Below are 40,590 nucleotides of genomic sequence, written 5' to 3'. Positions count from 1 at the left end.
CCCGCGACCCCAACCTTGGCAAGGTTGTGCGCTACCAGCTGCGCCACGTCCGCATCGCACCGTGTTGCTTGGGGAGCTGCTCGCTCTCCTCGGTGCGTTGGAAACATTAGCCGACCGTGTCGGATACACACAAATCACCAGCTCAGTGGCGTGTTCGGAGTCGAATCGGCCCGTCGCGCGCGTTGCAACTGCCCGTCTTGGCGATGAATACGGTCTGAAATCAGCTCGAATTCGGAGATTTCGGGGTCGCCTGGGGCAAAACGAATGCCAACCTGGTGATTCGTATTCATCGCGCAGCCGTGTTAATGTTCCAACTCGTTCGAGCGCATGCGTTCGGATGACTTACGGTCCCGTGGCTCAGTGGGAGAGCGTCCGCTTCACACGCGGAAGGTCGCTGGTTCGATCCCAGCCGGGACCACAGAAAAACACTGAAGGCGTTCCCGATCATCGGGGACGCCTTCAGTCGTTTGAGAGCACAGTCGTTTGAGAGCACAGCTGTTCGAGGGCACGGTTGTTTCGGCATGCAGACCGTCGACGCAGGTCGCCGGGCGACGATTTCGGTAGCCTGGTCGAAGAGACATTTCGCGACCGAAAAGGTGACCGACTTGAGTACCGAAAAGGTCGATTCTCCCGTCGACGATTCAGACCTGTCCGTCTTCCAAGACGCAGAGTCCCGCTGGGAGCGGTGGCGCGCTGGAATCGCCGCGCGGCCCACCCTCAATCTTGCGTACCGCATCGGCGTCGGAGTCGTGGGCACGATCGTGTTCGCAGCAGGCATCGTGGCTATTCCGTACCCCGGGCCCGGTTGGCTCATCGTCTTCGCCGGCCTCGGCATACTGGCGTCGGAGTTCGCGTGGGCACATCGACTCCTTCATTTCGCGAAGGCTCGATACGACAGGTTCATGGAATGGTTCGGCAAGCAGTCGCTGTTCGTCAAGGGGTTGGGCGTTCTGTTCACCACAGTGATCGTCCTGGCGACTTTGTGGGTGCTCGGCACCTTCGGCCTGATCGGGACATGGGTGGGCCTGGACTACTCGTGGCTCGAGTCGCCACTGTGAGCTGAACGCGGCCCGGTTTCCTTCACTCGGTTGTCTCACCATGTCGGTAGGGCCGATAACATGATCGTGCGCGTGCTCGCAGTGGGTACGACGCCTGTCTAACTTGTCGCAATACCTTTAGGAGCACATCGCCGTGACCAGTCCCGCGCCAGAGCACTCAGCCGCCCCACTTCGGGTGCCCGCGGGGACGACCGCCGGGACTGCAGTGCGCGAAGCCGGATACCCCACGAAGGGGCCAGACGTGATCGTCGTTGTCCGCGATGGCGAGGGAACGCTCAAGGATCTGTCGTGGACACCTGAGGTCGATGTCGACGTCGAGCCGGTGGCAGCATCCACCGAGGACGGCCGCAGCGTCATCCGGCACTCCGCTGCCCACGTCCTCGCGCAGGCGGTCCAGAAGGAATTCCCCGACGCGAAGCTCGGCATCGGTCCGCCGATCAAGGATGGCTTCTACTACGACTTCGCGGTGGACCGCCCGTTCACTCCGGAGGATCTGGCCAAGCTCGAAAAGCGTATGAAGCAGATCATCAAGGGATCGCAGCGTTTCTCGCGTCGAGTGGTCGATTCGATCGAGGACGCTCGGGTCGAGTTGGCCGACGAGCCTTTCAAGCTCGAACTGATCGACGACAAGTCCGGTATCGACGATCCCGAGATCATGGAGGTGGGCGGCAACGAGCTGACCATCTACGACAATCTCGATCCGCGCACTGGCGACAAGATCTGGTCCGATCTGTGCCGCGGCCCGCATATTCCGACCACGAAGCACATTCCGGCCTTCAAGTTGACCCGAAGCTCCGCCGCCTACTGGCGTGGCAACCAGGACAACGCCGATCTTCAGCGTGTCTACGGCACCGCGTGGGAGTCCACCGAGGCTCAGGACGAGTACCTCGAACTGCTCGCCGAGGCCGAGCGTCGTGATCACCGCAAGCTCGGTACCGAACTGGACCTCTTCAGCTTCCCCGACGAGCTCGGTTCGGGTCTGCCGGTGTTCCATCCCAAGGGCGGCATCATCCGCACCGAGATGGAGAACTACTCGCGCAGCCGCCACATCGAGGCGGGCTACGAGTTCGTCAACACTCCGCACATCACCAAGGGGCATCTGTACGAGGTTTCCGGTCACCTCGACTGGTACCGCGACGGAATGTTCCCGGCGATGCACGTCGACGAGGAACTGAACGAGGACGGCACCGTGCGCAAGCCGGGTCAGGACTACTACCTCAAGCCGATGAACTGCCCGATGCACAACCTGATCTTCCGTGCTCGCGGACGCTCGTACCGTGAATTGCCGTTGCGGCTCTTCGAATTCGGCTCGGTCTACCGCTACGAGAAGTCCGGCGTCATCCACGGCCTGACCCGTGTGCGCGGCATGACCCAGGACGACGCTCACATCTACTGCACCCGTGAGCAGATGCGCGACGAGCTGACCACCACCCTGCAGTTCGTTCTGAACCTGCTCAAGGACTACGGCCTCGACGACTTCTACCTCGAACTGTCCACCAAGAACCCGGACAAGTTCGTCGGTAGCGACGACGTCTGGGAAGAGGCGACCGCAACGCTCGCCGAGGTCGGCGAAGCTTCTGGCCTGACTCTGGTGCCGGATCCGGGTGGAGCCGCGTTCTACGGTCCCAAGATCTCCGTTCAGGTCAAGGACGCACTCGGCCGCACCTGGCAGATGTCGACCATTCAGCTCGACTTCAACCTGCCCGAGCGGTTCGAACTCGAATACACCGGCAACGACGGCGTCAAGACTCGTCCGGTCATGATCCACCGCGCGCTGTTCGGCTCGATCGAGCGGTTCTTCGGTGTCCTGACCGAGCACTACGCGGGCGCGTTCCCGGCGTGGCTGGCGCCGGTACAGGTCGTCGGAATTCCGGTGGCCGAGGCCTTCGCCGATCACCTGTTCGACGTCACGAAGAAGCTCAAGGCAGCCGGTGTTCGCGCCGAGGTCGATTTCAGTGATGACCGGATGCAGAAGAAGATCCGTAACCACACCACGCAAAAGGTCCCGTTCATGCTCCTCGCGGGCGAGCGTGACGTGGAAGCCGGCGCGGTCAGCTTCCGTTTCCGTGACGGCACCCAGATCAACGGAATTCCCGTCGACGACGCCGTCCGGATCATCACCGAGTGGATCGGCCGCCGCGAGAATGCCTCGCCGACAGCCGAACTGGTGCAGCCAAGCGTGGCGCAGTGAGCGCCCCCGGTGACGATGGTCCGGGTTCGCTGATCGACCACGGCGTCGGCGATCCTGATCATTTGCAGCGTATTTGGTCGCCACATCGGATGTCGTACATCACCGAGGCGCCCAACACCCCGGGTACGACGGGTGAACCGTTCATCGACATTCCGAAAATGTCGGACGAGGAAGGGTTGATCGTCGCCCGCGGTGAACACGTCTACGCGGTCTTGAACTTGTACCCGTACAACCCGGGTCACCTGATGGTGGTGCCGTACCGCAAGGTCGCGGCCCTCGAAGACCTCACGCCGGAGGAGAGCGCCGAGTTGATGGCGTTCACCCAGCGTGCGTTGCGGGTGATCAAGAGCGTGTCGAATCCGCACGGATTCAACGTCGGTCTGAATCTCGGTGCTGCCGCGGGCGGTTCGCTGTCCGAGCACCTTCACCAACACGTAGTGCCACGTTGGGGCGGCGACGCCAACTTCATCACCGTGCTCGGTGGGGTCAAGGTGATGCCGCAATTGCTGCGGGAGACCAGGGGACTACTCGCCGGTGCCTGGCAACAATAGGTTGATGCATCCGGCTTCATGGCAGGATGCATTGCTGCAACGAGTTCCGAACCGGAACTCACGACGGGGAGGGTTCCTGCGGTGTTGAGCTTCTTCGGGCGCGCATCGGTGTCCAAGGTGACGGCACCTATGGGGAAGGCGCTGGTCAAGACCGGTCTGACGCCGGACTCGGTGACGGTGATCGGCACGGTGGCAAGCGTCGCCGGTGCGGTGACGCTGTTTCCGTCCGGACATCTGTTCTGGGGAACCTTGTTCATCTGGTTCTTCGTCATGTTCGACATGCTCGACGGCGCAATGGCTCGTGCTCGCGGCGGCGGAACGCGGTACGGGGCGGTACTGGACGCGACCTGCGACCGCGTGGCCGACGGCGCGATTTTTGCCGGCCTGGCCTGGTGGGCGGTCTACCACGAGAACAGCAAGTGGCTGCTCGTCGCGACGCTCATCTGCCTCGTCACCTCGCAGGTCATCTCGTACGCGAAGGCGCGCGCGGAGGCGAGCGGGCTGACTGCGGACGGCGGGTGGATCGAGCGCCCGGACCGACTGATCATCGTGTTGGTCGGATCTGGCCTGACAGGTATGGGTCTACCGTGGGCGATTCACATCGCGATGTGGGTACTTGCCGCCGGAAGTATCGTGACGGTCTTCCAACGAGTGCTCGCGGTGCGCAATTCGCCTGGCGCCCGGGAACTTCTGCCGATCGCCCCGGCGGCATCGACGGTCGAAGGCGCGGCGGGCACCGAGGGCGATCCCAAGCCTGAAGGTGAGGCAGAGCAGTGAGTTTTTCCGAGCGCGCAACCGATCTGGGATATGCCGCGGGTTGGCGGTTGGTGAGAAGCCTGCCGGAATCGGTGGCGGTCAAGCTGTTCGACGCCGGAGCGGATTTCGCGGTACGCAAGGGCGGACCCGAACAACTCAGGAAGAACCTCGCGAGAGTTCTGGGCACGACGCCGGCGGAAGTTCCGGATCAGTTGATCAAGGATTCGATGCGCTCGTACGCCCGGTATTGGCGTGAGGCGTTCCGTCTTCCGTCGATGGATCTGGTCGCGACCGGTAAAGCGCTGCATGCGCTGGTCGAGGGCCAGGAACATCTGGAAAAGGCAATGGCAGCAGGTCATGGCGCGGTATTGGCGCTGCCCCACAGCGGTAATTGGGACATGGCCGGCGTGTGGTGTGTTCAGCAATGGGGTGGGTTGACCTCCGTTGCCGAGCGGCTCAAGCCCGAATCCCTGTACGAACGGTTTGTCGAATACCGCGAGAGTCTCGGTTTCGAGATCTTTCCGCTCAGCGGCGGGGAGCATCCACCGTTCGTCGAACTCTCCAAGCATCTGCGCGAGAACAAGATCGTGTGCCTGCTGGGGGAGCGCGATCTGGCGAAGAAGGGTGTGCCCGTCACATTCTTCGGAGAACCCACTCGCATGCCCGCCGGCCCGGCGAAGCTCGCGATCGATACCGGCGCGCCGCTACTTCCGGTCCACTGCTGGTTCACTCCCGACGGTTGGGGTTTCAAGATCGACCCGCCGATCGACGTATCCGGCGGAGTCGGCCCGGCCACGCAGGCACTTGCCGACCGTTTCGCGGTCAACATCGCAGCGCACCCCGCTGACTGGCACATGCTTCAGCCGCTGTGGCGCTCCGACCTCTCCGAATCGCGGCTCGCCCGCATGGAGGGTGAATGAAGATCGGCATGATCTGCCCGTACTCCTTCGACGTCCCCGGTGGTGTGCAGGCGCACGTGGTGGATCTGGCCGAGGTGCTGATCGAACGTGGTCACAAAGTGAGTGTGCTTGCGCCGTCGTCCGATGACGACGAGTTGCCGGATTTTGTGGTTTCCGCAGGTAAAGCCGTCGCGATTCCCTACAACGGTTCTGTTGCGCGGTTGTCTTTCGGCCCGACGGCGAACAACCGCCTCCGCAAGTTCATCGCGGAAGGTGACTTCGACGTTCTACATATCCACGAACCCAATGCGCCGAGTCTGTCCATGCTCGCGTTGCGTATCGCGGAAGGCCCGATCGTCGCCACCTTCCACACGTCAACCACGAAGTCGTTGGTGCTGAGCACTTTTCAGGGTGTCTTGGCTCCGTATCTCGAGAAGATCAGTGGCCGGATCGCAGTCTCGGAGTTGGCGCGTCGTTGGCAGGTCGAGTCCCTCGGATCCGATGCGGTCGAAATTCCCAACGGCGTCGATGTCGCAGCGTTTGCCGAGGCCGATCTGTTGCCCGGCTACCCGCGCGAAGGTGGAACCATTCTGTTCCTCGGTCGCTACGACGAACCGCGCAAGGGGATGGCCGTACTACTCGGTGCGTTGCCGGAGTTGGTCGAGCGTCACCCGGATCTCGAAGTGATCGTGGTCGGACGCGGCGACGAGGAGAAACTCCGCAAAGAGGCGGGCAAGTACTTCAAGCATCTCCGCCTGCTCGGGCAGGTCAGTGACGAGGAGAAAGCGTCGGCGCTTCGCAGTGCGGACGTCTACTGCGCGCCCAATCTCGGCGGTGAGAGCTTCGGGATCGTGCTGGTCGAGGCCATGGCGGCTGGCACTGCCGTCGTGGCCAGTGAGTTGGACGCTTTCCGCCGTGTTCTTCGCGACGGTCAGGCCGGCTTGCTGGTCCCCATCGGGAACTCCGATGCCTTGGCCGAGGCAATCGATTCCGTTCTCGGTGACCCGGATCGACGACGCGCGCTGGTCAACACCGCGACAAGTGTTGTTGCCGAATACGACTGGCCGGTGGTGGCCGAACAGATCCTGCGTGTCTACGAGACCGTCACGGTTGGCGGCACCGGCGTACGCGTGGTGGGTTCATGACCTTCTCCGCTCTGACGATCTTCATTCTCGGGCTCGTCGCTGCCGTCGTCCTGGTCGTCGGACTGTGGGCGTACGGGACGGCGAACCGACTCGATCGACTGCATGTGCGTTCGGATCAGTCTTGGTTGGCGCTCGATGCGGCTCTGTCCCGTCGTGCCGCGGTTGTCCGCGCGGCGGCTGTGGACATGAGCGCCGACGACGCCCGCAGATTCGTCACCTTGGCGGACGCCGCCGAACGTGCGGATCGTCAGGATCGCGAGCTTGCCGAGAACCGGCTGTCCAATGCTCTCGCTGCCTACGGCACGACGTCGCTGCGACCTCAACTGGTGGCCGAGTTGGCCGATGCCGAGGCGCGCGTGCTGATCGCCCGGCGGTTCCACAACGACGCGGTGCGAGACACTCTCGCGTTGCGTACGCGTCGACTTGTTCGCTGGCTGCACCTCGGGGGAACGGCACCGCTACCTCAGTACTTCGAGATATCGGAGCGCACGACCGCGGCGGCGGTGCCCGAGGGCATCACCGTGGATACGTCACGGACCTCCGCCCGCGTGGTGATGCTGGACGAGGACGATCGGGTGCTGCTGTTGCGCGGCCACGATCCCAAAATCCCGAACACTTACTTCTGGTTCACCGTCGGTGGCGGGCTCGAACGCGGCGAACATCTGCGAGCGGCCGCTGTTCGTGAGATCGAGGAGGAAACGGGGTTCAAGGTAGCGCCGGAGAATCTGCGAGGTCCGCTTTGGCGTCGGGTGGCGATCTTCCCGTTCGACGGTGAGCTGATCCGTTCGGAAGAGCTGTTCTTCGCTACGCGCACTCACGGCTTCGAGCCGGTCTTCCAAGGCCACACGGAATTGGAACAGCGTGCCATCACCGGCCATCGCTGGTGCAGCGCCGACGAGATCCGCCGACTGGCCAAGTCCGGTGAGCCCGTCTACCCGTTGGATCTGGCAAACCTCCTGGTGGAGGCCGTGACGATTGCGGACGGTTCCGAGGATCCGGAAGTGCGTTCCATCCGCTGATCGTTCGGTCGTTCAGTGCTCGCGGCCGTTTAAGGCCAGCAATGGCAAATTGGATACGGAATCGAAGGCCGGTTCGTCCTAGAGTTCTGGCCAGAGGCCTCCGAGCGAATGAACCCGTGTGTTCGCCGTGCCTTGTTTCTTTCGTCACGCCACTACTGCAGGAGTTTGCTGTGAGCACCCCCGACTCTGCCCCCACCACCGCCATCGGCACCGCCCGCGTCAAGCGCGGCATGGCTGAAATGCTCAAGGGCGGTGTGATCATGGACGTGGTCACCGCTGAGCAGGCCAAGATCGCCGAAGACGCAGGCGCCGTCGCCGTCATGGCACTCGAGCGGGTCCCCGCAGACATTCGCGCACAGGGCGGCGTCTCGCGCATGAGTGACCCGGACATGATCGACAGCATCATCTCCACCGTCAGCATCCCCGTCATGGCGAAGGCACGCATCGGTCACTTCGTGGAAGCTCAGATCCTGCAGAGCCTCGGCGTCGACTACATCGACGAGTCCGAGGTCCTGACCCCGGCCGATTACGCCAACCACATCGACAAGTGGAAGTTCACCGCTCCCTTCGTGTGTGGCGCCACCAACCTCGGTGAAGCGCTCCGTCGCATCAACGAAGGCGCGGCCATGATCCGCTCGAAGGGTGAAGCCGGCACCGGAGACGTCTCCAACGCCACCACACACATGCGCACCATCCGCGGCGAGATCCGCCGGTTGACCTCGCTGAGCGAGGACGAACTGTACGTAGCCGCCAAGGAACTGCAGGCCCCGTACGAACTGGTCGTCGAGGTCGCCAAGGCAGGCAAGCTGCCTGTCACCATGTTCACCGCCGGCGGCATCGCCACCCCGGCAGACGCTGCGATGATGATGCAGCTCGGCGCCGAAGGCGTGTTCGTCGGATCGGGCATCTTCAAGTCCGGCAACCCGAAGCAGCGCGCCGAGGCAATCGTCAAGGCCACCACGTTCTACGACGACCCGGACGTGCTCGCCAAGGTCTCGCGCGGACTCGGCGAGGCAATGGTCGGCATCAACGTCGACGACCTGCCCGTCGGACACCGCCTCGCAGAGCGCGGTTGGTGACAGCAGGTTCGACGACCGGGCTCAGTGCCTGAAAGTCTTTACACAAGAAGGGGCGGCGGTTGCATTGGCAACCGCCGCCCCTTCGGGGTGTGGCGGACCGTCAGATGCTGTCCGATACCTCGAACACGAACTCGACCTCGACGGCACTGTTTCGGGGGAGTTCGGCCACGCCGATCGCAGAGCGGGCGTGCTGTCCAGCGGTACCGAAGATCTCGGCCAGCAGGTCGGACGCACCGTTGATCACCTGGGGTTGCTGCGAGAATCCGGATCCCGAAGCAACAAATCCAACGACCTTGACGACCCGAACGATGCGGTCGAGACCGACCAAGGCATCAACGGCCGCGAGTCCGTTGAGAGTGCACAACCGCGCCGCCTGGGCGGCGTCTTCGACGGAGACGCCCTCGCCCAACTTGCCGATGCACGTCGTAGTGCCCTCGACGAGCGGCAATTGCCCCGACGTGTAGACGTATGACCCCGTCTGAACGGCGGGAAGGTATGAGCCTGCGGGGGTGGCAACAGGCGGGAGGGTCAGGTCGAGTGCGGCGAGTCGTGCGGTCCAGGTACTTGCGTCGTTCATCGGTTCCTCAATGGGTTCTTTTGTCCGGGAATGGTGTTCGAGTCTGTCATCGGGAGTCTCGGCAAGTCCAAGTCGTATTTGCGCCCACCCCATCACTTTTGGTGATATTCGCCGTCGTCGGATTCAAATGGTGTTCGAGTTGGCCACCTAAACTGTGTCGTATGTCGTCAATTCGTAACATCTCACTGGGGATACCTGTCCGTTCCGGTCACGTACTCATGCTCGACGGCACGGACTCTGTCACGGGGGAGAACTTTCATCGATTGATCGGTGGCGGTATCGAGTTCGGTGAGACGGCCGAGGCAGCGTTGCGACGCGAGTTCGCGGAGGAACTCGGCGTCACGTTGGGAAGCGTCGAGTTGCTCGAGGTCGTCGAGAACATCTTCGAGTTCGAGGGGCGACCTGGGCATGAGATTGTCCATGTCTTTGCAGTCGACTCAGCTGACATCGATGCGTTTCCGCTCGACGTGCAACTCCGAGTCCTCGACGAAGGTAGTCCAGTCCACTGGGTTTTGAGTGGTGGGTCCGACCGCCCTATCTACCCGGCCGAAGCTGCCCGCATTATCAACGCCCTGGTTCAGTAGGGGAATCCGTTGCCGGAACACGAGTGGCCGCAAAGGTTGCTCCGCAACAATTTTCGGTCAATCGGGATTGTTCGGACTGATTCCTGGAAATCATGGATATCGAACGTATATTCGAATAATGTTGAGGAATGTTCGATGACGGAGTAGGAAGTTCGGGTACCGCAGCGCAGCTGCCTGGTGCCGAATCCGACTGCGCCCTCATCGATCTCATCGCCGATCTGCATGCGCGCGAATCGATGCTCGTGGAACGGAAACTGGCTGCCATTGCCGAGTTTTTCGAGCGTCGCAGCGCTGACCACACTGATAACGGTGCTTGGTCGTCTACCGCTCACGAACTGGCTGAGGCCGAGCTCGGCGCGGCATTGACCATGGGCCGTGCCGCAGCGGGAAAGTTGATCGGTCTCGGCTTTTCTCTCAAGACTCGCCTCCATCGCACGCGTGCCGCCATGGCGCGCGGAGAACTGGATCTGTATCGAGTCGGATTGATCGACTCCGCTACGGCCAACGTAGCCGACGATTTGATCGACGAGGTGGAACGGCAACTCCTCGAAAAGATCTCGGCGCCACCGATGCCTGGCGGTACTGGCTTGACCGGTCGCCGATTGACAGCGGCTATCGACCGGATCGTCGCCGTGGTGGATCCCGAGGGGATACGCGAACGTCGACGCCGCGCCCTGGCTGATCGGTTCGTGGGTGTGAGCGCTGCCGAGGACGGAATGGCGCGGATATTGGGGAGTATTCCGGCGGAGGAAGCACGGGCTTTCGACCGTCGGTTGCGGGAGTTGGCAATGTCGGTGTGTCGACACGATTCCCGTAAGTACGAGCAACGACGAGCTGACGCATTGGGAGCGTTGGTATCCGGGTCGACGATTCTGCCGTGTGATTGCGGCCTGGACGATTGCCCACAAGATCGAAGCGGGATTGTCGTGGTGCGTCGGCCGTTGGTTCACGTGGTCATGCTGGAATCAACACTTCAGGGCGGTGACGCACCAGGTGCAGACGAACCCGCTCACCTTGACGGTTATGGAGTGATCAGTGCAGAGCATGCGCGTGACATCGCCGCGGGTGCGCTGATTCGGAAGGTGAAAGTACCAGTCGATGCCGCGCTCGAGTCTTCCGGTGAGGGCGAGCCAGTACCTCCGCCCGTTGTTCCTTCGGCGTCGGTCTACCGCCCAGGCACTGTCCTCGACACCTGGGTGCGGGTGATCGCAGGAAGCTGCCAGTGGTTGCACTGCGATGTCGCTGCATGGAATTCAGATCTTGATCACACTGAGCCCTTTGATCATCGCAATCCCGCTCGTGGTGGAAAGACCGTGGCGTCGAATCTGAGTGCGTATTGTCGAAACCATCACCGCCTCAAGCATTCCGGTCAGTGGCTGCACATCTCGAACCCGGACCGGAGTGTCATGCTGACCTCGCCGACCGGACATTGCTACCGAACCAGGCCGTCAGGTCTGCTGGCGGGAATGCTCGAGCCTGTACTGCCCGAGGGTGGTCGGCGTCGGCGCACACGTCTGGAGAACAAGGCCTCTCGTGTGCGGGGTGAACGCCGGCGTCAGCGGATACGGATGCACCGGCGGATGAAGAAGGCACAGAGGAGGACCTTCGACGGCGGAGACGATCCACCGCCATTCTGAGTCGATGCGCCCCGTCGCTCAGTGTTTTCGGATGCCCACTTTGGTGGCCGGGGGTGCGTCAGGCATTGTGTGAAGGTCGGTAGACGTCGGTACACGGGAAGATGTGGAGCATCGATGGCGAGGATCGAAGAAATTCTGGAGTTGGAACGCCTCGAGCGTGACATCTTTCGAGGAATCATCGCGGAGACCACCCTGACCCGCACTTTCGGCGGCCAGGTCGCCGGCCAGGCATTGGTGTCGGCGGTACGCACGGTCGATCCGGCCTATTCAGTTCATTCGTTGCATGGATACTTCCTGCGTCCGGGCAATCCGATGGAGCCGACCGTTTTTCTGGTTGATCGTGTTCGGGACGGTCGATCGTTCGCGACCCGCTTGGTCACCGGAATTCAAGACGGGCAAGCCATTTTCACGATGTCGGCATCCTTCCACGTCCAAGACGAAGGCATCGAGCACCAGGACGAGATGCCACCGGTCCCTGACCCCGAGACCTTGGCGATCGCCCAGGATTCGGAAGATCCCGAGACTGCGTGGTTGGCTCGCGAGTGGTCCGATTGGGACCTCCGGATGGTGCCGAAGGCCGACATCAACAAACGTCCAGGCGCTGCCGCACAGCAGCAAGTATGGTTCCGTTCCCGCGAGGCTCTCCCGGACGACCCGGTATTTCACGTGTGCACGCTTGCGTACATGAGCGACATGACGCTGCTCGGATCTTCCCGAGGCCCTCACATGGACGTCGCCATGCAAAGCGCCTCGCTCGATCACGCCATGTGGTTCCTGCGGCCATTCCGGGCCGACGAGTGGCTGTTGTACGACCAGACGTCGCCGTCAGCGGGCTTCGGTCGCGCATTGACGCAGGGACGAATCTTCGACAGCCGAGGAAATATGGTTGCTGCAGTCGTCCAGGAAGGCCTGACCAGGCTGTATCGCCCGAAGTGAGGTCGGCCGAAGTGAGGTCGCCTGAAGTGAGATCAATCGCAGCGAGACCTTCAGGGGCGAGACCGCACCGCAGGCCGGGCCGGATGGTCGTACCTGACCTCGAAATCGACCTCCTCGGACATCTCTGAGCGGTGTTCGAGGAGTGCGTCGACGGTCCACAGATCCGCCTCCGGAGTGTGCCGTCGCATGGCAGCTTCGCTCATGTCCAGGCGGACGCTGACGTCGAACTCCAGCCCACGCCCGAGCAACATCGGACCGGCGATCACGATGACCGCGCGTTCATGGACGGGGACGCGGGTCGAGCGAGCCGATCGATCGGTGGGTTCGTCCCAGAGTTTCGGCAAGAACGCTCGTTTGGTGCGGGCAGCGGTGATCACTTCACGATCGAGTGCCGGATAGTCGAACCAGATGGTGCGGTAACTCAGCGCATCCTCGTGACCGAACTCGTATCGCAGCGAAGCCGGCCGCACGTAATCGTGCAGTGACACAACAGCACTCGGCCTGCTGTGCGACTCGACGGCGGCCCCGACCAGTTCCGCGAGCCGAGACGGCTGCGCACAATCAGGTCCGTCGATCGCTACTACCGCCACCGACGGAAATGATCCGGTCAGCGTTGCGATCTGCTCGGCCAGGGCGAGGGGAGTGGACGGGATGAATGTGCTCACGCCCACCATGGTGCCGTGCCCGCTCGCCGAGGCGATATTGTGAACCGTCATCGCGCCCACCGCGGCGGTCTATTTCCGGAGGACTCATGGTTGGTATCGAGGAGATCCTCGCGCTCGAACACCTGGAGAAGGACATCTTCCGTGGTGCGGTCCATCCCACCGCACTTCAACGGACGTTCGGCGGGCAGGTTGCCGGGCAGTCGTTGGTTTCTGCCGTGAGTACCGTCGACGAGAGCTACCACGTGCACTCGTTGCACGGATACTTCCTGCGCCCGGGCAACCCGAAGATTCCGACGGTCTACCTGGTGGACCGCATCCGCGACGGGCGCTCGTTCTGCACCCGCCGGGTGAACGCAGTCCAGGACGGCAAGACGATCTTCACGATGTCGGCCTCGTTCCACGTCGAGGACGAAGGTATCGAGCATCAGGATCGGATGCCTTCCGTTCCGGCGCCGGAGGACTTGCAGGACGCGCAGACCGTCCCCAAGTTGGCGGAATCCCAGTTCTACCAAGAGTGGAAGAACTGGGACATCAGAATTGTGCCGGCCGAGCAGAGTGCGTCAGCGCCGGATCTCGCCGCACAACAGCGCGTGTGGATGCGCTACCGCGAGGCTCTGCCGGATCGTCCGCTGCTGCACATCTGCACGCTTGCGTACCTCAGTGACATGACCCTGCTCGGAACTTCGAAAGTCCCGCACCGGGGCGTGAAGACGCAGACTGCTTCGCTCGATCACGCGATGTGGTTCCTGCGTCCGTTCCGGGCCGACGAGTGGTTGCTCTACGACCAGACATCGCCGTCGGCAGGTTTCGGTCGCGCGCTCACTCAAGGGCGTATCTACGATCGCGATGGCAACATGGTGGCAGCGGTGGTTCAGGAGGGTTTGACGCGTCTGGAACGCGAACCCGACAGCCGTGAGAACAAGACAGGAACTGTGTGATGACGCGTCCGTTGATCGGTGTACTCGCCCTCCAGGGTGATGTTCGTGAACACCTTGCTGCACTTGATGATTCGGGTGCGGATGCCGTGGGTGTCCGTCGGCCGGAGGAGCTGGACAAGGTAGACGGAATCGTGATTCCGGGTGGCGAATCCACCACCATGAGCCGGCTTCTGCAGGTGTTCGAACTGTTGGATCCGCTGCGTGAGCGTCTTCGCGGCGGGCTGCCGGCCTACGGTTCGTGTGCCGGCATGATTCTGCTGGCGAGCGAGGTACTCGACACCCGGCCGGACGCCGAACATCTCGGCGCCATCGACATGACGGTGCGCCGCAACGCTTTCGGCAGACAGGTCGATTCTTTCGAGTCCGACCTGGAGTTCGAGGGCATCATCGGAGATCCCATCCGCGCCGTCTTCATCCGCGCGCCGTGGGTGGAGCGAGTTGGACCGGGCGTTGAGGTCCTTGCGCAGGTTCCCGCCGCCGCGGGGGAGGCCGCGGGCCGGATCGTTGCGGTTCGGCAGGGCTCGGTGATCGCCACTTCTTTCCATCCCGAGGTAACCGGTGACCGTCGAGTACACGAGATGTTCGTCGATCTGGTTCGCGGATAACTGGAGTAGTCAGCCTCGGCCGAACCTACAGCTCCAGTTCGCGGGCAAGGATCGCCGCCTGGACGCGTGAGGTGAGGTGCAACTTCGACAGAACTCGCGACACATGCGACTTCACCGTCGGAGCACCGACACCGAGTTCACGCGACAGTTCGGCATTGGACATACCCGTCCCCAACAGCGCGAGCACCTCGCGTTCACGGTCGGTGAGCTCGCTCAATCCCAGCGGTTCGGTGGGTTTGGGTGCACGCTGAACGAATTCGCCGATCAGTGCACGCGCCGCGCGAGGAGCGAGCACTGCATCTCCGGCCGCGACGTTGCGGATAGCGTTGGTCAGTTCGTCCGCGGTCGCAGTCTTGAGCAGGAATCCCGACGCGCCGGCGCGCAGGGCCGCGAAGACGTATTCGTCGAGGTCGAAGGTGGTCAACACCAGAACCCGGCTGCGGGTCGTCCCGATGATCTGACGCGTCGCCTCGATGCCGTCGGTGCCTGGCATCCGGACGTCCATGAGTACGACGTCGGGTTGATGCGTGCGGGTGACGGTGATCGCCGACGCTCCGTCACCGGCTTCTGCAACGACATCGATGTCGTCGTGCTGCCGCAGGATCATCGCCAGGCCGGAGCGGATCGCGGCGTGGTCGTCGACCAGGGCGACGGTGATCACCGATCCGTTCCGTTCGGTGCGGGGACCGGTAGCTGCGCGCATACCGTCCATTCTCCGTCGACCGGAAGTGCGTCGAGTGAACCGCCCAGCAGTTCGGCGCGGTGACGCATGTTTGCAAGTCCGCGCGTTCCTGCCCGCGGATGGGATGTGTCGGGACCGACGGGGTTTCGGATCTCGACCTGTAATGCATTGTGCTGGAGAGAGATCGACATCGAGATAGGCGCACCAGGTGCATGCTTGAGCGCATTGGTCAACGCTTCCTGGGTGATCCGATACGCCGTGTGATCGACCACGCTCGGCAGGTCGGCAGCATCGATGTCGATCGCAACGTGAACGGTGCCACCGGCTGCCCGAACTGCGTCCAGGACGACGGGCAACTCGGTCAGCCGCGGGGGAGAGGAACGCGGGTCCGGGGTCTCGTCGTCCCCGGCGTGGAGCAGTTCGATCATCGACCGCATCTCGGAAAGGCCCGCGAGACTGCTCGATCTGATCGCTCCGATCATCTCCCTCAAGCCGTCGTCTGGTTGGCCCCGTTCACCGGAGAGAGCTGAGGTGGACAGTGCCGCCTCCGAATGGATTGCGATGGCGGAGAGGTGGCTTGCGATGACGTCGTGCAGATCGCGCGCCATGGTTGCTCGTTCGTGAGCGACTGCGGCCTCGCGGTCCAGAGTGGCGAGTGCTTCGTGGACTCTGGAACGCTCGCGTTCGGCCTCGGTCAGTTCGACTTGTCGACGGATGACCAGTGCCCACCACACCGGTGTACCGAAGAACAGAGCGGTCACGACGCCTGCCCCAGCCGCAGCGCGGACGTCCTGGGTGGACAGGTAGACGAGTGCGGTGAGCGCGGCAACCGTCACCGCGGTCAGAGAACACACCACTCGGCCCAGCCGCGCCGTCCCGTACAGAACTGCGGCGTAGGTGAGATCCGAGAGGACCAGCCACATCGGCAGAGTGGGTCCCAGGGCGGCGTCGACCGCGACGATGACGGCCCCCGCCGCCAAGGCCGTTGCCGGACGCACCCGCCGGAACGAGTCGATCGCACACAGCAGAGCCAGCATCCCGATCCGAACCCCGGCGGGAACGTCGGCGACACCTCCGACATCGGTCCACATTTGGTACAGGCCGACCAGGTAGAGGAGTACCCCGATCGCGAACAGGCCGAAGGCGATGAGCGGATCGTTCCACTTGCCGACACTCCGACTTCTGGTCACCACAGACTTATCAGAGCACATCGGGGCGCCTGACTTGTCATACCAAATGATGAGGTCGGCGTTGTTCCGATGGCTGATGTGCGGATTCGATAGAGAAGACAGGCTCGACGTATGAAAATTCGCTTCGAGTTGATGATCGGCATTCTCTTGGTCGTCGGTGGCGGCTGTCTGTGGCTGTTCGCGCGTGACGCCGAGTTCTTCTGGTTTCGCGGCGGACCACTCGGCGTGATCCTCGCGATCATCGGTGCCTTCGACATCGTGAATGCAGTCCGAACGAGGGAGACAGCGATACCCGAGCGCCGAAACGACTGACGTGGAACTCGTCCTGCTCACCACGCTGGGCGGGCTCGCCCTGCTGGACAGTACGAGCATCGGAACTTTGGTCGTCCCGGTCTGGATGTTGTTGATGCCGGGACGACCGCAGGTTCGCAGGCTGCTGACGTATCTGGTGGTCATCACGACGTTCTATTTTGTTGTCGGGGTGGCAGTCTGGACGACGGCACGGGCAGGTATGCCTGTCGTCGCCCCGCTGCTCGAAACCCCCGCCGCCCGCGGTGCGCAGTTGATTCTGGGTATCGCGTTGTTCGCGTGGAGTTTTCGATTCGATTCCGAGAAGAGGCGCACATCCGGTCAGGCCGATCGAACTCATGTTTGGCGAGAGCGGGTGCTCGGCTCGGGCAGTTCCGCGAGAAGTGTTGTACTTCTGGCAATTGCTGCCGGGACCGCCGAGTTGGTGACGATGCTGCCCTACTTGGCGGCGATCGCGATGATCACCGCTGCTGGGCTGTCCGCAGTCACATCTGCGTCGATACTTGCCGGATACTGCCTGATCATGGCCACTCCGGCAGTGCTTCTGTTGTGCGGGCGGATCGTGGCCGGCGACCGACTGGACAAGCCGCTGAGCGGGGTGGACTCGTTCATCTCACGCCACGGCGACAGCGCGATGGGTTGGGTGTTCGGCATTGCCGGCTTCTACCTCGCCGGCAATGCCGCTGCCGTGTTGTTCGTGAATTGACGTTGTTCGTGAATTGACGTTGTTCGTAAATTGACGTTGTTCGTGAATCAACCAGCCTGAACCAACGAATTGATCAGCTTCACACCGTCTTCCGGGTGATCGACGGTTACGGCGAACAGTCGTCCGTTCTCGAGAGTGACCACGATGGCCTCACCCGAGCGGAGCGTGACGGCTGTTCCGCGCGGTGTCATTCGGTAACCCCATCCACCCCATTCGGCCGGACGTATCGCGTCGACTGATGCGGACTTCACCTTCGAGATGGGGATCTTCTTCCATCGAACGCCCCAGGAACTGATGCCGACACCATGACGGTCGACGCGAACGGTGACCGACGCGAATGCTGTGACGGCGAGGGTGGACACACCCAGGATCACGGCAACCCACCAATCCGAGTACGCGGCAGTAGCGATCACGAGAACTACGAGGCCGGCGGTAACGATCCACGGCCAGACGCTGCGGACCTGCCCGACCCACACTGCACGTTCGGAGGCCGTCAGCGGAGTGTCGAGCGTCGGGGTCGGCAGTGGCGTCTCCGGGCCGCTTCGTTGCTGGTCAGGCAGCGCGTATGCCAGAACTCCTACGAGTACCGCCGCGATCGGCGCAAGAATCCACCAGCCGATACGCGCGTTTTCCGGCGACCCGGCGTCGATCGTCAGGGCGACGCTCAGAATCCAGATCGTCGCCAGTGTCGCACTCGAGATCGAGGTTACGGCGAGAAACAAGGGCGCGTTGTCGCTCGAACGGGCCGCGACGACACACGCGCAAACGACTGCTACCAGTGAAATCGCCAGCGCGATGGCGAAAAACGTCGTCGTGGTGCTGAACCCGTCCGGGGTCGATCCGGACCAATGGCTCGCGACGGTTTCGGGAAGGCGGTCACCCCACGCGAAGCGTGCGAGAACCAGAATCAGGGTCGGGATCAGAGTCAGCGAAGCTGCTGTCCAGAGTCGGATCTTGCTGGTCGTCATTGTGTGCTGGTCTCCTTAATGAGGTCGAGCATGTGCGCAGTGTCGAGTCCGAGATTTCGGGCCTGCCGTACGAACTCGCGCGCAGATTCGTTGAGAGCTGTTCTTCCCGAGTCGAATTCGGCGCGAATGACGGCGCCACGTCCGCGTCGGAGGTCGATCAGGCCTTCGTCGCGGAGTGTTGCGTACGCACGAAGAACCGTGTGGAGATTGACGTCGATCGACTCGGCGAGAGCGCGAGCGGACGGCAGGCGGTCACCTGGTCCGATCTCACCGCGGATGACCGAGCCACGAACCCCGGCTGCAATCTGCTCCGCTAGTGGAGTTGTGGAGGCGTGATCTATTCGGACCAACATGTTTGCATTCTATGCAAACAATGCGCGGTTTGACTAATTCGTGTCGGGGGATGCAGCGAGTTGTGACGTGGGACGGGTAACATCGGCAGAGCTGAAAGACGCGCATTCGGCGTGCGCAACGCAGCAGGAAAGGGGCTTGAATCGCATGAGCGGCCACTCAAAATGGGCCACCACCAAGCACAAGAAGGCTGTGATCGACGCACGTCGTGGCAAATCCTTCGCGAAGCTGATCAAGAACATCGAGGTGGCGGCACGAACCGGCGGTGGCGATCCCACGGGCAACCCCACCTTGTACGACGCCATCCAGAAGGCGAAGAAGACGTCTGTTCCCAATGACAACATCGAGCGTGCGCGCAAGCGCGGCGCCGGTGAAGAAGCGGGCGGCGCAGACTGGCAGACCATCATGTACGAGGGCTACGGACCCAACGGCGTCGCCGTTCTGATCGAGTGCCTCACCGACAACCGCAACCGCGCAGCCGGTGAAGTTCGCACCGCGATGACCCGTAACGGTGGCAACCTCGCTGACCCGGGTTCTGTCTCCTACCTGTTTGCTCGCAAGGGTGTCGTCACGCTCGAGAAGAACGGCCAGTCGGAGGACGACGTCCTGATGGCTGTGCTCGACGCCGGTGCCGAGGAGGTCACCGATCTCGGTGAAACCTTCGAAATCGTCAGTGAGCCACAGGATCTGGTTGCCGTACGTTCGGCACTTCAGGAAGCCGGCATCGATTACGACTCCGCTGAAGCCGATTTCCGCGCTTCCGTCGAGGTTCCCTTGGATGTCGACGGCGCACGCAAGATCTTCAAGCTCGTCGACGCGCTCGAAGACTCTGACGACGTGCAGAACGTGTACACCAACATCGATCTGTCCGACGAGGTTCTCGCGGCTCTCGAAGACTGATTGCTTTTCAACTCAACCCGGCCCTGACGTCCGCGTCTCGGCCGGGTTGCGTGTTGATGCGGGGCAGTACGCCCGCGCACCGCTAAGCTATCGAACAGCTGTTCGGTATGGAGAGGTGTGACAAAGTGCGCGTGCTCGGAGTGGACCCAGGCTTGACTCGCTGCGGGTTGGGTGTGGTCGACGGGAGCAACGGCAGGAAAGTGCGCCCCATTGCTGTCGACGTGGTGCGGACCCCGCCCGAGATGGACCTCGGGTCTCGGCTACTGCGAATCTCCGATGCGGCGGAGCTGTGGATCGAGCAGTACAAGCCGGAGGTCGTCGCGATCGAGCGTGTATTCGCGCAGCACAACGTCAGTACGGCGATGGGGACGGCGCAAGCAGGCGGAGTTGTCGCGCTCGCTGCGGCCAGACGCGGCATCCCGGTGTGTTTCCACACGCCCAGCGAGGTGAAGGCCGCCGTTACCGGCAGCGGTAACGCCGACAAGGCGCAGGTCACCGCGATGGTGACGCGAATCCTGAACTTGAAGACGGCGCCGAAACCGGCTGACGCCGCTGACGCTCTGGCGCTCGCGATCTGTCACTGCTGGCGAGCACCGATGATCGAGCGAATGGCCCGCGCCGAGGCGATGGCCGCTGAACAAATGCGTAAGTATCAGGCAAAATTGGCCGAGATGAAGAAGGCAGGTTCACGATGATCGCGTCGGTACGCGGCGAGGTGCTCGATATTGCGCTCGACCATGCGGTCATCGAAGCGTCAGGTGTCGGCTATCGGGTCAATGCCACCCCGGTGACTCTCGGTGCACTGCATCGGGGAAGCGAAGCGCGACTGTTCACGACGATGATCGTTCGCGAAGACTCGATGACGCTCTACGGTTTTTCCGATACCGAGTCGAAGGACCTGTTCAGCCTCTTGCAGACGGTTTCCGGAGTCGGACCGCGCCTGGCGATGGCAACTCTTGCAGTGCTCGAACCGGACGCATTGCGGCGGGCACTCTCGGAAGGCAACCTGACGGCGTTGACGAGGGTCCCCGGTATCGGGAAACGCGGCGCCGAGCGCATGGTCGTCGAACTGCGGGACAAGGTCGACGCCGTCGCGACGCCGGCCGGCGCGGCTTCCGGTGCCGTCGTCGGCAGTTCGATCCGTGATCAGATCGTCGAGGCTCTCGAAGGTCTGGGCTTCCCGATCAAGCAGGCCGAGCAAGCCACGGATTCGGTCCTGGCGGAATCGCCCGAGGCCACAACGTCGGTAGCACTGCGTTCTGCTCTGTCGCTGCTCGGTAAGACTCGATGAACTTCGACCCGATCGACGATTTCGACGACGAGTCGCAGGTCTCTGCCGAATTGGTGGCGGGAGACGGCGATGTCGAAGCGAGTTTGCGCCCCAAGAGTCTCGACGACTTCATCGGGCAACCCCGTGTTCGCGAACAACTGCAGCTCGTGCTCACCGGAGCAAAACTTCGCGGCAGCACACCTGATCACATCCTGATGTCCGGTCCCCCCGGACTCGGCAAGACGTCGATGGCGATGATCATCGCGGGGGAGTTGGGCTCTTCTCTGCGGTTGACGTCCGGACCGGCGCTCGAACGCGCCGGAGACCTGGCCGCGATGCTGAGCAACCTCGTCGAAGGTGACGTGCTGTTTATCGACGAGATTCACCGAATCGCTCGTCCGGCCGAGGAGATGTTGTACCTGGCGATGGAAGACTTCCGTGTCGACGTCGTCGTCGGTAAGGGGCCGGGTGCCACGTCGATTCCTCTGGAGGTTGCACCGTTCACGCTGGTCGGTGCGACTACGCGGTCAGGTGCGTTGACCGGTCCGTTGCGCGACCGCTTCGGGTTCACCGCTCACATGGATTTCTACGAACCCGAAGAGCTGCAACAGATTCTGATGCGTTCGGCCGGAATTCTGGGAGTCAACCTCGAAGTTGACGCTGGCGCCGAAATCGCACGACGCTCGCGAGGGACGCCGCGTATCGCGAACCGATTGCTGCGCCGGGTTCGTGACTTCGCCGAGGTTCGCGCCGACGGAATCGTCACGATGGACGTCGCTCAGGCGGCCTTGGCTGTTTACGACGTGGACCAGTTGGGCTTGGACCGTCTCGACCGATCCGTACTGAGTGCGTTGGTGCGGTCGTTCGGCGGCGGACCCGTCGGCGTGTCGACGCTTGCGGTGGCCGTCGGCGAGGAACCGTCGACGGTGGAAGAAGTGTGCGAGCCGTTCCTGGTTCGGGCCGGGATGATCGCCCGGACGCCGCGAGGACGCGTGGCTACCGCCGCTGCCTGGACTCAACTCGGAATGACACCGCCGCCGGATGCCGCAGCGGGCGGTATCGAGGTTCGCGTCAACGAACCGCAGGCCACGTTGTTCGATCCGAACGGAGAGTGAATTTCGACTGGAAAGGCCTACTTGAACGGCCGATCTGTCAGGAATCCTCAGCAACTAATGGCACACTGGTGTATTGCGTAGGTCCATCCGGGACCATCGCGGCGTAAAACGTGCAACACAACCGAGGTTGATCAACACATGTCGAGTTTGCTTTTCCCACTCTTGATCCTCGCACTGCTGGTGCCCATGTTCCTGGGCATGCGCAAGCAGAAGAAGGCTTTGGCTGCCACTTCCGAGATGCAGGACTCGCTGCAGGTCGGCGATCGAGTGCAGACCACGGCCGGGCTCTATGCCACGATTGCTTCTCTGGACGACGACACCGTGGACCTCGAGATCGCCGACGGTGTCATCACCACCTGGTCGCGTCTGGTCATCCGTGAGCGCGTTGTCGAGACGACCGAAACCGACGAGTACGACGACGACTCGGTTTCCGAGATCGAAGAATCAGCTGCTGACACCGAAATCCGGCTCACCAAGGAGTCCTGACTTCGTCGACCTGGCACGTGTTCTAGAGTTGTGAACTCGGACACACGTCCAGATCGGTTGGTCTGTAGTAGTTCTTTCATCGGAGTAGTTCTTTCACCAGCAGCTCAGTTCATCCCGTTGATCAATCGTTGCAGTTCGAACGCCGCAGCTCGGGTGGTCGTCGACCGCCCGAGCCTGCATTTACTGAAGCTCTGCACCTACTGAGGAGACTTAAAGATCGTGGCACCTTCCACCGGAACGGTGCATCCGGTCCGCTACCTGGCCCTTTTCGGGGTCCTGGTGGTGGCACTGTATGCCCTGGTGTTCTTCACTGGAGACAAGTCGGCCACGCCGAAACTCGGCATCGACCTGCAGGGTGGAACGCGCGTCACGTTGACCGCTCGTACCCCGGACGGCAGCGCTCCCAGTCAGGACAGTCTCAAGCAGGCTCAGGAAATCATCGAGACCCGCGTCAACGGTCTCGGCGTTTCCGGCTCCGAGGTCGTCGTCGACGGTGACAACCTCGTCATCACCGTTCCCGGCGACGACAGTGCGCAGGCTCGCTCGCTCGGCCAGACCGCCCGTCTGTACATCCGCCCGGTGACGGGTTCGATCGACGTCGCCACCCGTGACGCGAACCGGACAGCTACCCCAGAGGTGCCAGCGGCTGAAACTCCGGCCACTGATGCTCCGGCTCCCGAGGCGCCGGCCGACGGGACCCCGACGCCGCAGAACCGCCCGTTCCTGGCTCAGGACCCGACCACTCCGGAGGCAACCCCGGCGCCGGAGACGACAACACCGGCTCCCCCCGCGGACGCATCGAGTGACGGCACCGACGAAGGCGACGCAGCAGCAGCGGAAATCGCCGCAGCGCGCGCCCTCCGACAGAGCAGCGATCCGACGGTGCAGCAGCAAGCAGTGGCGAACCTCGACTGCTCCGTCGCGGATCCGCTCCGTGGAAACGACGACCCGACTCTTCCGCTGGTCGCGTGCTCGCAAGACGGACTGAACATCTATCTTCTCGGTCCTTCGATCATCGACGGCCAGGAGATTGCCGACGCGTCTTCGGTCTTCAACTCGCAGCAGTCGCGCCACGAGATCAGCCTCTCGTTCAAGACGACCGGCAGCAACACCTGGGCCGAGTTCACCTCAGCCAACATCGGCAAGCAGGCAGCGTTCACGCTCGACTCGAAGGTCGTCAGCGCCCCCACGATTCAAGGTGCAACGCCTGCGGGTAGCGCGACCTCGATCACGGGCAGTTTCACTGCGGAGAGCGCCAAAGAACTTGCCAACACTCTGAAGTACGGTTCGCTTCCGCTGTCGTTCGCAGCCTCCGAGGCCGAGACGGTCTCGGCAACGCTCGGACTGGCCTCACTGCAGGCGGCATTGATTGCCGGCGCGGTCGGTCTCGTTCTCGTGCTGCTGTACTGCCTCGTCTACTACCGGATGCTCGGCGTCCTGACGGCGTTGTCGCTGATCCTCTCCGGAGTCATGGTCTACGCGATCATGGTTCTGCTCGGCAGATACATCGGCTTCACACTCGACTTGGCCGGCATGGCTGGTCTGATCATCGGTATCGGTATGACCGCCGACTCGTTCGTCGTGTTCTTCGAACGCATCAAGGACGAAATGCGTGAGGGCCGTAGCTTCCGCTCCGCGGTGCCACGCGGTTGGGCGCGAGCGCGCCGAACAATTCTTTCCGGCAACGCGGTGAGCTTCATCGCCGCTGCAGTTCTGTACGTGCTGGCGGTCGGACAGGTGCGAGGCTTCGCCTTCACCTTGGGTCTGACCACCATCCTCGACGTGATTGTCGTGTTCCTCGTGACGTGGCCACTGGTCAGTATGGCGTCCCGTTCGGCGTTCTGGTCCAAGCCCAGCGTCAACGGTCTCGGCGCAGTGCAAGAGGTTGCCCGCGAACGTAAGGTTGCCGCCGCTGCGTCGGCTAAGGAGACACGAGCATGAGCGAGTCCAACAACTCCCCGGTGGGGTCCAACAACAGTTCCTCGGCCGAGTCCGCCGACGCCGCAGCCCGGTCGGAGATCACCGACTCCGGCGTCGATCAGGGCGCGATGCCCAAGCACAGTTGGCTCTCGCGGCTGTACACGGGAACGGGTGCGTTCGAGGTCGTCGGCAGGCGTCGTGTCTACTACGGACTGACCGGCGCTCTGGTCGCCATTGCGCTGCTCAGCATCATCCTGCGCGGCTTCACCTTCGGTATCGATTTCGAGGGCGGATCGCGCATTCAGTTCCCGGCCGAGGGTGGAGTCGAGACGTCGGAGGTGGAAACCGTCTACTCCGACACACTCGGGTTCGAGCCGGTCAGCGTGCAGACGGTCGGCTCGGGTGCCAGCGCCACCGTACAGATTCGGTCGGAGACGTTGAACGCGACGCAGATCAACGATCTGCAGTCGGCGCTCTTCGACGAGTTCCAGCCCAAGGACAAGAACGGGAACCCGTCGGCGCAGGCCATCAGTTTTGCGGACGTGAGTGAAACCTGGGGCGGCCAGATCACCAAGAAGGCGCTGATCGCGCTGATTGTGTTCCTGGTGATCGTGAGTATCTACATCGCCATCCGCTTCGAGCGGGACATGGCGGTAGCCGCGATTGTCGCGTTGTTCTTCGACATCATCGTCACTGCCGGCGTCTACTCGCTCGTCGGTTTCGAGGTGACGCCCGCGACGGTGATCGGTTTGCTCACCATTCTCGGCTTCTCGCTGTACGACACAGTGGTGGTGTTCGACAAGGTCGAAGAGAACACACGCGGTGTTCTGCATCTGACGCGCCGGACGTACGGCGAGCAGGCCAACCTCGCGGTGAATCAGACCTTGATGCGATCGATCAACACGACCGTCATCAGTGTGCTCCCGGTGATCGCTCTGATGGTTGTCGCGGTCTGGATGCTCGGCGTCGGCACGCTCAAGGACCTTGCGCTGGTTCAGCTCGTCGGCATCATCGTGGGTGCGTACTCCTCGATCTTCTTCGCGACGCCGCTCCTGGTGTCGATGAAGGAACGCTGGGGACCCGTTGCCGCGCACACTCGTAAGGTGCTCTCGCGCCGGGCTACGCTGGCCGAGAAGGGTACGCAGACGGTTGCCGTCGGCGCACCAGTTGCACGCCGTGCGCCGGTTGCTCCGCAGCCGGGTGTGCGGCCGACCGGAAAGCGAAACAAGAAGGGGCACTGAACATGCTCCCAAGAACACGCACACTGGTTCGATCGATGGCGTTCGTTGCGGCCACCGCTGTGGCTGCCGGTTCGTTGGCGGCCTGCTCGGAAAGCGCCGAGCAGGTTCCGTCCATCGGATATGCCATCGACAACTCCATCTCCACGTACAACGCCAACACGACAGCTGGATCGGTGTCCGGGGCGATGGCCGCGTTCGGCCGGGTGCTTCCCGGCTTCACGTTCACCGGCCCGGCCGGAGCACCTGTGTCGGACACCGACATCGGAACGGCGTCGGAGTTGCCCGGTGACGTGCTCACGGTCTCGTACAAGCTCAATCCGGCGTCGGTGTACTCCGACGGGATTCCGATGTCCTGTGACGATCTGGTCCTCACCTGGGCGGCGTCGAGTGGCAAGTTCACCAAAGACGTCGATGGTGCTGCGAAGCCCATGTTCGACACGGCGAACAATCTCGGTTACGCGGACATCGACCGGATCGACTGCCAGAGCGGGTCGAAGGACGCGACTGTCTTCTTCAAGCCCGGGCGATCGTTCACCGATTGGCGGTCGTTGTTCGGTGCGACTGCATTGATGCCTTCACACATCGTGACGCAGCGCGCCGGAGTCGGCGACGTGGTGAGCGCGGTGAATGCCGGTGACACCGACGCGTTGTCGAAGATCGCCGACTTCTGGAACACCGGGTGGAACCTGACTCCAGGTCAGGTGGACACCTCCGTACTGCCTTCCGCTGGTCCGTATCGAATCGACTCGTACAGCGCCGACGACGGCCTGGTGCTGGTCGCGAACGAGCGGTGGTGGGGCAACAAGCCCGCGACCGATCGCATCGTCGTCTGGCCACGTGGTGTGAATCTGACCGAGGATCTCGACAAGAACTCGATCGAGGTCGTCGACGTCGCTTCCGGGTCGGCCGGCGAGCTCGGTACTCCGTCCGGGTTCGACCTCCAACAGATTCCGTCGCGGTCGATCGAGCAGTTCGTTCTCGCGACGTCTGGTTCGCTGGGCGACGAAGCCGCCCGTCGAGCGTTCGCGCATTGTGTTCCGCGGACAACTCTGTTCGAGAAGTTCGGGCAGACGGAGAATGCGCCGCAGGCTGGTCTGGGTTCCGGCGTGGTCGATTCGCGACTGATGGCGCCGGATTCACTCGTGTACAGCGACGCCGCTGCGGTCGACGGTGACCGGTACGCCAATGCCGACGTCGATGCCGCGAAGACGTCGTTGTCGGAAGCCGATCTCGACCAGTTGACCGTCCGGGTCGGGTACCTCGCACCGGACCCGGTGCGGGCGCAGATCGTCTCTGAAGCGAAAGCCGCGTGTGCTCCGGCGGGAATTACGATCGAGGACGCGAGTACCGACAGCTTCGATCCTGCGAGTCTGCAGTCCGGGGGAGTCGACGCTGTGCTTTCCGGCATGGCAGGCAAAGTCGGGGCAGGCGGAACAGCGAGCATGATCGACGCGCGCGGAGCGTTGCGATCGGGCAACGGCGCAAACCTCGGTACGTACGGAAATGCACGGATCGATCAGATCATCGATCAGTTGAACGTGGATGCGAGCACCAGTGCGCAATTGGGGCTCTCGGTGGAGGCGGAGAACATCCTGTGGACCCAGGTGCCTACGATTCCACTGTTCAATCAACTACGAACTGTCGCTGTAGCTCCAGGCATGTCGGCAGTGTTGGTCAATCCGACTCGGGCCGCTACCGGCTGGAACATGGACAGATGGGTATTACGCAGATGAGCGTCTCGAATGGTGTTGCCTTGCACACGCCTGAAGAATTGATCGCAATCCACCGGGCTGCCGGAGACGCCGTTGTTCGGCTGACCCGCTGGGCGGACAACTTTCCCGGGCCCGGGGTTCGGTTCGCCGATCTGACTCCGGTGTTCGCCGACGCCGAGGGGTTCGGGGCCGTGCTCGACGCCCTTGTCGCCTGTGCTCCGGACGCCGACACGATTGCCGCCGTCGATGCTCGCGGGTTCCTGCTCGGTGCCGGCGCGGCTGCGAAGATGGGTGCTGGGGTGGTGGCCGTGCGGAAGGTCGGCAAACTGCCGCCGCCGGTACTCTCTCGTTCGTACAGCCTCGAGTACGGATCCTCGACTCTCGAGATCCCCGCAAACGGCTTCGATCTCACCGGGCGGAATGTTCTGTTGATCGACGACGTTCTGGCTACCGGAGGGACACTCGAGGCGGCTGTACAGTTGGTTGAGTTGGGTGGAGCGAACGTCGTCGGCGTCGCAGTGGTGCTCGAGATCGAGGAACTGCGCGGTCGAGATCGCTTCTTGAAGTACCCACTGACATCCCTGGTGAAGGTCTGAGTATTAAAGTTGTCTCCTGGGGGTCGAGTTAGACCTCCAGGGCAATTACCCGATGCAGGGCGGTTGCCTCAACCAACTCGGTGGTAGGAGGTGGCGACATGACGTCGAATCTTGATCGATCACAGAACTCGGGTGCAGTGTCGCAGGAGACGGGTGCACATCCGGCTCCGGAGACGACACCATCGAAGTCCGCGGTGCCCGACGATTCGGGATCTGCGCAAACTGCCGGCAATCGGGGTGGGCAGAACCTGGCCGTGCCCGCTTCCGCCTCCCGTAGGGTGCGCGCTCGGCTTGCTCGGCGCATCACCGGTCAGCGCAACGCCACCATCCGCCCGGTGCTCGAGCCGTTGGTCAGCCTCCACCGTGAGCTGTATCCGAAGGCCGACCTCGCGCTGCTCCAGCGTGCGTACGACGTCGCCGAGGACAGACATTCGAGCCAGCGTCGCAAGTCCGGCGATCCGTACATCACGCATCCGTTGGCCGTCGCAAGCATTCTGGCCGAGTTGGGTATGGACACCACCACCCTCGTCGCAGCCCTGCTGCACGACACCGTCGAGGACACCGGGTACTCACTCGAAGAGTTGACCAAGGACTTCGGTGACGAGGTCGCTCACCTCGTCGACGGCGTCACCAAACTCGACAAGGTCGTTCTGGGCACAGCCGCCGAGGGCGAAACCATCCGCAAGATGATCATCGCGATGGCGCGGGACCCGCGCGTGCTCGTGATCAAGGTCGCGGATCGTCTGCACAACATGCGCACGATGCGATTCCTGCCGCCAGAAAAGCAGGCACGTAAGGCGCGAGAGACTCTCGAAGTCATTGCGCCACTTGCACATCGACTTGGAATGGCGACCGTCAAGTGGGAACTCGAGGACCTCTCATTCGCCATCTTGCACCCGAAGAAGTATGACGAGATCGTTCGACTGGTCGCCGATCGCGCGCCTTCTCGTGACACCTATCTGGCCAAGGTTCGCGCCGAGATCAACTCGACCCTGTCCGCCTCGCGGATCAACGCCATCGTCGAAGGCAGGCCCAAGCATTACTGGTCGATCTATCAGAAGATGATCGTCAAGGGCCGCGATTTCGACGACATCCACGATCTGGTCGGCGTCCGCATCCTGTGTGAAGAAGTGCGTGACTGTTACGCCGCGGTCGGCGTTGTCCACTCACTGTGGCAGCCGATGGCCGGACGCTTCAAGGACTACATCGCACAGCCGCGCTACGGCGTCTACCAGTCGCTGCACACCACCGTCGTGGGACCGGAAGGCAAGCCCCTGGAGGTCCAGATCCGGACCCAGGACATGCACCGGACCGCGGAGTTCGGTATCGCCGCGCACTGGCGGTACAAGGAGACCAAGGGCAAGCACGCGGGCGACATCGCCGAGGTCGACGACATGGCGTGGATGCGTCAGCTACTCGACTGGCAACGTGAAGCGGCCGATCCGGGGGAGTTCCTCGAATCGTTGCGTTACGACCTCGCGGTCAAGGAGATCTTCGTCTTCACGCCAAAGGGTGACGTGATCACGTTGCCTGCCGGATCGACTCCCGTCGATTTCGCGTATGCGGTGCACACCGAGGTCGGGCACCGATGCATCGGTGCCAGGGTCAACGGCCGGTTGGTCGCGCTGGAACGAACTCTCGAAAACGGCGAAGTGGTGGAGGTCTTCACGTCGAAGGCTGCCACCGCCGGGCCGAGCCGAGATTGGCAGACGTTTGTCGTCTCGCCGCGTGCCAAGGCGAAGATCCGTCAGTGGTTCGCGAAGGAACGCCGCGAAGAGGCGCTCGAGTCCGGCAAGGATCAGATCGCGAAGGAAGTCCGCCGTGTGGGACTTCCGTTGCAGCGGTTGATGAATGCCGAATCGATGAGCACGATCGCGCATGAACTTCGCTATCCCGACGTCTCGGCGTTGTACACGGCTGTAGGCGAGAGCCAGGTGTCGGCGCACCACGTCGTGCAGCGACTGGTTGCTCATCTGGGCGGCGTCGGCGCCGTCGAGGAGGAACTGGCCGAGCGTTCGACGCCGTCGACCATGCCGGTGCGCACCCGCAGCACGGGCGACTCCGGAATTCTGGTTCCCGGAGCACCCGGCACGGTGGCAAAACTCGCAAAGTGTTGCACGCCGGTTCCGGGCGATTCGATTCTGGGCTTCGTCACGCGCGGCGGGGCGGTCAGCGTGCACCGTACCGACTGCACCAACGCCAACTCGCTCCACGATCAGTCCGAGCGAATCATCGACGTCGAATGGGCGCCCTCAGCGACGTCGGTGTTCCTGGTCGCGATCCAGATCGAGGCGCTCGATCGTCATCGGTTGCTTTCCGACGTCACCAAGGCGTTGGCCGACGAGAAAGTTAACATTCTGTCGGCCTCGGTCACCACCTCAGGTGACCGAGTGGCGATCAGCAAGTTCACCTTCGAGATGGGCGACCCGAAGCACTTGGGTCATGTGCTCAACGTGGTTCGCAATGTGGAAGGCGTCTACGACGTCTACCGCGTGACCTCTGCTTCGTAAACTGCTGTGCGCCTTTATTAACCGCGGGCGGTTAATAAAGGCGCACAGTCGGTTAGGCGACTACTGCAGTCTCGATGGTGATTGGGGTGTTGGGTGCGCCGCCACCGGTTGCGCCCATGCCTCCGTCGTCGCCGTCGGCTGCGATCTTCTCGATCGTCGCCAGGCCGGCGTCGTCGATCTTTCCGAAGACCGTGTAGTTGGGCGGCAAGACCGAATCCTCGTAGACGAGGAAGAACTGGCTGCCGTTGCTGCCCGGTGCACCCGAGTTGGCCATTGCGAGCGTGCCGCGGGGGTAGACGGCAGGCAAGGAGAGCGCCGGATCGTTAGCGGAGTACGCAGTGGTCGGGTACTCGTTGTCGAATCCGTAGCCCGGTCCGCCCGTGCCCTTGCCCGAGGGATCGCCGCACTGCAGGATCTGAAGACCGGGTGTGGTGACCAGTCGATGGCACGGGGTGTCGTCGAAATACTTCTGCTCGGTCAAGCTCACGATGCTGTTGACCGTGCATGGGGCTTCTGCCCGGTTCAGTTCCATCCCGATCGGGCCGGCCGTAGTCGTGAGCGCGACGTTGACGGTTCCCTCGGTGGACACGCCCGTGGAGTTCGGCGGATTGACGGTCTTTGCAGCGCCCGCCGCGCTCGGGTACGAGCAGTCGACAGTCGCCGACGCCGGAGTCGGGACAGGCGGGAGTGCGTCGAACTGTGACATGTCGAGCGGCGGCATGGCAGCCGTTGTCGTCTTCGCCTTGGAGGTGCTGGACGGCGAGTCCGAGCTACCGGAATCACTGGAACAACCAGCCAGAAGCAGCGCTGCGGCGCTTGCAGCGGCAATAACTACAGGAAAGCGCATCACAGGATTACGTCGCATCAGTCGAGCCTTACTGTCTTGATGTCGGTGGTCAGATTCGGCTTGCCGTCACCCTCTGGTGTCGATCCGCCGGCCGCGACCTTGTCCAAAGTGGCGAGACCGGTCTCGTCGATCGTGCCGAAAACCGTGTACTGCGGCGGGAGTTGTGAGTCGCCGTAGACGAGGAAGAACTGGCTGCCGTTGCTACCGGGTGTCCCGGTGTTGGCCATCGCAACCGTGCCGCGCGCGTAGGTGACTGGCTCTTGCGCTGCCGGGTCGGTGGTGGCGTACGCCGTGGTGGGGAACTCGTTGTCGAATCCGTAGCCCGGTCCGCCGGAGCCGGTGCCCGACGGGTCACCGCACTGCAGCACCTGGAGCGAGGGGCTCGTCGTCATGCGGTGGCAGGTGGTGTCGTTGAAGTAATCCTGCTGCGCCAAGCTCACGAAGCTGTTGACCGTGCACGGAGACTTCGTTCCGTCGAGCGTGAGCCCGATGTTTCCCTGCGAGGTCTCGACGCTGATGCTCGGCGTCGCGTCCGGCGCGGTGGTGGGAATCCCGTCGGTACGAGGAGGGTTGTTGGCCTTGGACGCGGTAGCGCCGTCAGCCGGGTACGAGCAGGAAACCGTGTCGGCCAGCGGCGTCGACAGACCGGCCGGCATTGCACCCGCGGTCTGCGGCGTGAGGCTCGAATCGTCGGCAGCAGTGTTGGTGGTGTTCGCGTCGTCGTCACTGCGATTGCTGAACCAGATGAGTCCACCGACGACACCGACTACGACGACCACGCCGAGCGCAGTTCCGGCTATCGTCATCTGCTTGCGCTTGCGGGCACGTTCTGCGCGACGTTCGAGCTGACGCTCGAGCTTGCGTTTCGCCGCCTCGCGGCGTTGCTCGTTACTCGGCACTGCTGTAGTCCTCCGTATCGCGGGTGGATCGTGGTCGGCCCGCCGAGCGACACCCTGGGGTCGGCTTCGGCAAGCGGCTCTACTCGTCGTCAGAGTCTCCCATTGCAACCTGAGAACTTACTGGCGGGGCAGCAGCTTAGGCTGTAACCGACAGCGTGTTGTTCGTTTCCACCCTTCGAAGAGGAGTTGCCCCCGTGCTCGTCACTGGTTTTCCGGCCGGGATGTTCCAAACCAACTGCTACATACTCGCTCAGGACGACGCGTGCGAATGCGTAGTCGTCGATCCGGGTCAGGATGCAGCCGAGCCGCTCTTCGAATATCTCGACTCCAAGGACATGTCGGTCAATGCAGTACTTCTGACCCACGGTCACCTCGATCATGTGTGGTCGGCCCGCGAGGTCTGTGAGCGGTACTCCGTGCCCGCCTACATCCATCCCGAGGATTGCTACATGCTCAGCGATCCGGCACGGGGGATCGGCCCGACGATGAAGGAATTCATTCAGGGCATGACGTTCGTGGAGCCGGACGAGGTGATCGAACTGAGCGACGGAGACAAGATCACCGAGGCCGGAATGACGTTCGTGGTGGACCACACACCCGGGCACACGCAGGGATCGGTGGTGTTCCGCACCCAGGCGAACACCGAGAGCGGGCCCGTGGACTTGGCGTTCACCGGTGACACCCTGTTCCAGGGTTCCATCGGGCGCAGCGACCTGCCAGGCGGAAATCACGAGCAGTTGCTCGCTTCGATCGCCCGCAAGCTACTGGTACTCGGTGACGAGACAGTGGTCCTGCCCGGGCACGGTGGCAACAGTTCGATCGGCGCCGAGCGAAGCTCGAACCCGTTTCTCGTTGGACTCAGCGCACAGAAATAAGGAAAAGTACCTCTCGTGAGTAAAGCCAGCACCTTCTCTGCACCCAAGGGAATTCCGGACTACGTTCCGCCGCAGTCAGCCGAATTCGTCGCCGTTCGTGACGGTTTGACGCGCGCCGCCAGGTTGGCCGGGTACGGCCACATCGAATTGCCGATCTTCGAGGACACCGGCCTGTTCGCGCGCGGTGTCGGTGAGTCGACCGACGTCGTCAGCAAAGAGATGTACACGTTCGCCGATCGCGGTGACCGTTCGGTGACGTTGCGTCCCGAGGGAACCGCCGGCGTCATGCGTGCCGTCATCGAGCACAGCCTCGATCGTGGACAGTTGCCGGTCAAGGTCAGCTACGCGGGCCCGTTCTTCCGCTACGAGCGCCCGCAGGCCGGTCGCTACCGCCAGTTGCAGCAGGTCGGCGTCGAGGCCATCGGGATCGACGACCCCGCGCTCGACGCTGAGGTCATCGCGATCGCCGACGCCGGATTCCGGTCGTTGGGGCTCGACGGCTTCCGCCTCGAAATCACCTCTCTCGGCGATGACACCTGCCGACCGCAGTACCGCGAACTGCTGCAGGAGTTTCTCTTTGCACTTCCGCTCGACGAAGACACACGTCGACGCGCCGAGATCAACCCGCTTCGGGTGCTCGACGACAAGCGCCCAGATGTACGCGAGATGACGGCCGGCGCACCGCTCATGCTCGATCACCTCTCGGAGAGCTGCAAGGCGCACTTCGACGAGGTACTAGCGCACCTCGACGCCTTGGGAGTTCCCTACGTCGTCAACCCGCGCATGGTCCGCGGCCTCGACTACTACACCAAGACGACCTTCGAATTCGTGCACGACGGACTGGGCGCGCAGTCCGGAATCGGTGGTGGTGGTCGTTACGACGGACTGATGGAACAGCTGGGCGGACAGCCGCTCTCGGGGATCGGGTTCGGAATCGGCGTCGACCGCACGGTTCTCGCGCTCGAGGCCGAGGGTAAGTCGGTTGCGCCACCGGCACGTGTCGACGTCTTCTGTGTACCGATGGGAGCCGAGGCGAAGGCGGCACTGGTGAAGATCGCACACCAGTTGCGTGCCAATGGGATTCGCGTCGACCTGGCGTACGGAAATCGTGGCGTCAAGGGCTCGATGAAAGCGGCCGATCGCTCGGGCGCCGCAGTCGCGTTGGTTCTCGGCGAGCGCGAGCTCGAAGAGGGCGTTGTCGTTGTCAAACAATTGGCGACAGGTGAGCAGGAGACGGTGCCGCTCGACCAAGTTGTCGACAAGCTCGGGGATCTCGTTGAGCACTGAGGCTGAACCGGTTTCGCTCGATCTGGTTCCCGTGGCGTTGATCGCGCCGCGGCTGAAGAAGTTCGCCGTTGTTGTGGTGGTCTTCGGTGTGGTCGTCGGGTTGATCGTCAGTGTGTTCTCGACGATGACGGTCGGAGTGATCGTCGGTGCCGTCATCGCGGTTCCGACGTCACTGGCGATTCTGATGACGCTGCGCCGGCATATCACCCTGTATGGCAACAGGATTCGAGCACAAGCTGGTTTTCGCACCAACGACGTCGACGTGGCCGAGGTGCTCACGGCGGCGTTGACGGTGCGATCCGGCCGGATCAGCGAGGTCAGCCTGACACTCGGTGACGGTCGGTCCACCGTGCGAATACCGCTCGCGCTCTACACGGCAGGGGGCGGGCGCGAATTGGAGATCCTTGCACTCCGCAAGCTCGCCGACGCCCTGGCGGCCAGTGAGTTGGTACCGGCTGCCGCGTTGTCCTCGGTGCTGATCGAACAGTTGCGTGCCGAAGCCCGCGGCGCCGGACTAGCCGAGCGTCCGCTCTACCGCGCCGTCGAACTCGTGACGGCGGAGGGACGAGTGCCGAGAACCACACTGACGGACCACGAAGTGGCCGGATTACTCGACTAGCGTGGAAACCGTTCTTACAGCGTTGTAGAACGGACAGTCGTGAAAACGGCAGGTGAGGAGTCGGCAATGAGTATTGCGCCCGTAACCGTCACGGTGACCGGAGCGTCGGGTCAGATCGCCTACGGCATGCTTTTCCGCATAGCTGCGGGGGAGATGCTCGGCGCTGACGTACCGATCAAACTTCGACTGCTCGAGATTCCCGCCGCCGTGTCCGCTGCCGAAGGCGTCGCGATGGAGCTCGAAGACGGCGCATTCCCCTTGCTGAGCTCCATCGACATCACCGACGATCCCGATGTCGCCTTCTCCGGCGCGAACGTCGGGATGCTGGTCGGTGCACGTCCGCGGAGCAAGGGGATGGAGCGCGCCGACTTGCTGAGCGCGAACGGCGCTATTTTCACAGCGCATGGGAAGGCGATCAACAACAACGCAGCCTCGGACGTCAAGGTGCTGGTCGTCGGAAACCCGGCCAACACCAACGCTCTCATCGCGATGAACAACGCGCCGGATGTACCCGATACTCGGTTCAGTGCGCTGACGCGCCTCGACCACAACCGAGCGATTGCGCAGGTGGTGAAGAAGACCGGCGTTCGTGCGTCGTCGGTGCGCAAGGTGTCCGTCTGGGGAAACCATTCGGCGACGCAGTACCCGGACCTGTCCCACGCGACCGTCGCGGGTGAGCCTGCGCTCGCGGTGATCAACGACCGAGACTGGGTGGGGAACGATTTCATCCCGACTGTGCAGGTGCGAGGCACCGCCATCATTGCTGCGCGTGGATCGTCCTCTGCGGCAAGTGCGGCCAGCGCGTCGATCGACCACGTCCGTGACTGGGTGATCGGAACGGCCGAGGACGACTGGGTATCCATGGCCGTCTGTTCGGACGGTTCCTACGGGGTGCCCGAAGGATTGATCTCGTCCTTCCCGGTGACCTGTGCCGATGGTGAATTCGCTATCGTTCCGGATCTCGCGATCGACGACTTCTCACGCGAACGGATTGACCTGTCCGTCAGCGAATTGGAGCAGGAGCGTGCGGCGGTACGGGAGTTGGGCTTCGTTTGAGGTTGTAATGCCGCCCCGGCCGGGGAGTCCCGATCAGAGATCTCGGAACAGGTACTGATCGGGATTCTCGGCACCGAGCACGGGCGGTGACACCATCGGTAGATCGTCGACCATCGAGTTTTCGTCACCGGCGCTGACGAGATACCCCGGAGTCGTGCGTGACGACTCGTCGTCCCGCGTTCCGCGAGGACCGCCGCCCATCATGCCGTCCGGCGATATGTCGCTACTGCCGACCGCCGAAGATGGTGCACCCAGGCCGGGCGTTGCTACCGGAACCGGTTGAACTGCAGCAACTCCCGCTGCGCCTCTCATCGTTCCACCGGTAGTGCCGCTTCCACCCACCCATGCTCCGCCGGAGCTCGCTGTCGCACTGGGCGACGGCGACGGCGACCCGCCGGCTGCGAGTGACGTCGATGAATTGCCTGCGCCCCACAGCTTGTCGACGCCGGTCGGAAGTCCGGCGCCTGCCTGCGCTGCCGCGGTCCGAACGGCATCGGTTCCTGAGTGCGCGGATAACGGTGCGTCGCCGGCATCGGTCGATCCAGACAGCTGCGATCCAGACAGCTGCGATCCAGACAGCTGCGATCCAGACAGCGGCGATGCCGACGCGGCTGATGCCGCCAGAGGTTGGGCGATCTGACGGGCGGCGTCGGCGAGCGCCTCCGGAGTGGCAAGGTTGGCGAGAGCCTCACCGATCGGTGGAGTCGGCACGGGGATCGACCCGGCAAGGGCGTTCATGGCAGCGGTGTGCCCGAGCATTTCCCCGCGAGTCTGTGTCACCGCCGCGACGGCTGCCTGCATGTGTTCGGCTGCGGAGGCAATCAGCATCGCCTGTCCTGGTGGTGTCCACGCGATCGGTGCAGCAGCTGCAACCGTGGTCGCGAAGGACTGCGCGATCGCCGCGAGATTCGCGTTGCCTCGCTGCACCGATTCCGCGGCGGCAGCAGCGGTTTTCGATATCGCGGTTCCGCGTTCGCTCAATTCTGCGCCGCTGTTCTGGGCGGATCGCGACAGTTCGGTCGCGGCTTCGCTGCCGGTGCTGTTCCAGGTCTGGCCCACCTCGGCGACCGCGCTTTGGGACAGTCCCATGGCTTGGTCGATGAGAGTGGACGCCTGGTTGAAGATGCCGACGGGATCGATGCCGGCAAAAGTGCCGGTGCCGAGGCTCTTCCCGAGTTCGATCAACGGCGCGAACAGATCTTCGATTCCGGGTAATGCCGGAACCGGTATGCCGGCGAGCATCGATTCGACCGTGTTGTTCGGCAATGCCGGGGCCGGAGCACCACCTTGAAGGAATTCGAGGACCGTCGTCGAGTCGTCTTCGGTGTTCATGCGATCGGTGTCGATGCGATCGCTGTTCACGCGATCGCTGTTCACGCGGTCACGTCCGTCGATCCAGCGATGCCGGCCAGATCTGACGCGGTTGAAAGATCTGTGGTGTCGTAGGCCTGAGCGGCTGCACTCGCCGTTGCTGCGTTGCCGGCGTAGAAGGTCGCCAGTGCTGCAACATCTTTGGTGTGAGTTGCCTGGGCGCGCGCGAATGCCGCGAGAAACTCGATGCCGACAGGACCGACGGCTGGTGCGACTGCCGCGATGTTGGCGCCCAGATCGACGGCGGCGGCCTGCGCGATGTGTCCTGCAGCTTCGGCCGACGTCGAGCCGTACCTTCGGATGTCGTCAGTGACGACAGTCAATTCGCTCATCGTTACCCCCCAGTTGGTAAGCGTCGTGAGAACTGTATCGGAGAGAAGCGGCGCCGGAGGGGAGTGGACACGGCTCACCCTGCGCTTTCCGGACAACCTGGACGAAGTGGCAGAGATTACATTCTGATCCGGTGTTGGTATTGCGGGTGCGATCGATTTGGCACACTCGAACCATGCGAACCGCTTCGGACGTCATCCTCCGACTCACGTCCGATCCAGCTCGCTGTGGACTGGTGATGGATTTCGACGGTGTGCTTGCACCTATCGTCGACGATCCGTCGGCCAGTGCGCTCCTGCCCGGTGCCGAGGAGGTGCTCGCGACTTTGTCGAGGCACTTCGGCGTGGTGGGCTTGCTCTCGGGACGGCCGGCGTCGTTCTTGCGAGAACGACTGAGTCTGGATTCGGTTGTTCTCATGGGTTCCTACGGCGTCGAGACCTGGACGGAGAACGGAATCGAAGTGCTTCCGGCCGTCGCTGCGTTCAGTGATGCCGTCGCCGAAGCAGAAGCCGAACTGCGTCGCCTGTTCGACTCTCAGTCAGTTCCTGGCATCCACGTCGAGAGCAAAGGCCTTGCGGTGGCTGTGCATTGGCGTCGGGCCGCGGATCGAGCGGTCGCGCAGCGCCTGGTGGAAGCAGCGACGACAGAAATCGCGAGCCGGACCGGGTTGCGGCGTGAGCCCGGCAAGTTGGTCGAAGAATTGCGTCCACCCGTTGAGGAGGACAAGGGGACAGGCCTCCTTCGCGCGATCGCCACCGCAGGCGTCGACGTCGTCGCGTACGCGGGCGACGACCGTGGTGACCTACCTGCCTTTGCTGCTGTCCTTGCCTCGGGTGGAGAAGCGTTGGTGGTCAAGGGCGATGACATTGCACCGGAAGTGGCTGCTGTCGACGGCGTCCAGTTCGACGGCCCGCCGGCATTCCTCGATTGGATGAAAGAGCTTGCCGCGCACCTGGAACGCTGACACGTGAGGTCAGTCTGCCAAGAACTCGACCAGCGCGCGGTTGACCTCTTCCGGATTGTCCTGTGTGCATTGATGTCCGACGCCGGTGATCACCACCCGGCGAATCAGGTCCGGTAGCTGGTCGCTCAGGGCGTCGTAGATTCGATCGAGTTGGCGCGGCATGTCGACCTCTCCCCGCATCAGGAGGGTCTCCTTTCGGGGTGCCGTATCCACCGGGCAGAGTGACGCGAACCCGCTTGTTCCCAGATCCAGCCAGGTCTGCCGTCCGGCGGCCAGCATGCAGTCTGCAACGTATCTGCGAGTTGCGGGATTTCGACTCGACCACCGGCCACTGTAAAAGGCAAAGGGACCCCACGGAATCCGTCGATACAAATGCGTGCCGATTTTGATCGCCGAGGCAGCGGTTCCACTCATTTCCCGGTGCTGGCCAGGGCTGCCGATCATGACGAGCTTGTCTACTCGATTCGCGTGACGATGGGTGAACTCCTGCGCGATGTTTCCGCCGAACGAGTGTCCGACGATGCTTGCACGATCGATTCCGAGCGAGTCGAGCATGACCTTCACGTCGTCGATCACAGTGTCGAGAGTGGCGCGGTGGCCTTCCTCGAGAATCGACAGCCCTTGACCGCGTAGGTCGGGCAGCACCAGGGAATAGGCGCCCGCGAGTTCCGCGACCTGGTCGTCGAACATTCGATGATCAACTCCGGCGCCATGCAGGAAGACGATGCATTTCCGATCGAGCGCCGGCGTGCGCCACACACGCATTTCGGTGCCCGGAGTGGAAATAGTCTGGGTTGTCAGAGTCTGCATCGCTGTCCGTTGCCTCAGTTCGTTGCCGAATCAGATGGAAGTGAGCCTATCCTAACTTCTGTGGACCGCGGTTGTGGCAACAAGAAACTGGCCGCACCGGAACATCTCCGGTACGGCCAGTCTTGGTGTTAGGTCAGGCGTCGCGCTTGTTGACGACGGCGATGCTGATTCCGAAAACCACCAGCACAAATGCTGCGAAGTAGAACAGGCTTCCCCAAGGGCCCCAATGGAAATTGGTGCTCGAACCCGAAGAGAGGAAGTGGTCGGCGTTGGCGAACGGGAGGAACGGTGTGACGTTTCTACCGAAGGATCCGAACATGCCGAACAGGCTCTCGATGAGCAGCGGCCAGAGCAGGAGCAATGCAATAGCGCCGGCAGATTGCCGGAGGAGTGCTCCGACGGCGATGGCAAGGACAACGCAGAGGAAGGCGAAGATCGGTACGCCGTAGACGGCGCGCCAGGCATCGGCGTTGTCGAGTGCCAGATTGGTGGAACCTTCAGAGCCTGCAGCAGCTTTGGTGATGAATACCGCGCCGAGCATGAGAACGAAAGACAGCGCCGCGCCGAAGGCGCCGATCAGGCCGGCTTTGGCGATCAGGACCGAAGCCCGGCTCGGGATTGCCTGGAAGGTGGTGCGGATGATGCCGAAGCGGTATTCGCTGGTAATCGCGAGGGCCGCCATGATCATCAGGACCATGACGCCGAAGCCGGAAACTCCCAGTCCCGCTTCATTGAACGTGGGGAGGAACTTCTCGAAATCAGGAGTTCCTGATGCGGCTTCGTCGTTGTACGCCTGAATGCTCGAACTCGACGAACGCCCGATCATCCAGGCGACGCCCAACCCTAGGACGATGATTGTGATCGTGCACCACAGCGGCGACTTGGTCGTGGTGATCTTGATACGTTCAGCACTGAGAACAGCCATTACAGTGCACC

General features: G+C 62.8%; 42 protein-coding genes and 1 tRNA gene. 31 read left to right on the top strand and 12 right to left on the bottom strand.

All coding sequences use genetic code 11. The features are described 5' to 3' along the window. Positions 1-346: 346 nt before the first annotated feature. The 9 genes from QMA15_RS24905 to pdxS all read left to right on the top strand — a co-directional run bounded on the left by QMA15_RS24905 (position 347) and on the right by pdxS (position 8,698). A tRNA-Val gene (locus QMA15_RS24905) sits at positions 347-418 on the top strand. 187 nt (positions 419-605) lie between these two features. Next, the gene (locus tag QMA15_RS24900) at positions 606-1,058 is read left to right on the top strand and encodes a TIGR02611 family protein (RefSeq protein WP_029255280.1); all 453 of its coding nucleotides are present in this window, start codon (positions 606-608) and stop codon (positions 1,056-1,058) included. A gap of 133 nt (positions 1,059-1,191) precedes the next feature. Next, on the top strand, positions 1,192-3,249 hold the full coding sequence (gene thrS, locus QMA15_RS24895) for a threonine--tRNA ligase (RefSeq protein ID WP_007732914.1): 2,058 nt from the start codon (positions 1,192-1,194) through the stop codon (positions 3,247-3,249). Beyond that, a complete protein-coding gene (locus QMA15_RS24890) occupies positions 3,246-3,800 on the top strand; it encodes an HIT domain-containing protein (RefSeq protein ID WP_019748284.1) in 555 nt (184 codons plus the stop codon). The genes thrS and QMA15_RS24890 overlap by 4 nt, the downstream gene beginning before the upstream one ends. A gap of 81 nt (positions 3,801-3,881) precedes the next feature. Then, positions 3,882-4,577, top strand: a complete 696-nt coding sequence (gene pgsA / locus QMA15_RS24885; RefSeq protein WP_020907628.1) for a phosphatidylinositol phosphate synthase — start codon at positions 3,882-3,884, stop codon at positions 4,575-4,577. Continuing rightward, the gene (locus tag QMA15_RS24880; RefSeq protein WP_019748286.1) at positions 4,574-5,476 is read left to right on the top strand and encodes a phosphatidylinositol mannoside acyltransferase; all 903 of its coding nucleotides are present in this window, start codon (positions 4,574-4,576) and stop codon (positions 5,474-5,476) included. Before pgsA ends, QMA15_RS24880 begins: the two co-directional genes overlap by 4 nt. Next, on the top strand, positions 5,473-6,600 hold the full coding sequence (locus QMA15_RS24875) for a glycosyltransferase family 4 protein (protein ID WP_003943332.1): 1,128 nt from the start codon (positions 5,473-5,475) through the stop codon (positions 6,598-6,600). The genes QMA15_RS24880 and QMA15_RS24875 overlap by 4 nt, the downstream gene beginning before the upstream one ends. Further along, positions 6,597-7,619: an NUDIX domain-containing protein gene (locus QMA15_RS24870; protein ID WP_279163837.1), complete on the top strand. Its 1,023-nt coding sequence runs from the start codon at positions 6,597-6,599 to the stop codon at positions 7,617-7,619. The genes QMA15_RS24875 and QMA15_RS24870 overlap by 4 nt, the downstream gene beginning before the upstream one ends. Before the next feature lie 170 nt (positions 7,620-7,789). Beyond that, complete coding sequence (gene pdxS / locus QMA15_RS24865) at positions 7,790-8,698, top strand: pyridoxal 5'-phosphate synthase lyase subunit PdxS (RefSeq protein WP_003943338.1); 909 nt, start codon at positions 7,790-7,792, stop codon at positions 8,696-8,698. 100 nt (positions 8,699-8,798) lie between these two features. On the opposite strand, the gene QMA15_RS24860 is transcribed toward pdxS, so the two are convergent. Next, positions 8,799-9,275: a RidA family protein gene (locus tag QMA15_RS24860; RefSeq protein WP_046379901.1), complete on the bottom strand. Its 477-nt coding sequence runs from the start codon at positions 9,273-9,275 to the stop codon at positions 8,799-8,801. Between the two features lie 161 nt (positions 9,276-9,436). Between QMA15_RS24860 and QMA15_RS24855 the strand changes: the two genes are divergently transcribed. From QMA15_RS24855 to QMA15_RS24845, 3 genes are all read left to right on the top strand, one after another. Then, positions 9,437-9,859, top strand: coding sequence for an NUDIX domain-containing protein (locus tag QMA15_RS24855; RefSeq protein WP_243617244.1), 423 nt, complete (start codon positions 9,437-9,439; stop codon positions 9,857-9,859). 128 nt (positions 9,860-9,987) lie between these two features. Beyond that, complete coding sequence (locus QMA15_RS24850) at positions 9,988-11,496, top strand: HNH endonuclease signature motif containing protein (RefSeq protein ID WP_279163838.1); 1,509 nt, start codon at positions 9,988-9,990, stop codon at positions 11,494-11,496. A 114-nt stretch (positions 11,497-11,610) separates the two neighbouring features. Further along, entirely contained in the window at positions 11,611-12,432 is an 822-nt protein-coding gene (locus QMA15_RS24845) for an acyl-CoA thioesterase II (RefSeq protein ID WP_019748291.1), read from the top strand. A gap of 50 nt (positions 12,433-12,482) precedes the next feature. On the opposite strand, the gene QMA15_RS24840 is transcribed toward QMA15_RS24845, so the two are convergent. Further along, a complete protein-coding gene (locus QMA15_RS24840) occupies positions 12,483-13,148 on the bottom strand; it encodes a hypothetical protein (protein ID WP_279163839.1) in 666 nt (221 codons plus the stop codon). Positions 13,149-13,183: 35 nt separating this feature from the next. Between QMA15_RS24840 and tesB the strand changes: the two genes are divergently transcribed. Both tesB and pdxT read left to right on the top strand, forming a co-directional pair. Further along, positions 13,184-14,035, top strand: a complete 852-nt coding sequence (gene tesB, locus QMA15_RS24835) for an acyl-CoA thioesterase II (RefSeq protein WP_046378507.1) — start codon at positions 13,184-13,186, stop codon at positions 14,033-14,035. Further along, a complete protein-coding gene (gene pdxT / locus QMA15_RS24830) occupies positions 14,035-14,640 on the top strand; it encodes a pyridoxal 5'-phosphate synthase glutaminase subunit PdxT (RefSeq protein WP_003943308.1) in 606 nt (201 codons plus the stop codon). The genes tesB and pdxT overlap by 1 nt, the downstream gene beginning before the upstream one ends. Positions 14,641-14,665: 25 nt before the next feature. Here pdxT and QMA15_RS24825 read toward each other — a convergent pair whose 3' ends face one another. Next, positions 14,666-15,343, bottom strand: a complete 678-nt coding sequence (locus QMA15_RS24825; RefSeq protein WP_060938512.1) for a response regulator transcription factor — start codon at positions 15,341-15,343, stop codon at positions 14,666-14,668. Then, positions 15,298-16,512, bottom strand: coding sequence for a histidine kinase (locus QMA15_RS24820; protein WP_256922251.1), 1,215 nt, complete (start codon positions 16,510-16,512; stop codon positions 15,298-15,300). Before QMA15_RS24820 ends, QMA15_RS24825 begins: the two co-directional genes overlap by 46 nt. 111 nt (positions 16,513-16,623) lie before the next feature. On the opposite strand from QMA15_RS24820, the gene QMA15_RS24815 reads away from it, so the two are divergent. Both QMA15_RS24815 and QMA15_RS24810 read left to right on the top strand, forming a co-directional pair. Further along, positions 16,624-16,824, top strand: a complete 201-nt coding sequence (locus QMA15_RS24815) for a hypothetical protein (protein WP_003943331.1) — start codon at positions 16,624-16,626, stop codon at positions 16,822-16,824. Position 16,825: 1 nt separating this feature from the next. Then, entirely contained in the window at positions 16,826-17,527 is a 702-nt protein-coding gene (locus QMA15_RS24810; protein ID WP_060938514.1) for a GAP family protein, read from the top strand. Positions 17,528-17,574: 47 nt separating this feature from the next. Here QMA15_RS24810 and QMA15_RS24805 read toward each other — a convergent pair whose 3' ends face one another. Together QMA15_RS24805 and QMA15_RS24800 are read right to left on the bottom strand one after the other, a co-directional pair. Continuing rightward, complete coding sequence (locus tag QMA15_RS24805; protein ID WP_279163840.1) at positions 17,575-18,495, bottom strand: hypothetical protein; 921 nt, start codon at positions 18,493-18,495, stop codon at positions 17,575-17,577. After that, on the bottom strand, positions 18,492-18,848 hold the full coding sequence (locus QMA15_RS24800; protein ID WP_003943322.1) for a GntR family transcriptional regulator: 357 nt from the start codon (positions 18,846-18,848) through the stop codon (positions 18,492-18,494). The genes QMA15_RS24805 and QMA15_RS24800 overlap by 4 nt, the downstream gene beginning before the upstream one ends. 145 nt (positions 18,849-18,993) lie before the next feature. Between QMA15_RS24800 and QMA15_RS24795 the strand changes: the two genes are divergently transcribed. From QMA15_RS24795 to QMA15_RS24750, 10 genes are all read left to right on the top strand, one after another. After that, positions 18,994-19,746 carry a YebC/PmpR family DNA-binding transcriptional regulator gene (locus QMA15_RS24795; RefSeq protein WP_007732951.1) on the top strand — a complete coding sequence of 251 codons (753 nt, stop codon included), beginning with the start codon at positions 18,994-18,996 and terminating at the stop codon, positions 19,744-19,746. A 125-nt stretch (positions 19,747-19,871) separates the two neighbouring features. Continuing rightward, positions 19,872-20,441: a crossover junction endodeoxyribonuclease RuvC gene (ruvC, locus tag QMA15_RS24790; RefSeq protein WP_020907638.1), complete on the top strand. Its 570-nt coding sequence runs from the start codon at positions 19,872-19,874 to the stop codon at positions 20,439-20,441. Next, positions 20,438-21,037, top strand: a complete 600-nt coding sequence (ruvA, locus tag QMA15_RS24785; protein WP_279163841.1) for a Holliday junction branch migration protein RuvA — start codon at positions 20,438-20,440, stop codon at positions 21,035-21,037. Before ruvC ends, ruvA begins: the two co-directional genes overlap by 4 nt. Beyond that, a complete protein-coding gene (ruvB, locus tag QMA15_RS24780) occupies positions 21,034-22,131 on the top strand; it encodes a Holliday junction branch migration DNA helicase RuvB (protein ID WP_019748300.1) in 1,098 nt (365 codons plus the stop codon). The genes ruvA and ruvB overlap by 4 nt, the downstream gene beginning before the upstream one ends. 138 nt (positions 22,132-22,269) lie before the next feature. Beyond that, entirely contained in the window at positions 22,270-22,617 is a 348-nt protein-coding gene (yajC, locus tag QMA15_RS24775) for a preprotein translocase subunit YajC (protein ID WP_019748301.1), read from the top strand. A 219-nt stretch (positions 22,618-22,836) separates the two neighbouring features. Then, positions 22,837-24,558 (top strand): protein translocase subunit SecD, encoded by a 1,722-nt coding sequence (gene secD, locus QMA15_RS24770; RefSeq protein ID WP_020969530.1) that lies wholly within the window; start codon positions 22,837-22,839, stop codon positions 24,556-24,558. After that, complete coding sequence (secF, locus tag QMA15_RS24765; RefSeq protein WP_290287063.1) at positions 24,555-25,778, top strand: protein translocase subunit SecF; 1,224 nt, start codon at positions 24,555-24,557, stop codon at positions 25,776-25,778. The genes secD and secF overlap by 4 nt, the downstream gene beginning before the upstream one ends. Positions 25,779-25,780: 2 nt before the next feature. Then, positions 25,781-27,511 carry an ABC transporter substrate-binding protein gene (locus tag QMA15_RS24760; protein ID WP_279163842.1) on the top strand — a complete coding sequence of 577 codons (1,731 nt, stop codon included), beginning with the start codon at positions 25,781-25,783 and terminating at the stop codon, positions 27,509-27,511. A gap of 41 nt (positions 27,512-27,552) precedes the next feature. Next, positions 27,553-28,086 carry an adenine phosphoribosyltransferase gene (locus QMA15_RS24755; protein WP_290287068.1) on the top strand — a complete coding sequence of 178 codons (534 nt, stop codon included), beginning with the start codon at positions 27,553-27,555 and terminating at the stop codon, positions 28,084-28,086. A gap of 98 nt (positions 28,087-28,184) precedes the next feature. Next, positions 28,185-30,596, top strand: a complete 2,412-nt coding sequence (locus tag QMA15_RS24750; RefSeq protein WP_020969534.1) for a RelA/SpoT family protein — start codon at positions 28,185-28,187, stop codon at positions 30,594-30,596. 52 nt (positions 30,597-30,648) lie between these two features. Here QMA15_RS24750 and QMA15_RS24745 read toward each other — a convergent pair whose 3' ends face one another. Together QMA15_RS24745 and QMA15_RS24740 are read right to left on the bottom strand one after the other, a co-directional pair. Continuing rightward, complete coding sequence (locus tag QMA15_RS24745) at positions 30,649-31,443, bottom strand: peptidylprolyl isomerase (RefSeq protein ID WP_021344164.1); 795 nt, start codon at positions 31,441-31,443, stop codon at positions 30,649-30,651. Between the two features lie 17 nt (positions 31,444-31,460). Continuing rightward, positions 31,461-32,342, bottom strand: a complete 882-nt coding sequence (locus QMA15_RS24740; RefSeq protein ID WP_070796917.1) for a peptidylprolyl isomerase — start codon at positions 32,340-32,342, stop codon at positions 31,461-31,463. 194 nt (positions 32,343-32,536) lie between these two features. Between QMA15_RS24740 and QMA15_RS24735 the strand changes: the two genes are divergently transcribed. From QMA15_RS24735 to QMA15_RS24720, 4 genes are all read left to right on the top strand, one after another. Continuing rightward, entirely contained in the window at positions 32,537-33,217 is a 681-nt protein-coding gene (locus tag QMA15_RS24735) for an MBL fold metallo-hydrolase (RefSeq protein WP_279163843.1), read from the top strand. Positions 33,218-33,232: 15 nt separating this feature from the next. Next, positions 33,233-34,504: a histidine--tRNA ligase gene (gene hisS / locus QMA15_RS24730; protein ID WP_019748310.1), complete on the top strand. Its 1,272-nt coding sequence runs from the start codon at positions 33,233-33,235 to the stop codon at positions 34,502-34,504. Then, a complete protein-coding gene (locus QMA15_RS24725; RefSeq protein WP_047888379.1) occupies positions 34,494-35,123 on the top strand; it encodes a hypothetical protein in 630 nt (209 codons plus the stop codon). Before hisS ends, QMA15_RS24725 begins: the two co-directional genes overlap by 11 nt. A gap of 66 nt (positions 35,124-35,189) precedes the next feature. Then, complete coding sequence (locus QMA15_RS24720; RefSeq protein ID WP_279163844.1) at positions 35,190-36,179, top strand: malate dehydrogenase; 990 nt, start codon at positions 35,190-35,192, stop codon at positions 36,177-36,179. Positions 36,180-36,212: 33 nt separating this feature from the next. Here the strand turns inward: QMA15_RS24720 and QMA15_RS24715 are convergent, their stop codons facing one another. Together QMA15_RS24715 and QMA15_RS24710 are read right to left on the bottom strand one after the other, a co-directional pair. Continuing rightward, on the bottom strand, positions 36,213-37,556 hold the full coding sequence (locus QMA15_RS24715) for a hypothetical protein (RefSeq protein WP_290287062.1): 1,344 nt from the start codon (positions 37,554-37,556) through the stop codon (positions 36,213-36,215). Next, positions 37,553-37,882, bottom strand: a complete 330-nt coding sequence (locus QMA15_RS24710) for a type VII secretion target (RefSeq protein ID WP_029255293.1) — start codon at positions 37,880-37,882, stop codon at positions 37,553-37,555. The genes QMA15_RS24715 and QMA15_RS24710 overlap by 4 nt, the downstream gene beginning before the upstream one ends. Positions 37,883-38,055: 173 nt before the next feature. Here QMA15_RS24710 and otsB point away from each other — a divergent pair, with 173 nt between their 5' ends. Continuing rightward, positions 38,056-38,844: a trehalose-phosphatase gene (otsB, locus tag QMA15_RS24705; protein ID WP_019748315.1), complete on the top strand. Its 789-nt coding sequence runs from the start codon at positions 38,056-38,058 to the stop codon at positions 38,842-38,844. Between the two features lie 9 nt (positions 38,845-38,853). Here the strand turns inward: otsB and QMA15_RS24700 are convergent, their stop codons facing one another. Both QMA15_RS24700 and QMA15_RS24695 read right to left on the bottom strand, forming a co-directional pair. Further along, positions 38,854-39,654: an alpha/beta hydrolase gene (locus QMA15_RS24700; protein ID WP_256065643.1), complete on the bottom strand. Its 801-nt coding sequence runs from the start codon at positions 39,652-39,654 to the stop codon at positions 38,854-38,856. A gap of 133 nt (positions 39,655-39,787) precedes the next feature. Beyond that, entirely contained in the window at positions 39,788-40,579 is a 792-nt protein-coding gene (locus QMA15_RS24695; protein ID WP_019748317.1) for an ABC transporter permease, read from the bottom strand. Positions 40,580-40,590: the final 11 nt, after the last annotated feature.

The sequence above is a fragment of the Rhodococcus sp. APC 3903 genome, assembly GCF_030407755.1.
In the GTDB taxonomy this organism is placed as follows: domain Bacteria; phylum Actinomycetota; class Actinomycetes; order Mycobacteriales; family Mycobacteriaceae; genus Rhodococcus_F; species Rhodococcus_F erythropolis.
This window is presented reverse-complemented; position numbering and strand designations above follow the sequence as displayed.

Excerpts from the sequence above, each read along its gene's own strand:
- yajC (WP_019748301.1), top strand. The coding sequence starts at position 22,270 with ATGTCGAGTTTGCTTTTCCCACTCTTGATCCTCGCACTGCTGGTGCCC.
- QMA15_RS24710 (WP_029255293.1), bottom strand. The coding sequence starts at position 37,882 with ATGAGCGAATTGACTGTCGTCACTGACGACATCCGAAGGTACGGCTCG.
- QMA15_RS24855 (WP_243617244.1), top strand. The coding sequence starts at position 9,437 with ATGTCGTCAATTCGTAACATCTCACTGGGGATACCTGTCCGTTCCGGT.
- ruvB (WP_019748300.1), top strand. The coding sequence starts at position 21,034 with ATGAACTTCGACCCGATCGACGATTTCGACGACGAGTCGCAGGTCTCT.
- QMA15_RS24720 (WP_279163844.1), top strand. The coding sequence starts at position 35,190 with ATGAGTATTGCGCCCGTAACCGTCACGGTGACCGGAGCGTCGGGTCAG.
- QMA15_RS24875 (WP_003943332.1), top strand. The coding sequence starts at position 5,473 with ATGAAGATCGGCATGATCTGCCCGTACTCCTTCGACGTCCCCGGTGGT.
- ruvA (WP_279163841.1), top strand. The coding sequence starts at position 20,438 with ATGATCGCGTCGGTACGCGGCGAGGTGCTCGATATTGCGCTCGACCAT.
- QMA15_RS24750 (WP_020969534.1), top strand. The coding sequence starts at position 28,185 with ATGACGTCGAATCTTGATCGATCACAGAACTCGGGTGCAGTGTCGCAG.
- otsB (WP_019748315.1), top strand. The coding sequence starts at position 38,056 with ATGCGAACCGCTTCGGACGTCATCCTCCGACTCACGTCCGATCCAGCT.
- QMA15_RS24760 (WP_279163842.1), top strand. The coding sequence starts at position 25,781 with ATGCTCCCAAGAACACGCACACTGGTTCGATCGATGGCGTTCGTTGCG.
- QMA15_RS24700 (WP_256065643.1), bottom strand. The coding sequence starts at position 39,654 with ATGCAGACTCTGACAACCCAGACTATTTCCACTCCGGGCACCGAAATG.
- QMA15_RS24840 (WP_279163839.1), bottom strand. The coding sequence starts at position 13,148 with ATGACGGTTCACAATATCGCCTCGGCGAGCGGGCACGGCACCATGGTG.
- QMA15_RS24850 (WP_279163838.1), top strand. The coding sequence starts at position 9,988 with ATGTTCGATGACGGAGTAGGAAGTTCGGGTACCGCAGCGCAGCTGCCT.
- QMA15_RS24815 (WP_003943331.1), top strand. The coding sequence starts at position 16,624 with ATGAAAATTCGCTTCGAGTTGATGATCGGCATTCTCTTGGTCGTCGGT.
- QMA15_RS24745 (WP_021344164.1), bottom strand. The coding sequence starts at position 31,443 with ATGCGCTTTCCTGTAGTTATTGCCGCTGCAAGCGCCGCAGCGCTGCTT.
- QMA15_RS24805 (WP_279163840.1), bottom strand. The coding sequence starts at position 18,495 with ATGACGACCAGCAAGATCCGACTCTGGACAGCAGCTTCGCTGACTCTG.
- QMA15_RS24825 (WP_060938512.1), bottom strand. The coding sequence starts at position 15,343 with ATGCGCGCAGCTACCGGTCCCCGCACCGAACGGAACGGATCGGTGATC.
- QMA15_RS24695 (WP_019748317.1), bottom strand. The coding sequence starts at position 40,579 with ATGGCTGTTCTCAGTGCTGAACGTATCAAGATCACCACGACCAAGTCG.
- QMA15_RS24800 (WP_003943322.1), bottom strand. The coding sequence starts at position 18,848 with ATGTTGGTCCGAATAGATCACGCCTCCACAACTCCACTAGCGGAGCAG.
- secF (WP_290287063.1), top strand. The coding sequence starts at position 24,555 with ATGAGCGAGTCCAACAACTCCCCGGTGGGGTCCAACAACAGTTCCTCG.
- tesB (WP_046378507.1), top strand. The coding sequence starts at position 13,184 with ATGGTTGGTATCGAGGAGATCCTCGCGCTCGAACACCTGGAGAAGGAC.
- QMA15_RS24845 (WP_019748291.1), top strand. The coding sequence starts at position 11,611 with ATGGCGAGGATCGAAGAAATTCTGGAGTTGGAACGCCTCGAGCGTGAC.
- QMA15_RS24870 (WP_279163837.1), top strand. The coding sequence starts at position 6,597 with ATGACCTTCTCCGCTCTGACGATCTTCATTCTCGGGCTCGTCGCTGCC.
- QMA15_RS24795 (WP_007732951.1), top strand. The coding sequence starts at position 18,994 with ATGAGCGGCCACTCAAAATGGGCCACCACCAAGCACAAGAAGGCTGTG.
- pdxT (WP_003943308.1), top strand. The coding sequence starts at position 14,035 with ATGACGCGTCCGTTGATCGGTGTACTCGCCCTCCAGGGTGATGTTCGT.
- QMA15_RS24860 (WP_046379901.1), bottom strand. The coding sequence starts at position 9,275 with ATGAACGACGCAAGTACCTGGACCGCACGACTCGCCGCACTCGACCTG.